Here is a 56,885-nt window from a genome sequence, read left to right on the forward strand (position 1 = left end):
ACGCTGCTAAGGCTTTTGAGTTGGCTCGCCTGGGGGGGGGGGGCGGGGGCCCGGGGGGGGGGGGGGGGCCCGCGGGCCCCCCCCGGCGCCCGGGGCCGGTCCACCGTGCGCGATGTTCTGCGCGGTGCCCCTCCTCCGACGGGTGACGTTTCCATATCGGCGCAGGCCCGGGCCGCTTCCCCCGATACACTGCGGAGCACAAACGCGTCAGGCTCACAGCGTCGTGCGTCTTCCACGCGGCTGCCCCCTTCACCGCCTTCGGCCGTCGGGACGGCCGTCCGCGAAGGACTAGTGAGGACTGAGACCACGTGAGCCCTGCTTCGTCTCGTAAACCCGTCGTACTCATCGCCGAAGAGCTCTCGCCCGCCACGGTCGAGGCACTGGGTCCGGACTTCGAGATCCGGCACTGCAACGGCGCGGACCGTGCCGAGCTGCTGCCCGCCGTCGCCGACGTCGACGCGATCCTCGTGCGCTCCGCCACCAAGATCGACGCCGAGGCGGTCGCCGCCGCGAAGAAGCTGCGGGTCGTCGCCCGCGCCGGGGTCGGCCTGGACAACGTCGACGTCTCCGCCGCCACGAAGGCCGGCGTGATGGTCGTCAACGCCCCGACGTCCAACATCGTCACCGCCGCCGAGCTGGCGTGCGGCCTCCTCATCGCCACCGCCCGCAACATCCCGCAGGCCAACTCCGCGCTGAAGAACGGCGAGTGGAAGCGGTCGAAGTACACCGGCGTCGAGCTCTCCGAGAAGGTCCTCGGCGTCGTCGGGCTCGGCCGCATCGGCGTCCTCGTCGCCCAGCGGATGTCCGCGTTCGGCATGAAGGTCGTCGCCTACGACCCGTACGTACAGCCCGCGCGGGCCGCCCAGATGGGCGTGAAGCTGCTGTCCCTGGACGAGCTGCTGGAGATTGCGGACTTCATCACCGTCCACCTGCCGAAGACCCCCGAGACGCTCGGGCTCATCGGCGACGACGCGCTGCACAAGGTCAAGCCGTCGGTCCGCATCGTCAACGCCGCGCGCGGCGGGATCGTCGACGAGGCGGCCCTGGCCACCGCGCTGAAGGAGGGCCGGGTCGCCGCCGCGGGCCTGGACGTCTACGCCTCCGAGCCGTGCACCGACTCCCCGCTGTTCGAGTTCGACAACGTGGTCGCCACCCCGCACCTGGGCGCGTCCACGGGCGAGGCCCAGGAGAAGGCGGGCATCGCGGTCGCCAAGTCCGTGCGGCTGGCGCTCGCCGGCGAGCTGGTGCCGGACGCGGTCAACGTCCAGGGCGGCGTCATCGCCGAGGACGTCAAGCCGGGGCTGCCGCTCGCCGAGAAGCTCGGCCGGATCTTCACCGCGCTCGCGGGCGAGGTCGCGGTGCGCCTGGACGTCGAGGTCTACGGCGAGATCACCCAGCACGACGTGAAGGTGCTCGAACTGTCCGCGCTCAAGGGTGTGTTCGAGGACGTCGTCGACGAGACGGTCTCCTACGTCAACGCCCCGCTGTTCGCGCAGGAGCGCGGCGTCGAGGTGCGGCTGACCACGGGCTCCGAGTCCCCGGACCACCGCAACGTGGTGACCGTGCGCGGCACCCTCTCCGGCGGCGACGAGGTGTCCATCTCGGGCACGCTGGCCGGCCCGAAGAACCTGCAGAAGATCGTCGCGGTGGGCGAGCACGACGTGGACCTGGCGATGGCCGACCACATGGCGTTCCTGCGGTACGAGGACCGGCCGGGCGTGGTCGGCACGGTGGGCCGCATCCTCGGCGAGGCGGGCATCAACATCGCCGGCATGCAGGTGGCGCGGGCGACGGAGGGCGGCGAGGCGCTGGTCGCGCTGACGGTCGACGAGTCGATTCCGGCACCGGTGCTCGCGGAGATCGCCGGGGAGATCGGCGCGGCGTCGGCCCGCGCGGTGAATCTCACGGACTGACGGACGCGCGACGCGCCCGGGCCCGGCCGTCCCCTCACGGGGGGCGGCCGGGCCCGTCGCGTTGCGTGGCACGCGCGTGCGCTCAGCGGCTCGGGGTGCCGGCGTACTCCTTGCGGGCGGCGGCGTCGGCCGGGGCCGCCCCGGCCTCGCCGGGGGCGGTGCTCCGCAGGAATGTCGCGGCGGCGAGTGCCGCGAGGGCCAGGAGGACGGCCCCGCCGAGGGAGGCGACGGTCATGCCGTGCGTGAAGGCCTCGCGGGCCGCGCCGAGCACCGATTCGCCCGTGCTGCCCGGCAGTCGGGCCGCTGTCCCGACCGCACCGCCGAGCGTCTCGCGGACCGCGCCCAGCGCGTCGTGCGGCAGGCCCGCCGGCAGCGAGCCGTCCAGGTCGTGGCGGTAGACGGCCGTGCCGACGCAGCCGAACACCGCCATGCCCAGGGCGTTGCCGAACTCCTGCCCCGTCTCCAGCAGCGAGGCGGCCGTCCCCGCCTTCTCGTCCGGGGCCGTGGTCAGCGCCATGTCCGAGGCGGGCGCCATGACGGTGACGATGCCGACGGCGATGAGGGCGGAGCCGGTCAGGGCCGTGGCCAGTGAGGCGGTGTCCGCCAGGGCCAGCACGCCGTAGCCGAGGGCGCCGACGAGGAAGCCGGCGGCGATGACGTGGGCCCGGTGCGCCTTCTGGGCGGCCGTCGTCGCGACCGGGGCCACCGCGGCCACCGCCAGCGAGGGGACCAGGCCCCACAGGGCGGCCTCCAGCGGGCTCTTGCCCAGCACGCTCTGCAGGTACTGCGTGGTGAAGTAGGCGGAGCCCATCATGCCGATCGAGGCGAGGGTGTTGAGGGCGATGCCGGCGCCGAAGACGCGGTGCCGGAACAGCTCGCGGCTGATCATCGCGTCGCGGCGGGTGCGCTGACGGCGGACGAAGACGTACCCGACGGCCAGGCCCGCGGCGACGCACGCGGCCATCGGCAGGCTGAACCCGTCGGCCGCGATCTCCTTCAGCCCGTAGATCACGGGCAGCACCGCGCCCATCGACAGCGGCACGCTCACCAGGTCGAACGCGCCGGGCTCCGGGTCCTTGTGCTCCGGCACGAGGACGGGCACGAGCACCAGCAGCAGCACCATCGCGGGCACGTTGATCAGGAAGACCGAGCCCCACCAGAAGTGCTCCAGCAGCACGCCGCCCACCACGGAGCCCAGCGCGATGCCGCCCGCCATGGCCCCCGACCAGATACCGACCGCCTTGCTGCGCTCCTTCTCGTCGCGGAACAGGCTGCGCACCAGGGCCATCGTCGACGGCATCAGGGTGGCGCCGCCGATGCCCAGCACCGCGCGGGCCGCGATGAGCATCTCGGCGTTCTGCGCGTAGGCGGCCGCCACGGACGCCGCGCCGAAGGCCGCGGCCCCGAACAGCAGCAGCTTGCGGCGGCCTATCCGGTCGCCCAGCGAGCCCATCGTGATCAGCAGCCCGGCGAGCGCGAAGGCGTAGACGTCGAAGATCCACAGCTGCTGGGTGCCGGTGACGGCGAGCTCCTCGCTGATGACCGGGACCGCGTAGAAGAGGACGGAGACGTCCATGGAGACCAGAAGGAGGGGCAGCAGGAGGACGACGAAGGCCGTCCACTCCTTGCGTCCGGCGAGAGCTGCGCTGGAGTTCGTCATGCCGAGGAATATACGGATGTCTTAAACGCTTGTCTAGAACGCTTGTATAAGACGTGCGTCTGAAACGGGTGTATGGGGCCGCGTTAGGCTGCCCGGCATGGGACATCGCGAAGATCTGCTCGACGGCGCCAAGCGCTGCCTGCTCGACAAGGGGTGGGTGCGCACGACCGCGCGCGACATCGTGGCCGCCTCCGGTGCCAACCTCGCCTCGATCGGCTACCACTACGGCTCGAAGGACGCCCTGATGATGGAGGCGTTCCTCAAGCTGACCGAGGACTGGGGCGAGGGGATGACCCGGGCCCTGGCCGAGGTCGCCGAGCCCGGCGCCTCCCGCGAGGAGCACCTCGCGGCCGTCATCGACGGTGTCATCGCGAGCTTCGAGCAGGACCGCCGGTTCTGGGCCGCCCAGCTGGAGGTGATCGGGCAGCTGGGCAACCACCCCGAACTCAGGGAGCGGTTCGCCTCGATGCTGCCCCAGGGGAGGGAGGGGCTGGTCGCCGTCTTCGAGGGCGTCGACGACACCGAGGTCCCGGACGGGGCGGCGCGCACCGCCGGCTATGTGTACTACTCCCTGTTCACCGGGCTGTGGGTGCAGTGGCTCATCGACCCGGCGGGAACGCCCACGGGCCGGGACGTCGTCGAGGGGATGCGCCGGGCGGTGGACGGAACTGTTCTGGGGACGCCACCGAAATAGCGTTGCGCGACGGCGGTCTGACGGGGCGTACTGGACGTAACCGGGATGTATCCGCTGTACTGGTTGCCCGAGGACACCAGTACATATGTCTGGGAGGTTTCTCATGACAGGGACCGGCACCCACTCCGGCGCGCCGTCGGCGCCCGCCTTCCCCCAGGACCGCAGCTGTCCGTACCACCCGCCCGCCGGCTATCCCGAGCTCGCGGCGCGCGGACCGGTGGGCCGCATGACGCTCTTCGACGGCCGCGAGGTGTGGGCCGTGACCGGACACGCCGAGGCCCGCGCCCTGCTGGCCGACCCACGGCTCTCCTCCGACCGGAAGAATCCTTCCTTCCCCGTGATCGTGCCGCGCGCGGCGGACCAGGCCAGGGTCGCCATCCCGCTCCTGGGCTTCGACGACCCCGAACACGCCCGCCAGCGTCGCATGCTGATCCCGAGCTTCAGCCTCAAGCGCGTCGCCGCCATGCGCCCGCACGTGCAGGAGATCGTGGACGGCCGCATCGACGCCATGCTCGCGGGCGGCGACCGGGCCGAACTCGTCTCCGCCTTCGCCCTGCCCGTCCCGTCGATGGTCATCTGCCACCTCCTCGGCGTCCCCTACGCCGACCACGACTTCTTCGAGGCCCGCTCCCGCGCGCTGCTCGCCTCGCCCACCGCCGCGGAGTCCGGGGCCGCGCGCGAGGAGCTGCGCGCGTACCTCCACCGCCTCGTCGACGCCAAACAGGACCCGGCCGCCACCCCCGGCGACGGCCTCCTCGACGAGTTCATCGCCGAACGGCTCGCCGCGGGCCGGCTCGACCGCGACGAACTCGTCATGATGGCCCTGATACTGCTGGTCGCCGGCCACGAGACCACCGCGAACATGATCGCCCTCGGCACGTACACCCTCCTCGAACACCCCGAACAGCTGGCCGCGTTGCGCGCCGATCCCACGCTGATGCCCGGTGCCGTCGAGGAGCTGCTGCGCTATCTGTCCATCGCCGACGGCATGGTCCGCGTCGCCACCGAGGACATCGACCTCGCCGGCCACACCATCCGCGCGGGCGACGGCGTCCTGCTGCCCACCTCCGTCATCAACCGCGACGCCACCACCTACGAACGCCCCGACGCCCTCGACGTCCAGCGCTCCGCCCGGCACCACGTCGCCTTCGGCTACGGCGTCCACCAGTGCCTCGGCCAGAACCTGGCCCGCGCGGAGATGGAGATCGCCCTCACCACCCTCTTCGCCCGTATCCCCACCCTGCGCCTCGCCGTTGCTCCTGACGAGGTGCCCATCAAGCCCGGCGACACCCTGCAGGGCCTCTACGCACTGCCGGTCACCTGGTGACCGGGGAAACGGAGTACCGCATGCGCGTCAGTATCGACTCCGACCTCTGCATCGGCTCGGGCATGTGCGCCCTGACCGCGCCGGGAGTCTTCGACCAGGACGACGACGGCTTCGGCACCGTGCGGCCCGGCCGCGAGGACGGCGCCGGCGACCCGCTCGTCAAGGAGGCGGTCCGCGGCTGTCCGGTCCGGGCCGTCACCGTCGAGGAGCAGGGCTAGGGCTGCCGCAGCCGGGCCGCCTTGAGCGTCATGTGCAGCAGCAGACGGTCCTCGCCGTCGTCCATGTCGAGGCCCGTGAGCTGTTCCACGCGGCCCAGGCGGTAGTAGAGGGTCTGCCGGTGGATGCCGAGGGCCGCCGCCGCGCGGCCCGCCTGGCCCGCGCAGTCGAGATAGACCTCGGCCGTGCGGGCCAGCTCGGTGTGGGCCGGCGCCAGCAGCGGCAGCACCGCCGGGTCCGCCGTGCGCTCCGCCGTCAGCCCCGTCAGCACCCGGTACGGGCCGATCCCCGCCCACTCGGCCACCGGCCCCAGCCTGCGCTCCGCCCCCGCGGCCCGGGCCGCCGCCAGGGCCTCCGCCCAGGCGTCCGGCAGCTCCGCCAGCCCCTTGCGGGGCGTGCCGATGCCGGCCGCGGCCAGGGCCGGCGCGACCTCCGGCCGACCCGCCCGCGGCGAGCGCAGCAGCCGGTCGGCCGCCGCCATGGCCGGGGCGGGGGAGGAGACCGCGCGCAGCCGGATCAGGGCGGCCAGCGCCGCCGAGCCGTCCGGCAGCGCCGCCGGCACCGCGCACATCGCGGCCACCCCCGACTGGGCGGCCAGCGCCGAGCCCCCGGCGTCCGGACCCGGCTGGTCCGCCTCGCCGTCCTCGCCCACCGCCCGCCACGGCGCGACCGCGACCAGCGCCAGCGGGCCGTCCGCCGCCGAGCCCAGGGCCTCGCGCAGCGCACCGCGCGCCACCTCGCGGCCGGCCGGGCGGGCCGTCAGCAGCTCCCGCAGCAGCTCGCCCAGCTCGGCACCGGCCCGGGCCTCGGCCGCCAGCAGCGCCCCGATCCGGGCGGCGCTCTCCATCGCCTGCGCCAGCCGCGGGTCGGCGAACGGCACGCTCAGGTCCAGCCCCGCCAGATGACCGTCGTCCAGCAGCCAGACGTAGCCGTGCACCACCCCGCGGTAGCGCACCGGCAGACAGATCCGGCCCCTGAACACCCCGGCCGCCGGGTCCGGCGGGATCCGCAGCGGCGCCTGGGCCCCCGCGATGCCGAACGCCTCGAACCACGCCCGCACCGCCGCCGTCGAGCGCCGCTGCAGGATCGAGCGGGTCCGCACCGGGTCCATCATCAGGTCGAGGTCCTCGTCGCCCTCGTGGGCGCCGAACGCGATGAGGACGAAGTCCCGGTCCTCCAGCGTCGCGGGAGCGCCGAGCGCCGCCGAGATCTCGTCCACGAGCTGCTGATACTCGCCACGCATGCGCGCCGTGCTCCCTTCTGTCGCCGTCGGCCCTCATTGTCATACATCTGTCTGAGATGCCGACCACGAATGCGTGACAGCTGTCGATGGTCGCGCGGTGGCGCGAACCCTACCTTTCACGTTGAGTTACTTATGCCGTCTCCCCAGGTGGGAGCGGCCGTCACCGTGGAGGTGCCCGTGCTGGGTCCCGTGATTCTCGCCGCGTCGCGCAGCGACAAAATGCGCCGCTTCGTGTCGGCCGCACCGGGCACCAAGCAGGTCGTCGACCGCTTCATCGCCGGTGAGACGGTCGACCAGGTCATTCCGATCGTGGAGGACTCGGCCGCCAAGGGCCTCGAGGTCACCCTGGACGTCGTGGGCGAGGACATCACCACGGTCGAGCAGTCCTACGCCGCCCGCGACGCCTACCTCGAGCTCATCGGGCGCCTGAAGGAGCTGGGCCTGGGCGAGCGGGCCGAGATGTCGGTCAAGCTCTCCATGTTCGGCCAGGCCCTGGAGGGCGGCCACGAGCTGGCGCTCGCCAACGTCCGCCCGGTCGTCGAGGCCGCCGCCGCCATCGGCACCACGGTCACCCTCGACGCCGAGGACCACACGACCCTCGACTCGATGTTCGCCATCCACGAGGAGCTGCGGAAGGACTTCCCGCAGACCGGCTGCGTCATCCAGGCCTACCTCTTCCGCACCGAGGAGGACGCCCGCCGCCTCGCCGCCGCCGGCAGCCGGGTGCGTATCGTGAAGGGTGCGTACAAGGAGCCGGCCTCCGTCGCGTACCAGGACAAGGCCGAGATCGACAAGGCGTTCGTTCGCATCGTCAAGATCCTCATGGGTGGCCTGGGCTACCCGATGATCGGATCGCACGACCCGCGTCTGATCGCCATCACCCAGGAGCTGGCCCGGCAGGCAGGGCGCAAACTGGACGAGTACGAGTTCCAGATGCTCTACGGCATCCGCAGCGACGAGCACGTCCGCCTGGCGGCCGACGGCCACCGGATGCGCGTCTACACGGCGTACGGAACCGACTGGTACGGCTACTTCATGCGCCGCCTCGCCGAGAAGCCGGCGAACCTGCTGTTCTTCGCCCGCTCCATCCTCACCAAGGGCTGAGCCCCCAGACCCCCGTCAAAAGCCCCGAAGGAGACACGGAACCTCATGGACGCCGTAACCCAGGTCCCCGCGCCGGTCAACGAGCCGGTGCACAGCTACGCCCCCGGCTCCGCCGAGCGTGCCCGCCTCGAGGCCAAGCTCAAGGAGCTGGCGGCCAACCCGATCGACCTGCCGATGACGATCAACGGCGAGAAGCGGATGGGCGGCGGCGAGCCGTTCAAGGTCGTCCAGCCGCACAACCACGCCGCCGTCCTCGGCACCTTCCACCACGCCACGGAGCAGGACGCGCAGGACGCGATCGACGCCGCGCTGGCCGCCGCCCCGGCGTGGCGCGCGATGTCCTTCGACGACCGCGCCGCGATCATCCTGCGCGCCGCCGAGCTGCTGTCCGGCCCCTGGCGCGAGACGCTGGCCGCCTCCACCATGCTGGGCCAGTCCAAGACCGCCCAGCAGGCCGAGATCGACACGCCCTGCGAGCTCGTCGACTTCTGGCGATTCAACGTGCACTTCGCGCGCCAGATCCTCGCCGAGCAGCCGGTCGCCAACTCCGCCGGCGTGTGGAACCGCACCGACCACCGCCCGCTCGAGGGCTTCGTCTACGCGATCACGCCGTTCAACTTCACCGCCATCGCCGGCAACCTGCCGACCGCCCCGGCCCTCATGGGCAACGTGGTCGTCTGGAAGCCGTCCCCCACGCAGACCCACTCCGCCGTGCTGCTCATGCAGCTCCTGGAGGAGGCCGGCCTGCCCAAGGGCGTCATCAACCTGGTGACCGGCGACGGCATCGCCGTCTCCGAGGTGGCGCTGAACCACCCGGAGCTCGCGGGCATCCACTTCACCGGCTCGACCAAGACCTTCCAGTACCTGTGGAAGACGGTCGGCAACAACATCGAGAAGTACAAGTCCTACCCGCGCCTGGTCGGCGAGACCGGCGGCAAGGACTTCGTCGTCGCCCACCCCAGCGCCGACCGCGCCATCCTGAAGACCGCGCTGACCCGCGGCTCCTTCGAGTTCCAGGGCCAGAAGTGCTCGGCCTCCTCCCGCGCCTACATCCCCCGCTCCATCTGGGAGGACGGCTTCAAGGAGGAGTTCGCGGCCGAGGTCGACGGCATCACCATGGGTGACGTCAGCGACCTGTCGAACTTCATCGGCGCCGTCATCGACGACCGCTCGTTCGCCAAGAACAAGGCGGCCATCGACCGTGCCAAGTCCGACCCGACCTGCACGATCGTCGCGGGCGGCAGCTACGACGACTCGGTCGGCTACTTCGTGCGCCCGACCGTCATCGAGTGCACGGACCCGGAGAACGAGGTCTTCACGACCGAGTACTTCGGCCCGATCCTGGCCGTCCACGTCTACGAGGACGCCGACTTCGACGCGATGCTGGCCCAGATGGAGTCCGTCTCGGCGTACGCGCTGACCGGCTCGGTCATCGGCCAGGACCGCTACGCCGTCGCCGACGCGATGGAGAAGCTGCGCTTCGCCGCGGGCAACTTCTACATCAACGACAAGTCGACCGGTGCCGTCGTGGGCCAGCAGCCCTTCGGCGGCGGCCGCGCCTCGGGTACGAACGACAAGGCCGGCGCCGCGTCGAACCTGATGCGCTGGACCTCGGCCCGCTCCATCAAGGAGACCCTGGTCCCGCCGACCGAGTACGGCTACCCGCACATGGGCTGACCCGCCCCGTGTCGAACCCCGCCCCCGCCCGGCTCACCAGCCGGGCGGGGGCGGTGTGCGTGGTGGGGCGTCACAGGGTCGCCGCCATCGTGAGCAGCAGGGTCAGCAGCAGGGAGCCCATGCGGTCGAGGACGCCGCCGAGGAGCGGCAGCCGGGCGCCCGCGTCCCTGGCGCCCGCCCCGCGCGTGACCGCGGAGCCGAGCAGACCGCCCATCACGACGCCGCACAGCACCACGACCCACATCCCCTCCGTGAACGCGCCGGCCGTGCCCAGGGCCGCCGCCACGGCCATGCCGGCGCCGATGACGCCGCCCCAGGTCCTGGCGGGGGAGTGGGCCGCGAGCGGACGGGCCAGGGTGCCGCCCAGACGGGACAGCAGCAGGCCGCCGCACCGGCCACCGAGCTCACCGAAGGCCACGGCCAGCCCGACGGCCACCGCGGTGCCCTGCAGCATCACCAGGCCCGTCAGCGCCACCGGGATCCACAGCATCGCGAAGACGGCGCGGGCCGCCCGCTCGCCGCTGCGGGCCCGGTCGCCGGAGAAGAGCGCCGGCGCCACCGCGGCCAGGAAGAGGAGGCCGAACAGCGGCAGGCCGAAGGCGCGCGGCCCCGCCCAGGCCACGACCGGCAGCACCACGGCCGCGGCGGCGAGCGCCGTGTGCTCGCCCCGCCCCAGGCCGGTCGTCCGGACGTATGCGCCCACCGCTACGAGGCCCAGGGCCACGGCCAGCAGCGCCGCGCCCAGCGGGCCCAGGCTCAGCGCCCCCAGGAAGAGGGCCGCGGCCGGCAGGCAGGCGAGCCAGCGGCGGCGCAGCGCGCGGCGCGTCCGTACGCGCGCGGGCAGCACCGCGACGGCCACGCCGCCCACGGCGAGGACGCCCGCGACCACGGGGACGACCCGGGGCAGGACGGTGAGGGTGCCGAGGAGGCTCATCGCGCCTCACCCGGCTCCCGGCCAAGCCGTGCCGGGCGCGGAGGCTGGAGTGTGTACAGGCCGTTCATGGGCGCCACTCTCGCCCACGCGTCCCGCGGCCGGTCAGCGAGGGGTGCTCCCGGGCGTCACCCGTCCGCACGGCCCGGCCGGACCGCCCGGACGGGGAGCCGTCTCAGATAGTAGGAAGTCCGAGTAATCATGCAGACAGCGCGGCCGGGCTGTCCTAGCGTGGTAACAGCCGAACCTTCCGCTCCATCGAGCGACGGCGGTCGTGGCCCGGTGCGCCGGCGCAGGTGATCCCTGCCGCACCCAGACCCCCGCCCCTTCTCCGGCTTCCCATCCGACCTTCTCGGGGCTCGGCAGGACTCAGCAAGAGGAGACGTGACCCATGGCCGAAACCGCCGTTCGCAGGACCCGCCGCATCGCCCGTACCTCCGACAGCGCCCAGCGCCAGGCCGACCGGGCCAACGCCGCCGCCGCGCTCCAGCGCGCGCTCGACCGCCGCGACAACGGCGGCGTCACCGGCCACTGACCCACCGGGGCCGGCGACGCCCGAGGCCCTACGACCCGGTGGAGCGCACCACCTCGAAGTGGTCGATCCGCGCCCCGGTCTCCGCCAGGGCCGTCACCCTCAGCCGGGGGCGGCGGCCCGGCTCGGCCTCGACCGCCAGGAAGGAGTGGCCGGTGTAGCGCACCCGCGACCACTCCACGGTCTCCGGGCTCTTGGCCCGGCCCTTGCGCCAGTGGTAGCTGGTGACGCTGTCGAGGTCCTTCACCTGGCCCTCGTAGCTGTCCGTCACCCCGAAGTCGTACAGGGCCTTCCCGGCGCCCCCGGCGGTGACGTACACGATGCCGTCCCGCACGGAGTCGACGCTGCCGCCGATGGGCACCGTGCGGTTCACCCGCCGGCCCCTGATCGCGTCGGTGCGCTCGTAGACGTGGTTGTGGCCGTTGATGACGAGGTCCACCCGGTGCTTTTCGAACAGCGGTACCCACGCGTCGCGCACCCCGCCGTCCGAGGCGTGCGCGCGCGTGGTGGAGAACGCGCAGTGGTGGAAGAAGACCACGACGAAGTCGGTGCCCGGCCGCTCGCGCAGCTCCCGCAGCCGCCGGTCGAGCCAGGAGGTCTGGCGGCCGCCGCTGTAGCCGGTGTTCGCGGTGATCTCGTAGGAGACGTCGTTCGCGTCCAGCGCGACGACGCCCACGTTGCCGTAGGCGAAGGAGTAGACCCCCGGTGCCCGTCTGGGGTCGAAGCCGTTGTCGGGCAGCGCCCAGCGGGCGCTCTGGCCGCCGTAGCCGTTGGGGGAGTACCAGGCCTCCATGTCGTGGTTGCCGGTGGTCACCATCCACGGCACCCGGGCCGCCACCGTCTCGGTCTGGGCCAGGAACTGGTCCCACACCCGGGCGTCGTAGACGTCCGCCGGCTTGCCGGCTCCGCTGTCGTCGGCGTAGCAGAGGTCGCCCGCGTGGAGGTGGAAGGCGGGATTCTGACCCAGGATCAACTGGTCGTTGGCGAGGGCGTGGTAGCCGACTCCCTGGTCGCCGAAGGCCGTGAAGACGAACGGCTCCGCGTGCACGGGCGCCGTCGAGAACGCCCCCACGGTGGCGAAGCGGCGGGGATCGGCGGGGTCGAAGCCGTCGTGGCCGACCCCGTAGAAGTAGGTCTGCCCGGGGGCGAGGTTGTCCAGGGCCGCGTGCAGATAGAACTGCTCGACCGCCGGGAGCTTCTTGGTCAGGGCCGGGGTGCTCAGCGCGCGCACCTCGGCCGGGACGAGCTCGCTCAGCTCCCACGGCTTCAGGCCCACCCGCACGTACGGGCGCCGGACCGCGAACGGCACCTGCCAGGAGATCCGCATCTGTGTGCGCGGGTCGGCCCCGAACGCCAGGTGCCGCCCGAACGGCGCGACGAGCGAGCCGTCGACCTTCGCCGTGGCGGGCGCGGTGAGCAGGGTGGGGGACCGCTGCCCGGCGTCCGCGGGGCGGGGCAGGCCGGTGCCCGCGACGGCTCCGGCCGTCAGCGCGCCCGCCCGCAGCAGGCCGCGCCGGGTGAACTTTCCGCGCAAGTACTCGTGCTGCTCCGGCATCGTCATCCGGCTCGCGAGACGGCCGGGGATGCCTACCCGTGGGGTGTCCATGCCGGGAAGGTGCCAGGGGGCGGCGGCCCGGACACGTACTTCCGGTGAATGTGGCCTGTCCGGCTGGCATTGTGTCCATATCGTGGACGTCGCGTGTCATACAGCGGGACGGAAGAGTACGGTCCCGGTATGTCTCGCAGCATTCGCCTCGCAGTGATCCCCGGTGACGGAATCGGCCCCGAAGTCGTGGCCCAGGGCCTCAAGGTCCTCGACTCCGTGCTCCCTTCGGACGTCAAGCTCGAGACCCGGGAGTACGACCTCGGCGCCCGACGCTGGCACGCCACCGGCGAAACCCTGCCGGACGCCGAGCTCGCCTCCCTGGCGCAGCACGACGCGATCCTGCTCGGTGCCGTCGGCGACCCCTCCGTGCCCTCCGGCGTGCTGGAGCGGGGCCTGCTGCTGAAGCTGCGCTTCGCCTTCGACCACTACGTCAACCTGCGCCCGTCGAAGCTGTTCCCCTCCGCCACCAGCCCGCTGGCCGGCCGCCCCGACATCGACTTCGTCGTCGTCCGCGAGGGCACCGAGGGCCCCTACGTCGGCAACGGCGGCTCGATGCGCACCGGCACCCCCGCCGAGGTCGCCACCGAGGTCAGCGTCAACACCGCCTACGGCGTGGAGCGCGTGGTCCGCGACGCCTACGAGCGCGCCCAGGCCCGCCCCCGCCGGAAGCTGACCCTGGTCCACAAGAACAACGTCCTCGTCCACGCCGGCCACCTGTGGAAGAACATCTTCGACCGCGTGGGCCAGGAGTACCCCGAGGTCACCACCGACTATCTGCACGTCGACGCCGCGACGATCTTCTTCGTCACCGACCCCGGCCGCTTCGACGTGATCGTCACCGACAACCTCTTCGGCGACATCCTCACCGACCTCGCCGCCGCCGTCACCGGAGGCATCGGCCTCGCCGCGTCCGGCAACATCAACCCCGGCCGCGCCTTCCCCTCGATGTTCGAGCCGGTGCACGGCTCCGCGCCCGACATCGCGGGCACCGGCAAGGCCGACCCCACGGCCACGGTCCTGTCCGTCGCGCTCCTGCTGCGCCACCTCGGCTACGAGGCGGAGGCGGCCCGGGTGGAGAGCGCCGTCGCCGAGGACATGGCGGCGCGCGGCGACACGGTCCGCACCACGGGCCAGGTCGGCGACGCCCTGGTGGCTGCCGTAGCCCCCTGACATCGGCCGCTGTGCTACCGCGCGGTCGGATGTCACCATCGATTCCCGGCCGCGCACACGTTTTCCGTCGGGGCCCCCACGAGCGATAATCGAACGTGGGGCCGCGATATGAGGCGAAGCTCGGACGTCCCGATCCCCTCGGGACGGATGTGAGCGCGGTCCGCCACACACCAAGGTGAAGGACACGCATTCATGACGACGCCCACGATCGAGCTCAAGCCCTCCTCGCACCCGCTGTCCGCCGCGGAGCGCGAGCAGATCCTCGCCAACCCCGGCTTCGGCCGCCACTTCACCGACCACATGGTGACGATCAAGTGGACCGAGGGCCGCGGCTGGCACGACGGCGAGCTCGTTCCGTACGCGCCGCTGTCGATCGACCCGGCGAACATGACGCTCCACTACGCCCAGGAGATCTTCGAGGGGCTCAAGGCCTACCGCCGCCCCGACGGCTCCGTCGCCACCTTCCGGCCCGACGCCAACGCCCGGCGCTTCCAGGCGTCGGCCCGTCGGCTGGCCATGCCGGAGCTGCCGGTCGAGCTGTTCATCGAGGCCTGTGACGTGCTCGTCCGCCAGGACCAGGCGTGGGTGCCCCCGCACGGTGGCGAGGAGTCGCTCTACCTGCGTCCGTTCATGATCGCGACCGAGGTCGGGCTGGGCGTGCGGCCCGCCAACGAGTACCTCTTCATCGTGATCGCCTCCCCGGCGGGCGCGTACTTCCCCGGCGGCGTCAAGCCCGTCTCCGTCTGGCTCTCCGAGAACTACGTCCGCGCCGTCCCCGGCGGCATGGGCTTCGCCAAGACCGGCGGCAACTACGCGGCCTCGCTGCTCGCCCAGGCCGAGGCGGCCGAGAAGGGCTGCGACCAGGTGGTCTGGCTGGACGCGCTGGAGCACAAGTGGGTCGAGGAAATGGGCGGGATGAACCTGTACTTCGTGTACGGGGACAAGATCGTCACCCCCGAGCTGACCGGCTCGCTGCTGGCCGGCGTCACCCGTGACTCGCTGCTGAAGGTCGCGGGGGACCTCGGGCTGACGGCCGAGGAGGGCCGCGTCTCCACCGAGCAGTGGCAGCGCGACACCGAGAACGGCACGCTCACCGAGGTCTTCGCCTGCGGCACCGCGGCCGTGATCACCCCGGTCGGCCATGTGAAGTGCCAGAGCGGCGAGTGGAGCCACTCCGACGGCCGGCCCGGCGAGGTCACCATGAAGCTCCGCAAGGCGCTGCTGGAGATCCAGACCGGCGCGGCCGAGGACACCCACGGCTGGATGCACCCCCTGGGCTGAGAGCCGCGACCACAACGCACGCAAGTACGCATGATCGTTGCCGGCCGGACCCTTGTCCGAACCCGGGCTGTTCCGTCACCGTGATCGCTCATGGGACAGCACTGGAAGAAGATCTGGGTCGGCTCGGCCGGCAACATGGTCGAGTGGTTCGACTGGTTCGTCTACGCGAGCTTCGCCACCTATTTCGCGGGCTCCTTCTTCCCCGAGGGCAACGACACCGCGAAGCTCATGAACACCGCCGGCATCTTCGCGGTCGGCTTCTTCATGCGGCCGGTCGGCGGCTGGCTGCTGGGCCGGGTCGGTGACCGCAAGGGCCGCAAGGCGGCGCTCACCCTGACGGTCACGCTGATGTCGGCGTCCGCGGTGCTGATCGCCGTCGCCCCCACCTACGCGGTCGCCGGCTACGGCGGCGTCGCCGTCCTGCTCGTCGCCCGCCTGCTGCAGGGCCTGTCGGTCGGCGGCGAGTACGCGGCCAGCGCGACCTATCTCACCGAGGCCTCGGCACCGGGCCGGCGCGGCTTCGCCTCCAGCTTCCAGTACGTGTCGATGACCGCGGGCCAGATCCTGGGCCTGGGCATCCAGATCATCCTCCAGCGCACGCTCACCAGCGACGAACTGCACAGCTGGGGCTGGCGCATCCCCTTCATCGTGGGCGCCCTCGGCGCCGCCGTCATCTTCTACCTGCGGCGCAACATGCTGGAGACGGAGGCCTACGAGGAGAGCGACACCGACGCCTCGGAGCGCGGGACGATCCGGGCCCTGCTGCGGCACAAGCGCGAGGCGTTCCTGGTGATCGCGCTGACCATGGGCGGGACCGTCGCCTACTACACGTACACCACCTACCTGACGAAGTACCTCTCCAACAGCGCGGGCCTGCCCAAGCAGACGGCGACGCTCGTCAGCTTCTGCGCGCTGATCGTCTTCGCCTGCCTGCAGCCGCTGGCCGGCGCGCTCTCGGACCGGATAGGCCGCCGCCCGCTGCTGATCACCTTCGCGGTGGGCTCCACCTTCCTCACCGTGCCGATCATGACGATGCTGCGCAGCGCGGGGTCGTTCTGGCCGGCGCTGGGCCTGTCGCTGCTGGCGCTGGTGGTGGTCACCGGCTATACCTCGATCAACGCGTGCGTGAAGGCCGAGCTGTTCCCCACGGGCATCCGGTCGCTGGGCGTGGCCCTGCCGTACGCGATCGCCAACGCCCTCTTCGGCGGGACGGCGGAGTACGTGGCCCTGTGGTTCAAGAAGGGCGGCATCGAGTCGGGCTTCTACTGGTACGTGGCCGGCTGCGCGGCCGTGTCGCTGGTCGTCTACCTCACGATGCGCGAGACGCGCGACATCGACCTCAAGCGGATCGGCGGCGCCGCCGAGGGCACCCCCGAGGCGGACAAAGTGCCCGCATCCTGAGACACGGGCGCAGCACGGACCGGACGTGTGCCAACATGCCCGCATGCTCCCGTTCGCCACGATTATCGGCAACAGGCGCGCCGGTCCGCAGTGACCGCCTCGTACCACCCGTACGACGCGGACACCGTCGTCCCAGACCCGCGCGCAGACCTCTCGCACCCGCGAGAGGTTTTTGCGTTTTCCGGCCCACCACGCCGAAGACGCAGGGCGAGGGATCATTAAGGGGGACGGTGGAACCGGTCAATCCGGTAGACCGACATCCTCACAGGAGTCAGAGCAGCAATGACGGACGCAACCGACGGCCCCGACGGCGGCCTCGACGACAGTTTCCATGTCTTCGACACCACGCTGCGCGACGGCGCCCAGCGCGAGGGCATCAGCCTCACCGTCGCGGACAAACTGACCATCGCCCGGCACCTGGACGACTTCGGCGTGGGCTTCATCGAGGGCGGCTGGCCCGGCGCAAACCCCCGCGACACCGAGTTCTTCCAGCGCGCCCGCGAGGAGATCGACTTCCGGCATGCCCGGCTCGTCGCGTTCGGCGCCACCCGCAAGGCCGGTGTCCGCGCCGAGGACGACCCCCAGGTCGCCGCGCTGCTCGACTCCCGGGCCCCGGTCGTCACCCTCGTGGCCAAGTCCCACGACCGCCACGTCGAGCTCGCCCTGCGCACCACGCTGGACGAGAACCTCGCCATGATCCGCGACACCGTCGCCCACCTGCGCTCCCACGGCCGCCGCGTCTTCGTCGACTGCGAGCACTTCTTCGACGGCTACCGCGCCAACCCCGGCTACGCCACCCAGGTCGTGCGCACCGCCCACGAAGCCGGCGCCGACGTCGTCGTCCTGTGCGACACCAACGGCGGCATGCTCCCGGCCCAGGTCGAGGCCGCCGTGCGGACCGTGCTCGCCGACACCGGCGCCCGCCTGGGCATCCACGCCCAGGACGACACCGGGTGCGCCGTCGCCAACACGCTCGCCGCCGTGGACGGGGGCGCCACGCACGTGCAGTGCACCGCCAACGGCTACGGCGAGCGCGTGGGCAACTCCAACCTCTTCCCGGTCGTGGCCGCCCTGGAGATCAAGTACGACCGCCGGGTGCTGCCGCCCGGCAAGCTGGCGGAGATGACCCGCATCTCGCACGCCATCGCCGAGGTCGTCAACCTCACCCCCGCCACCCACCAGCCTTACGTCGGCGTCTCCGCCTTCGCCCACAAGGCCGGGCTGCACGCCTCCGCGATCAAGGTCGACCCGGACCTCTACCAGCACATCGACCCGGAGCGGGTCGGCAACACCATGCGGATGCTCGTCTCCGACATGGCCGGACGCGCCTCCGTCGAGCTCAAGGGCAAGGAGCTGGGCATCGACCTCGGCGGCGACCGCGAGCTGATCGGCCGCGTCGTCGAGCGGGTCAAGGAGCGCGAGCTGGCGGGCTATACCTACGAGGCCGCCGACGCCTCCTTCGAGCTGCTGCTCCGCGCGGAGGTCGAGGGGCGGGCCCGGCGCTACTACCGCATCGAGTCCTGGCGGGCGATCGTCGAGGACCGCCCCGACGGCATCCACGCCAACGAGGCGACCGTGAAGCTGTGGGCCAAGGGCGAGCGCATCGTCTCCACCGCCGAGGGCAACGGCCCGGTCAACGCTCTCGACCGCGCCCTGCGCGAAGCGCTGGAGCGCATCTATCCGCAGCTGGCCTCGCTGAAGCTGACGGACTACAAGGTCCGCATCCTGGAGGGCAGCCTGGGCACCGGCTCCATCACCCGCGTGCTGGTCTCCACCAGCGACGAGCACGGCGAGTGGTCCACCGTCGGCGTCGCGGAGAACGTCATCGCCGCGTCCTGGCAGGCGCTGGACGACGCCTACGCCTACGGGCTGCGGCGCGCGGGCGTCGAGCCGCAGGAGTGAGTCACAGGCCCTGAGCCGTGAACCCGGCGCCGAGCAGGTCGTAGGCCCGCCCGGCGTCGGCGTGGGCCGCGCGCAGGACGTCGTCGGTGATGCGGCCGGCCGCCAGGCGCCGCCAGTTCTCGTGGGCCAGGACGTGGTGGACGGCGATGATCTGCGCCGCCGCCAGCCGCGCCGTCACCTCGTCCGCCCCGCCCGTCTCCGACAGGGCCGCGGCCAGGGCCCGTTCGTCCTCGTCGGCGTAGCGGACCAGCCGGGACTGCAGGCTCGGCGTCGAGTAGAGCATGTCCCTGAAGGCCAGCACGGCCGGGACGTCGCACAGGCCCGTGATCGGGTCGCGGGCGTCGAGCCGGGCGTGGAAGTGCGCGCGCAGGGCGGCCAGTGGCGACTGCCCGGGCGCCCGGCCGCGGACGACGCGTGCCGCCTCCCCCTGGTGGTCGGCGATCCGGTGGAGGGCCAGGTCCTCCTTGGCGGGGAAGTAGCGGAACAGCGTCGGCTTGGACACCTCGGCCGCCGCCGCCACCTCCGCGACCGACACCTGGTCGAAGCCGCGCTCCAGGAAGAGCGCGATGGCGGCGTCGGACAGCGCCTGGCGGGTGCGCTGCTTCTTGCGCTCGCGCAGCCCGGTGGTCTCCGTCTCCTCGTTCACGCCCCCACCCTACCAGGAATATCTTTACCCAGCATCTTTCGTTACTCGGTTGCATTTTTCTCCCGGCCGGTCTTTCATGGCTGCACCGACCGACGGAGGAAGACGCATGACCACCACCGCTGTCCTGATCGTGGGCGCCGGCCCGACCGGGCTCACCCTCGCCTGCTCGCTCGCCCGCGCCGGCGTACCCGTACGGATCATCGACAAGTCCCCGCGGTTCCACCGCGAGTCGCGCGGCAAGGGCCTCAACCAGCGCAGCCGCGAGCTCTTCGAGGACCTCGGAGTGGGCGAGGCCGCCACGGCCTCGGGCATCGAGCACATCACCCTGCGCAAGTACCGCGACGGCGTCGCCCTCGCCGACGACGTCACCTTCGGCGACCGCGTCCCCACCCCCGACGCCCCGTACGCGAGCGGCCTGATCATCCCGCAGTGGCGCACCGAGGAGATCCTGCGCGAGAAGCTCGCCACCTACGGGGTCGAGGTCGAACTCGCCGGCGAACTGGCCGGGTTCGACCAGGACGAGGACGGGGTGACCGCCACCCTCACCGACGGCCGGCGCATCCGGGCCGCCTACCTCGCCGGCTGCGACGGCGGCCGCAGCCCCGTGCGCAAGGCGCTCGGCGTCGGCTTCGACGGCCAGACCGAGGCCGAGGAGTGCATGGTCATCGGCGACGTGCGCGCCGACGGCCTCGACCCCGCCTACTGGCACCAGTGGTTCGACGAGGACGGCGGGATCATGCTCTGCCCGTTCCGCGACAGCGACCACTGGCAGCTCCAGGCGGCACCCGAGCAGGACGCCCACGGGCGCAACCTGCCCCCGTCGCTGGAATCCTTCCAGCGGATGTTCGACCGGCACGCCCGCCTGGCCGGGGTGAAGCTGACCGACCCCACCTGGTTCTCCACCTTCCGCGTCAACGTCCGCATGGCCGACCGGTTCCGGGTGGGGCGCGTCTTCCTCGCCGGGGACGCGGCGCACGTGCACTCCATCGCCGGCGGGCTCGGCATGAACACCGGCATCCAGGACGCCTTCAACCTGGGCTGGAAGCTGGCCTTCGTCCTGCGCGGCCAGGCGGACCCGGGCCTGCTGGACACCTACGAGAACGAGCGGCAGCCCGTCGCCGCCTGGACGCTGAACCTCACCGACGAGCGGATGCGGGCGGTCCGCGAGGGCGTACGCGCGCCGGGCGTCGGCACCGAGGCGGTCCTCACCGACGACGTCACCACGCTCGGCGTCGGCTACCCCTGGAGCAGCCTGGCCTGGGGCGGCCCCAAGGCGGGCCACCGCGCCCCCGACGCCCCCTGCCGCAACGCCACCACCGGCCGGCCCACCCGCCTCTTCGACCTCTTCGCCGGACCCCACTTCACCCTCCTGGGCCTCGGCGCCGGCAGCACGGCCGCCCTGGCGGAGGCCGAGGCCGCGCACGGCGACCGGGTCCGCACATTCGGGATCGTTGACGACGAGGGCCACGTGGGCCGGGCGTACGGGGTGGAGGGGGACGGCCTGGTGCTGGTGCGGCCCGACAACCATGTCGCGTTGAGCACGGCTGCCGACGGGGTGGGCGAAGTCGTCGCCCACCTCGCGCGCCTCGGCGGCTGAGGAGCGGACTGGGCCCCTGCCCCGCCCTTTCACCGTTTCTTGTCCTCAATCGCCGGACGGGCTGAATACTCAGCCCGTCCGGCGTTTGAGGACCGGGGTCCGGGGCGGAGCCCCGGTTTCGGGAAGGGGCGGGGTGGGGGAGAACACCGCCGTGGCCGCCAACTGGACCCGCCGCACCTTCCTCACCGCCGCCGGCTCCATAGGAGCCCTCGGCCTCGCCACCCCCGCCGCCGCGGACGACTTCACCGCCTTACGAAGACGCTGGCGCACCCTCACCCTCGGCACCGGCTTCGACCCCGCCACCGACCCCTACGCCACCGCCCTGCGCCGCACCGGCGACCTCGCCCGCGCCCACCGCGCGGGCATGCGCCCCGCCCCGGACTCGCTCTGGCCCGACGCGCCCTTCGACCCGCCCGCCGGCATCACCCAGAGCTACGCCCGGCTGCACACCATGGCCCAGGCCCACGCCCAGCCCGGCACCGGCCTCACCGGCGACACCGCCCTCGCGGCCGACCTCCTCGCCGGGCTCGACCACCTCGACGAGCGCGTCTACCACCCCGGCACCACCCGCTACGGCAACTGGTGGGAGTGGCAGATCGGCAGCCCCCGGCTGCTCCTGGACACCCTCGCCCTCCTCCACGACGAGGCGGGCGAGGCCCGGCGCGGCCGCTGCCTCGCCGCCGTCGACCACTTCGTCCCCGACTCCCTGCTCGGCGACTACACCGGCACCAGCACCGGAGCCAACCGCGTCGACCTGTGCCGCGTCGTCGCCCTGCGCGGCGTCCTCGGCGCCGCCCCCGCGAAGATCGCCCTGGCCCGCGACGCCCTCTCGCCGGTCTTCCCCTACGTCACCCGCGGCGACGGCCTCCACGCCGACGGCTCCTTCCTCCAGCACACCTCGGTCGCCTACTCCGGGACGTACGGCTACGTCCTCCTCGACGGCCTCGGGCGGCTCTTCGCACTGCTGCGCGGGTCACCCTGGGAGATCACCGACCCGGCCCGGCAGATCATCCACGACAGCGTCGAACGGGCGTACGCACCGCTGATCCACAACGGCCTGGTGATGGACAGCGTCTCGGGCCGCGCCATCAGCCGGGGCCTGCAGAGCGCCGACCCCCACGCGCTGCTCCAGAGCGACCACCAGCGCGGACACGCCCTCATCGCCGCCATCGCCCTGCTCGCCGAGGGCGCGAGCCCGGCGGAACGGGACCGCTGGCACCGGATGATCAAGGGCTGGATCGCCCGGGACACCACTCTCCCGCTGCGCACCGACCCCCGCTTCCCGGTCGCCGACCTCGCCCGGCTCGCCGCCGTCGACGAGCGCCCCCTGCCCCCCGCGCCCGAACCCGTCGGCCACCGGCTCTTCGCCGCCATGGACCGGGCCGTCCACCGGCGCCCCGGCTGGGCCGCGAACATCTCCATGGCCTCCGACCGCATCACCCACTACGAGAACGGCAACGGCGAGAACCCGCGCGGCTGGCACACCGGCGCGGGCATGGTCCTGTGGTGGGGCGCCAAGGAGGGCGGCGGCCAGTACACGGACTCCTTCTGGCCCACCGTCGACCCCTACCGGCTGCCCGGCACCACCGTCAGCGCCCGCCCGCTCGCCGACAACGAGGGCGGCGGCTGGGGCGCCCCCAGACCCGCCGTCCGCTGGGTCGGCGGCGTCACCGACGGGCAGTACGCGGCCGTCGGCCAGCACCTCAAGGGGCTCGGCTCCACCCTGGAGGCGCGCAAGTCATGGTTCTGCGCCGCGGACGCCCTCGTCTGCCTCGGCGCCGGGATCACCGCCCGGGACGGGCACGAGGTCGAGACGGTCGTCGACAACCGCAACCTCGGCGCCGACGGCACGGCCGTCCTCACCGTGGACGGCGAGGCCCAGCCCGTCCGGGACGGCTGGTCGCGCTCCTTCCCCCGCGCCCACTGGGCCCACCTCGCCGGGCACGGCGGCTACGTCTTCCCCGGCGGCGCCCCCCTCGAGGCGCTGCGCCCGGCCCGCACCGGCTCCTGGCGCGACATCAACGCCGGCGGCTCGCCCACCCCCGTCACCCGCCGCTACCTCACCCTGTGGCACCCGCACGGCACCGACCCCGACGACGCCGCCTACGCCTACCTCCTGATGCCCGGCGCCGCCCCCCGCGACCTCGCCGCCCGCGCCGCCGACCCCCGCTGGCTCACCGTCCTGGCCAACACCCGCGACCGCCAGGCCGTGCACATCCCCTCCCTGGGCCTGACCGCCGCCAACTTCTGGCAGGCCGGCACCGCAGGCCCCCTCACCGTCACCACCCCCGCCGCCGTCCTCCTGCGCCGCCACGGACGCACCGCCACCCTCCACCTCGCCGCCCCCCTGCGCACGGGCGATACCGTCGACCTCACCTGGTCACACCCGGTGCGCCGCGTCACCGCCCACGACGCGGCCGTACGGGTCCTGGCCACCGGGGCGGCGCTGCGCCTGCGGGTCACTCCCGGGACGGCGTGCGTCTCGCACGGCTGCCGCGTCGAGGTGGCATGAGCCGGGTACCCCCGAACGGCGGTACCTGGTCAAGCCATATATATGACGTCTTGGCCCGTCCATATTTGTGGAGTACTCACAGCGTGGGACGCCCGCTCGAACGAGGACAACTGATAAGGGCGCTGTGCAGTTCTGTCCCGCCTGCCCACGAAATCGCGCACTACGTTGTGTGGAACCGACATGATGTTCCGGCGCCCCCGCCGCGTACCGTCTATCCATGAGCAATCTCGAAGGTGCGCCCGTAGAGGCGAATGACGTCCGTGGGCGCGTCGCCGAGCTGCACGCCATCCGCGAGCAGGTTCGGCGCGGCCCGAGCGAGCGGGCCACCCAGGCACAGAAGGCCAAGGGCAAGCTGACCGCTCGCGAGCGCATTGAGCTCCTGCTGGACGAGGGCTCTTTCACCGAGGTGGAGCCGCTGCGGCGGCACCGCGCCACCGGTTTCGGGCTGGAGGCCAAGCGCCCCTACACCGATGGTGTGATCACCGGGTGGGGGACCGTGCACGGCCGGACCGTGTTCGTCTACGCACACGACTTCCGGATCTTCGGCGGCGCGCTGGGCGAGGCCCACGCCACCAAGATCCACAAGATTATGGACAAGGCCATCGCGGCGGGTGCGCCGCTGGTCTCCCTCAACGACGGCGCCGGCGCCCGTATCCAGGAGGGCGTCTCCGCCCTCGCCGGTTACGGCGGCATCTTCCAGCGCAACACCAAGGCCTCCGGCGTCATCCCGCAGATCAGCGTGATGCTCGGCCCCTGCGCGGGCGGCGCGGCCTACTCCCCGGCCCTCACCGACTTCGTCTTCATGGTCCGCGAGACCTCGCAGATGTTCATCACCGGCCCCGACGTGGTGCGCGCGGTGACGGGCGAGGAGATCACCCAGAACGGCCTCGGCGGCGCCGACGTGCACGCCGAGACCTCCGGAGTGGCCCACTTCGCGTACGACGACGAGGAGACCTGCCTGGAGGAGGTCCGCTACCTCCTGTCCCTGCTGCCGCAGAACAACCGCGAGAACCCGCCCCGCGTCGAGTCCGAGGACCCGGCCGACCGCACCGGCGACGCCCTGCTGGACCTGGTGCCCGCCGACGGCAACCGGCCGTACGACATGCGCAAGGTCATCGAGGAGCTCGTCGACGACGGCGACTACCTCGAGGTCCACGAGCGCTGGGCCACCAACATCATCTGCGCCCTGTCCCGCCTGGACGGCCAGGTCGTCGGCATCGTCGCCAACCAGCCGCAGTCCCTCGCCGGCGTCCTGGACATCGAGGCCTCCGAGAAGGCCGCACGGTTCATCCAGATGTGCGATGCCTTCAACATCCCGATCATCACTCTTCTGGACGTACCCGGGTTCCTCCCCGGCGTCGATCAGGAGCACGGTGGAATCATCCGGCACGGCGCCAAGCTGCTGTACGCCTACTGCAACGCCACGGTGCCCCGGATCTCGGTGATCCTTCGCAAGGCCTACGGCGGTGCGTACATCGTGATGGACTCGCAGTCGATCGGCGCGGACCTCACCTACGCCTGGCCGACCAACGAGATCGCGGTCATGGGCGCGGAGGGCGCGGCCAACGTGATCTTCCGCAAGCAGATCGCCGAGGCGGACGACCCCGAGGCCATGCGCGCCCGCATGGTCAAGGAGTACAAGGCCGAGCTGATGCACCCCTACTACGCCGCGGAGCGCGGACTGGTCGACGACGTGATCGACCCGGCCGAGACCCGGTCGGTGCTCATCCGCTCGCTGGCGATGCTCGCGTCCAAGCACGCGGACCTGCCCTCGCGCAAGCACGGCAACCCGCCCCAGTAACGCACGTCCCGCACTTCAGCAAACGGAGACCTCGCATGAACGACACGCTCGTACGCGTCGAGAAGGGCACCGCGGACGCCGAGGAGCTGGCAGCGGTGACCGCCGTCCTCCTCGCCCGCGCCGCCGCCGGCAACCAGCACGCAGCCCGGGCCCCGCGCCCGCGCCGCACCACCGCCGTCTGGCGCCGGCTGGAGCGCAGCTCCGGCTTCAGAGCGCCGCACAGCTGGCAGGGCTGACGCCCCCCGGCACGGCAGCGGACAGCGAAAAGGTCCCCGCACTCCCGAGGAGTGCGGGGACCTTTTCGCATCCGTACCGGCCGGAGCGCCCGGACTGCTAGCGCAGTCGCGCCATGAGGGCGTGCTCGACGAGCGTGATGAGGGCGCTCTTCGCTTCGTTGCGGTGCCGGGCGTCCGTCGTGATGATCGGGGCGTCCGGGCCGATCTGGAGGGCCTCACGGACCTCCTCCGGCGTGTACGGCTGGTGTCCGTCGAAGCCGTTGAGGGCGATGACGAAGGGCAGGCCGCTGTTCTCGAAGTAGTCGACCGCCGGGAAGCAGTCCGCCAGGCGTCGGGTGTCGACGAGGACGACGGCGCCGATGGCGCCGCGCACCAGGTCGTCCCACATGAACCAGAAGCGGTCCTGTCCGGGGGTACCGAACAGGTACAGGATCAGGTCCTGGTCCAAGGTGATGCGGCCGAAGTCCATGGCCACGGTCGTCGTGGTCTTGTCCGGCGCGTGGGTGAGGTCGTCGATGCCCGCCGAGGCGGAGGTCATGACGGCTTCGGTGCGCAGCGGGTTGATCTCCGAGACCGCGCCGACGAACGTGGTCTTGCCCACGCCGAAGCCACCCGCCACCACGATCTTCGCGGAGGTGGTGGAGCGGGCTGCCTCGCCGCTAGAGGTTCCGAAGTCCACTGAGCACCCTTTCGAGCAGTGTCACGTCAGGCTGGCCGCCGGCGGACGCATCGCCGCCGGGCTGATGAATGGCGACGAGTCCGGCCTCCGCCAGGTCGGCGACGAGGATTCGGGCGACGCCGAGCGGAATGGAAAGCAGTGCCGAGATCTCGGCGACCGACTTGATCTCGCGGCACAGATGGCAGATGCGCTGGTGTTCAGGCAACTGCCCTTGGAGCTGGGAGGGCTGGGCCGTGGTGTGCACCAGTGCCTCGATGGCGAGCTGGTAACGCGGCCTGGTCCGGCCGCCGGTCATCGCATAAGGACGGACCAGCGGGTTGTGCTTGGTGTTGCCGCCGCCCGCGGGGGACGACGGCGCGCGCCGTTGCTGCTGAGGCTGGGCCGGCACCTGCGCAGGGCGCTGCTGCTCCGGCATGGCCCGGTGGCTTGGCGAGGAGGGGAAGTTGTAGCGGTTCAACGGGGGTTGAGCCTGCTGGTCATTGCCATACGGGTAACCGCCTGGGGGCGTTGCCACGTCTCCTCCTCCGACTTGCCTGTCTGCTGCTGGTCGCGCCACCGCACCTTATGGCGCGGTGGCGCGAAACGCACTGCCTCTTTGTTAGTTGAGAAGGCTCCCCTGCAGTTCGGACCGCAGTTCGGGCGTCAGCACATTGCCCGCGCGGTCGACCAGGAGGGCCATCTCGTAGCCCACGAGGCCGATGTCGCACTCGGGGTGCGCCAGCACGGCCAGGGAGGATCCGTCGGAGACGGACATGATGAAGAGGAAGCCGCGCTCCATCTCCACCACGGTCTGGTTGACCGCGCCGCCCTCGAAGATGCGCGAGGCACCCGCGGTCAGCGAGGTCAGGCCGGAGGCCACCGCCGCCAGCTGGTCGGCGCGGTCCCGCGGAAAGCCTTCGGACATCGCCAGAAGGAGTCCGTCGGCGGAGACCACGACGGTGTGGGACACCCCTGGGGTGTTGTCCACGAAACTGGTGATCAACCAGTTCAGGTTCTGCGCCGCCTGGCTCATCGGGCTCACACTAACGCTCCTGATCGTAGGTGCCGCCGGGGCCGAAGCCCTGGTCGTGTTGCTGATGCTGCTCATGCACGGGGAACTCGCCTGTGTCCGTTCCCGCGTTGCGCCCCTGCTGGATGCCGCGACGGAGGTTTGCCAACCTGCCGCGGACGTCTTCCGGGGCGCGGGAGATCTGGGGGCCGTCCTGTGCGGCCGTCGCCGCCTTGCCCTCGACCAGATTGGCCTTCGGGACCCGGCGGGGGAGACCGGAGGGAGTGACGCCGCCGGCCTTCGGCTCCTTGAGCTGACCGGCACGCTGCCACAGCTCGTCGTTCGCCGACCGCCATTCGGAGTTCTCGCCCTCCTGGGGCCGTACGTCCGCCTGCCGGGACTGCTCCGGTTCCGCGCTGCCGTCCCTCGTGGCCTCCTCGCCCGTATCGGCATGCTGCCACCGCTTGTCGCGGCGCGGCAGACCGGACCCGGTCAGCGAGGGGGAGCCGCTCGAGGCGGGGCCCGGACGGTCGAACTCTACGCGCTCCGGCTGGGCCGTGTCAGCGGACGGCTGGGATTCCGGTTCCGCTGCGTAACCCTGCCCGTACTCATGCTGGTACGGACCTGGCTCGCTCCACTCCCCTTGGTAGCCGGGGGCGTTGAAGTCACCGTAGGACTCCTGGGCGTCAACACCCCGGTCCTCGTAGGAGGATTCCGCGTAGCCGGCTTCCGCGTACTGCTGCTGCGGATCGGCCGCCTGGCCGAAGCCGGGCTGCTGCTGCGGGGGTATGTGCTCCTGCGGCAGGGCGTGCGGCTGCTCGAACTGCTGCTGCGGGACCTCGTCGCGGAACAGCGGGCGCTGGTCGGAGGCCTGTGCCTCCAGGGCCGCGCGCCGTTCCTTGCGCATCAGGGAGCGGCCGACCGGGTCCAGCGCGGCACCGGTGCCGGCCTCCTGACCGGGCTCGTAGCGCGAGTCGTCGAAGCCCAGCTCCGCGGCGGTGCGCTGGCCGTGGCCCATGGCGGGCTGCTGCTGGCCGGGCACCATGCGGGAGACGGTGAAGTCGTCCTCGGCGAGGTCGTCGCCGCCACCGCCGTGCGTGATCGCGTCCGGCAGCATCACCAGCGAGGTGGTGCCGGCCTGCTCGCCCGAGGGGCGCAGCTGGACGCGGATGCCGTGTCGCGCCGCCAGGCGGCCGACCACGAACAGGCCCATGCGCTGGGCGATCGAGACGTCCACGGTCGGCGGGTTGGCGAGCTTGTGGTTGATGTCCGCGAAGTCCTCGGCGGTCAGGCCGATGCCCTTGTCGTGGATCTCGACCATCACCCGGCCGTCGGGCAGCCGGGTCGCGGTGACGCGGACCTTGGTGTGCGGGGAGGAGAACGTGGTGGCGTTCTCCAGCAGCTCGGCCAGCAGGTGCACGAGGTCGGTCACGGCCAGGCCGTGGATCTCGGCCTCCGGGACGCCGGCCAGCTCGATGCGCTCGTACGCCTCCACCTCGGAGGTGGCGGCCCGCAACACGTCCACCAGCGGGATCGGCTGATCCCAGTGGCGGCCGGGCTCCTCGCCCGCGAGGATGAGGAGGTTCTCGCCGTTGCGGCGCATACGGGTGGCCAGGTGGTCCAGGCGGAAGAGGTTCTCCAGCTGGTCCGGGTCGGCCTCGTTGTTCTCCAGGTCGGTGATGAGGGTCAGCTGGCCCTCGATCAGTGCCTGGTTGCGGCGCGAGAGGTTGGTGAAGATCGCGTTGACGTTGCCCCGCAGACCCGCCTGCTCGGCGGCGAGCCGCACGGCCTCGCGGTGGACCTGGTCGAAGGCGCGGGCGACCTCGCCGATCTCGTCCTTGGTCGTGATCGGGATGGGCTCCACATGGGTGTTCACCCGGCCCGGGTCGGTCCGCGAGAGCTGGTCGACCAGCGCCGGCAGGCGCTGCTCGGCGATGTCGAAGGCCGCGCCACGCAGACGGAGCATGTTCCGGCTCATCGAGCGGGCGATGCGGCCGGCCACGAGGAAGGCGATCAGCAGCGCGACGACCATGATCGAGGAGTTGACGATCGCGTCCCGCGCGGAGTCCGAGGAGACCGTCTCGGCCTCTTCCACGGCGTGGTCGGCGAGGTGCTCCTCGACGGTGCGGTAGGCGCTGAACTTCCCCGACGAGGTGGTCTGCCAGGAGTCGGCGGTGACGCCCTTGGCCTTCAGCTGCGCGGCGGTGGCGCCGGACATGATGGCCAGGGCCATCTTGTTCTGCTCGTCGACCTGCGCCTCGGTGGCCAGCGCCGTCTTCAGGCGCTTGAGGTCCTCGTCCGTACCACCGGACTCGAACTCGCTGAGGGCGATGTACTCGAGGAAGTTGTACGAGGAGAAGGAGGTCAGCAGCGTCTGGCGGTCCGTGGCCGTGCCCGGCTTGATCAGCAGGTGGGTGCCGATCGAGCGCTGCAGCGACTCGGCCGCCTTGGCGAGCGAGATGGCGTAGACGGCACGGCCGTAGGAGGTGACGTTGCCGGTGCCCAGGCCCAGCTCGTTGGTGAAGGCCATGAGCGGGCGCTGGATGGCGCCGTAGCCGTCCTCGGTCTTCGCACCCTCGAACGCGTCGGTGTAGGCGCCCTTGCGCAGGGCGGGCAGCATCGGCTCGGCGGCACGGACCGCCTTGAGCCGGCGCTGGAGGCTCGGGGTGTCCGGCATGTCCTTGACGCGCTTGTCGAACGTCGCGCGGGCGATGTCGGTGGCGGCCCGGGTCTTCTTGATGACCGGGTCGTCGGTGTTGCCCTCGAGCAGCGGCTTGGCGGTCAGGTCACGCTCGTCGATGACGGCGTGGGCGTACGTGGCCGCGGCCTGGACGACGCGGGCGGTGTTCGCCGCGTCCCGTGCCTCGAGCCAGTCGTCCGCCGACACCTTGACCTTGAGGCCGCCGAAGACCAGGGCGATGATCACCGGGATCAGCAGAATCGCGTTCAGCCGGACCGGCACACGCCAGTTGCGGGGCGAGAATCTGCCGCCGCTGCCTTCGGGGGTGGCGGGGGGTTCGGGCATATCGGAAGGAGGCACCGCTGTGCGCGACGGCGGGGTGAAGGCACCCCGCTCGTCCCGCGCCTGCTGCGCGGCGCCCGTCTTTCTTCGCCTCACTCGACCAACAACCTCTCGGCGTCGGCACCTGTGCTGTGCCGTTTATCTGCTGAGCCGTGACTGCTCAGTCCGGGAATTCCAGCACGTCGGACAGGCGCATTCCAAACAACGGACAGAGCCCGTGAAGGCCGCGATTTGCCCGACATAAAACGGGCATTAAGGCCGAGCCGCGTCAAATGGCGGGCCACATGTGTGCAGAGTGCAATCGGCCGGACGCGCCCAGTGGTCGCGTCCGGCCAATTCTCTGTCGAAATGTTATGAACTTTGAAGGGCGTCGTGGTCAATGCCACAACTTACGCACCGTCACAAATTTCGGCGAACAACACTATTTCAGCCGTGCCATGAGGGCGTGTTCGACGAGCGTGATGAGCGCGCTCTTCGCCTCGTTGCGGTGGCGTGCGTCGGTCGTGATGATCGGCGCGTCGGGGCCGATCTGGAGGGCCTCACGGACCTCCTCGGGGCTGTACGGCTGGTGTCCGTCGAAGCCGTTGAGGGCGATGACGAAGGGCAGGCCGCTGTTCTCGAAGTAGTCGACCGCCGGGAAGCAGTCCGCCAGCCGCCGGGTGTCGACGAGGACGACGGCGCCGATGGCACCGCGCACCAGGTCGTCCCACATGAACCAGAAGCGGTCCTGTCCGGGGGTGCCGAACAGGTACAGGATGAGGTCGTCATCGAGGGTGATGCGGCCGAAATCCATCGCCACGGTCGTCGTGGTCTTGTCCTGGACGTGGCTCAGGTCGTCGATGCCCGCCGAGGCGGACGTCATGACCGCCTCGGTGCGCAGCGGACTGATCTCCGAGACCGCGCCCACGAATGTGGTCTTGCCGACGCCGAAGCCGCCCGCCACCACGATCTTCGCGGACGTGGTGGAACGGCCGACGCCCCCGCTAGAGCTTCCGAAGTCCACTGAGCACCCTTTCGAGCAGTGTCACATCCGGCGTACCGCCGGCCTCGCCGCTGCCGCCCGGCTGGTGGATCGCCACCATGCCGGCCTCCGCCAGGTCGGCGACCAGGATCCGGGCCACGCCCAGAGGCATGTTCAGGAGCGCGGAGACCTCCGCGACCGACTTGACCTCCCGGCACAGGTGGCAGATCCGCTGGTGCTCGGGGAGCAGGCCCCCGAGGTGGGCCGGGTCGGCCGTGGAGCTGACCAGCGCCTCGATGGCGAGCTGGTAGCGCGGCCGGGTGCGGCCCCCCGTCATGGCATAGGGGCGGACCAGCGGCTGGTCGGCGCCTTCTTCCCCGTACGACGCATGGTGTGCGCCGTACGGGCCGGGCGAGGCGGGCGGGGTCATGAATCCTCCGGACGGGACAGCAGGAAGGCAATAATGCCGTCGAGCGGGGGCCGGTGGGGGGTTTTCGGCCGTACGGTCGGACGGGATTTGCGGTGTGCGGTGGTCAGTTCAGCAGGCTGCCCTGGAGCTCGGACCGCAGCTCGGGCGTCAGCACATTGCCCGCGCGGTCGACCAGGAGGGCCATCTCGTAGCCCACGAGGCCGATGTCGCACTCGGGGTGCGCCAGCACGGCCAGGGAGGATCCGTCGGAGACGGACATGATGAAGAGGAACCCCCGCTCCATCTCCACCACGGTCTGGTTGACCGCGCCCCCCTCGAAGATGCGGGAGGCGCCGGCCGTCAGCGAGGTCAGCCCGGAGGCCACCGCCGCCAGCTGGTCGGCACGGTCCCGCGGGAACCCTTCGGACATCGCCAGAAGGAGCCCGTCGGCGGAGACCACCACGGTGTGGGACACCCCGGGGGTGTTGCCCACGAAGTTGGTGATCAACCAGTTCAGATTCTGCGCCGCCTGGCTCATCGGACTCAACTAACGCTCCTGCTGATAAGTGGGGCCAACATTGTGACTGCCGGTGGTCGAACCGTTGCCGGCCTGACGTCCCTGCTGGATGCCCCGGCGGAGATTGGTCAGCCGGCCGCGTACGTCGTCGGGCGCACGCGAGACCTGCGGACCGGTCGGAAGGGACTGGGTCTCGGCGGTTCCCTCGACGAGGTTGGCGCGCGGCACCCGCCGCGGCAGCCCGGACGGCGTCTTGCCGCCCGCCGCCGGCTCGCGGACCTGCTCGGCCCGGCGCCAGCGCTCGTCGTTGGGGGAGTCCCGCCAGGGCTCCTGCGGACCGCTCTGCGCCGCCTGCGGACCGCCCTGCGCCGCACCGGGACCCTGCGGGGCCTCCTGCGGGGCGCGCTTGGCGATCGGGGCACGGCGCTGGGGCGGCCGGGCGGTGTCCGCCGGCTGCTCCGGCACGCCGGCCGGGGCCTCGCCGCGGAACCAGTGCGACTCGAGGTCGTCGAACAGCGGCGTACGGCCGTCTCCGGCGCCCGCGTCCGGCAGGGGGGTGCCCTGCGGCTCGGGCCGCGCGAACTGACCGGTGTCGCCGCCGTTGCGGTCGTCGCCGAACTGCGGCTGCGCGAACTGGCCGGTGGACTGCGGACCGCCGGGCAGCTCGAAGCGGCCGGTGGTGCTGTTCTGCGGCTCGCTCGGCGCGGGCGCGGCGAACTGGCCGGTGGTGCTCGGGCCGCCGGGCAGCTCGAACTGGCCGGTGTCGCCGGCGCGCGGTTCGCTCGTGGCGGGGGCAGCCGGGAACTGGCCGGTGTCGCCGGGGCCGGCGGCCGGGGCCGCGTCGGCGGGCCGGGCGAACCGGCCGGTGTCGGCGGGGCCGCTCTGCCGGCCGGCCGGCTTCGGGCGGGCGAACTGGCCCGTGCCCGAGGACGGCGGCTCGGTGGCGTCGGTGATCGGCGCGAACTGGGCGGTGTCGCCCGGACCGCCGCCCGGCGTGGGCTTGGCGAACCGGCCGGACCGGCCGTCGTTGTGGTCCTCGTGGCCCCGCGGGGTCTCCTGAGCGCCGCGAGCCGAACCGTCCGAGGACAGCGGCCAGTCGTCGACCGGAGCCTGCGGCTGCGGGCCCTTGCGGCCCGGACCGCCGCCGGCGGGCGCGTCGTTGCCCCAGCTCGGCGCGGCCGGGCCGGAGCCCGCGCCGCGGGCGGGGAGCTGCGGACGGCCGGCGCCACCGGCGGGCGGCACCGTGCCGGGGCCGCCGTTGCCACGGGTCGGCAGACCCGGGGCGCCGCCCTTGCCACCGCGCGGGGTGGTGTCGAAGAGGCTGCCCGCCGCGGCACCGCCGGACGGGCCGGAGCCCTGGCCGCCGCGCTGCGGCAGACCGCCCTCCGGCGCGCCGGAGCGCGGCGCCAGCGCGGCGCGCGGGGCGTTGCCCGGCACCTGACGGCGCGGCTGACCGGCGTTGCCGGGGGCACCGGCGTTGCCGGCGGGCGCACCGGGGCCGCCCGCGCCCGGGGCCGGCTTCTTGTGGCCCTGGGCCACGTCGACCGGCAGCATGACGAGCGCGGTCGTACCGCCCGAGTCGGACGGGCGCAGCTGGATGCGGATGCCGTGTCGCAGGGACAGGCGGCCGACCACGAACAGACCCATGCGTCGCGAGACCGAGACGTCCACGGTCGGCGGGCTGGCGAGCCGCTCGTTGATCGCCGCGAGGTCGTCGGGCGAGAGGCCGATGCCGGTGTCGTGGATCTCGACCAGCACCCGCCCGTCGGGCAGCGCGTGACCGGTGACCTTGACCTTGGTCTGCGGGGAGGAGAACGAGGTCGCGTTCTCCAGCAGCTCGGCGAGGAGGTGGACGAGGTCGTTGACCACGCGGCCGGCGACCTCGGTCGGCGGCACACCGCTGAGCTCGATGCGCTCGTACTGCTCCACCTCGGAGGCGGCGGCACGCAGGACGTCGACGAGCGGGACGGGCCGGGTCCACCGGCGGCCGGGCTCTTCACCCGCGAGGACGAGGAGGTTTTCGCCGTTACGGCGCATACGGGTCGCGAGGTGGTCGAGCCGGAAGAGCGAGGAGAGCTGGTCCGGGTCGGCCTCGCGGCTCTCCAGCTCGGAGATGAGCGAGAGCTGACGCTGGATGAGGCCCTGGCTGCGGCGCGAGAGGTTGGTGAACATCGCGTTGACGTTGCCTCGCAGAAGGGCCTGCTCGGCGGCGAGACGGACGGCCTCGTGGTGCACCTCGTCGAAGGCCGCGGCCACCTTGCCGATCTCGTCCCGGCTGTGCACACCGACCGACTCGACGGTGGTGTCGACGTCCTGCGGGTCGGTCTCGGAGAGCTGCTTGACGAGCTCGGGCAGGCGCTCCTGGGCGACCTTCTGGGCGGTGTCCTGCAGTCGCCGCAGCGACCGCACCATGGACCGGGCCACGACGAAGGCGCCGACGAGCGAGATGCCGAGGACGAGGACGATCAGGGCACCGTTGAGGATGGCTTCCTGCTGGGCGTCCTCACGCAGCTCCTGGGCCTTCTGCTCCATCTGCGAGAGCAGGGTCAGCTCGATCTTGGCCATCTCTTCGAGCTTGACGCTGTCCATGTCGTACCAGTCGCGGTACGAGGTCTTCTCGTTCTTGAACGCGTCGGTGTTGCCGAAGGCCCGCTCGGCGAAGGTGTTCGCGGAGGTGACGTTGGTGTCGCCACCGTTGACCGCCTTGAGCAGGTCGGCGGAGTCGCCGGCCCGGATGGCGGTGAAGCGGCGCAGGGCCTCTTCCTCGTTCTCCAGCGCCGTCTTGCCGTACTGGTGGTCGTTCGCGCTCAGGCTCGGGCCCTTGGGGTTGGCGAGCGCGGCGCTGATGACCGCACGCTGGATGGAGGCGTACTCCTTCGCGGAGGAGAACGTCGCCAGCGCACGGGTCGAGGTGATCATCTCGCTGTTGCTGGTGGCCTGGGCCATGTCCTGGGACAGGGACAGCAGCGAGGTGATGAGCGCGTTGTAGTTGCTGACCGTCTGCGAGAGGTACTCGCGGTCGGTGAACGCCTTCTCCCGGACGGTCTTGATCTTGTCGAGCTGCCTGGTGATGTCGACGAGGGTCGTCTGCACACCGATGAGCGTCGAGTCGTTCGCCTTGGCCTTCTTGGTGGTGTCGCGGAAGGCCTGGATCCGCTGGTCGGTCTTGACCCGGGGGGCGATGACCTGGTCGTCCTTGGCGTTGTTCGCGACGATCGGGCCCGCGGACTTGTCGCGCTCCTCCTGGAGGGCGTCGGCGAGCTGGGTCGCCTTGGTCGTCATCTCCGTGAGCAGCTTCATGTGGTCGAGCTGGTCGACGTTCTGAAGCGAGGTCTGGATACGCAGGCCACCCAGGGTCGTCGCGGCGACGACGGGGAGAGCGAGCAGGGAGACCAGTCGGGTACTGATTCGCCAGTTGCGCAGGGCTATTCGTGAGCCCGGCCCACTGGGGCCCTTCGTCTTCGCCTTGGGCTGTTCGGCAGGCTCGCTGCCGTTCGTTGCCTCGGCGGGCGCGCCGACGGTCGTGCCGCGGTCGGTCGCACCGCGCGGCTCCGGCTCCGCCGCAGCGCTGCCATCCCTCTTGAAACGTCCCTGCACTAGCGTCGCAACCTCTGGACCAGGCGCCCCCCCGGGTGAGCGGGAGGACGGTGTCGAGTCGTGGGGGGACCGCGGTGGCCCCCCTGGCGGTCCCCGGAATTCCAGCACAGTGCCGGATCTCCCAACAAGGCCGGTGGGGGTAGCCCTGATGGCCGTGACGCTGGGTGAGGGGATCCGTGACGCACGGTAGAAGATTGGGTGCACTATGTCGGACTTATGGCTATGAGTCACATGGTTCGCATCAGGGGTCTCGGCGTGTCCCAGTCCTCATGATCAGGAGCGGAACGTCTAATTCAGCCCTGCAATGTCCGTTTCGCGGAGGCGAAATGGCCGCCCGTTATGCCGCATATTTCGGTTGCGTCGTGAGCAAACTCACAGTAAAGCCGGGACTTGTCCAGCATGCGGATGGGGAAGGGCGCGCCTAGCCTGGTCCTTTACACAGCGGCGAAAACGCCAAGAACCGACAACGCGAGGCCCCCCAGTGAAGACTGCGAACCCGTCGACGCCGTCCCGTAAGACCGCCAACCCGCGCCGCACCACGCTCGCGCACCTCGAGGCCGTCGAGACGACCGGCCTCTTCGCCGTCGCCGAGCGCCCGCAGCACTCCATGGAGCTGCCGACGGCCACCGCCAACCCGCGCCGCACCGTCCTCATGGTCGCGCCGCAGCCGCAGACGCCCCAGGCCTAGGCCCGACGCGCACGGGTCGCGCGCGCCCCCCGCGATAGCCTGAGACGGTCAGACTCCGGCCAATCAGACAAGGGGCGCGAGCTTCCCGTGCGCATCGCCAGGTTCTCCATCGACGGAAACGTCGCCTTCGGCGTCGTAGAGGGGGACGCCTCGACCGAGGGCGGTCCCGTCCTCGACATCATCAAGGGGCACCCCTTCGCGGAATTCGAGCGCTCGGGGCAGAAGATCCCGCTGAGCAAGGTGCGGCTGCTGCCGCCCGTGCTGCCCAACAAGGTCGTCGCCATCGGCCGCAACTACGCCGAACACGCCGCGGAGCTGGGCAACGAGGTCCCCGAGGTGCCCGTCACCTTCTTCAAGCCCTCCACGGCCGTCATCGGCCCCGGCGACCCGATCGCCTACCCCTCCTTCTCCAGCGAGCTCCACCACGAGGCCGAGCTCGCCGTCGTCATCGGCCGCATGTGCCGTGAGGTCCCGCGCGAGCGCGTCAAGGACGTCATCCTCGGCTACACCTGCGCCAACGACGTCACCGCGCGCGACGTCCAGCAGCGCGAGAAGCAGTGGGCCCGGGCCAAGGGCTTCGACACCTCCTGCCCCCTCGGCCCCTGGGTCGAGACCGAGCTCGACCCCGGCGACCTCGGCATCATGTGCACCGTGAACGGCGAACAGCGCCAGCTGGGCCGCACGAGCGACATGGTGCGCTCCATCGAGGACCTGATCGTCCACATCACCGAGGCGATGACGCTGCTCCCCGGCGACGTCGTCCTCACCGGCACCCCGGCCGGCGTCGGACCGCTCAACGTCGGCGACGAGGTCGCCGTCACCATCGAAGGCATCGGCACTCTCACCAACAAGGTGATCAAGCGTGGCTAACGCGAACGTCCGCGTACGTTTCTGTCCCTCGCCGACCGGCAACCCCCACGTGGGTCTGGTCCGCACCGCCCTCTTCAACTGGGCGTTCGCCCGCCACCACGGCGGCACCCTGGTCTTCCGCATCGAGGACACCGACGCGGCCCGCGACTCGGAGGAGTCGTACCAGCAGCTGCTGGACGCCATGCGCTGGCTGGGCCTCGACTGGGACGAGGGCCCCGAGGTGGGCGGCCCCCACGCGCCGTACCGCCAGTCGCAGCGCATGGACCTCTACAAGGACGTCGCCGCCAAGCTGCTCGACGCCGGTCACGCGTACTACTGCTACTGCACCACCGAGGAGCTCGACGAGCGCCGCGAGGCCGCCCGCGCGGCCGGCCGCCCCTCGGGCTACGACGGCAAGTGCCGCGAGGTGAGTGCCGAGCAGAAGGCGCAGTACGAGCGCGAGGACCGCAAGCCGATCGTCCGCTTCCGGATGCCCGACGAGGCCATCACCTTCACCGACCTGGTCCGCGGCGAGCTGACCTTCACGCCGGAGAACGTGCCCGACTACGGCATCGTCCGCGCCAACGGCGCCCCCCTCTACACGCTCGTCAACCCCGTCGACGACGCGCTGATGGAGATCACCCACGTCCTGCGCGGCGAGGACCTGCTCTCCTCCACCCCGCGCCAGGTCGCCCTCTACCGGGCGCTCGCGGAGATCGGCGTCGGCAACGGCAGCACCCCGGCCTTCGGCCACCTGCCGTACGTGATGGGCGAGGGCAACAAGAAGCTCTCCAAGCGCGACCCGCAGTCCTCCCTGAACCTCTACCGGGAGCGCGGCTTCCTGCGCGACGGCCTGCTCAACTACCTCTCCCTGCTCGGCTGGTCCCTCTCGGCCGACCAGGACATCTTCACGATGGACGAGATGGTCGCCGCGTTCGACGTCAAGGACGTCAACGCCAACCCGGCCCGCTTCGACCTCAAGAAGTGCGAGGCGATCAACGCCGACCACATCCGCCGGCTGGAGCCGAAGGCGTTCGCCGAGGCCTGCGCGCCCTGGCTGAAGGCCCCGCACGCCAACTGGGCGCCCGAGAAGTTCGACCAGGCCGCGTGGGAGGAGATCGCCCCGCACGCCCAGACCCGGGTGACGGTCCTCTCCGACATCACCGCCAACGTCGACTTCCTCTTCCTGGACGAGCCCGTCGAGGACGAGGCGTCCTGGGCCAAGGCCATGAAGGAGGGTTCGGACGCCCTGCTGCGCACGGCCCGCGCCAAGCTGGCCGAGGCCGAGTGGAACGCCGACGCCCTCAAGGCCGCCGTCGTCGCCGCGGGCGAGGAGCACGGCCTCAAGCTCGGCAAGGCCCAGGCCCCGGTCCGGGTGGCCGTCACCGGCCGCACCGTCGGCCTCCCGCTCTTCGAGTCCCTCGAAGTGCTCGGCCGTGACCGCACCCTGGCCCGCGTGGACGCCGCCCTGGCCAAGCTCACGGGCTGAGACCACTGTCATGCGCCCCGAGGGGCCCGGCAGCCTGCCGCAGGCTGCCGGGCCCCTCGCGCTTGCGCGAAGGGTCTATCGATTTTGGACCCCAGTCCACCTTCGGGTAATGTTCTTCCTGCGCCGCCCGAGAGGGCCGAGAGGCCGGAGCGGGAGGCGCAAGCCGGACAAACCCCCTTACGGGGGGTGAAGTTACGGTGGGGTATGGTGTAATTGGCAGCACGAGGGTTTCTGGTTCCCTTAGTCTAGGTTCGAGTCCTGGTACCCCAGCAAGAGAAAATGGCTTCGAATTCTCTTGATAAACTAGCGAAGCAAACAGCGCGAAAGCGCAAAGCGTAGTGCGAGCCCCCGTTGTGTAGCGGCCTAGCACGCCGCCCTCTCAAGGCGGTAGCGCCGGTTCGAATCCGGTCGGGGGTACTGATTTCCAAACAGGGTCCGCCCTGAAAGGGAATCGCTAGGGCCCCCGTTGTGTAGCGGCCTAGCACGCCGCCCTCTCAAGGCGGTAGCGCCGGTTCGAATCCGGTCGGGGGTACTGGTTTCACCATGGGATATGGTGTAATTGGCAGCACGAGGGTTTCTGGTTCCCTTAGTCTAGGTTCGAGTCCTGGTATCCCAGCGCAGAGAGCATTTTCGCTCTGCAAGCAGCAAAGCTAGCCCCCGTTGTGTAGCGGCCTAGCACGCCGCCCTCTCAAGGCGGTAGCGCCGGTTCGAATCCGGTCGGGGGTACAGAAGAAAGAATGCCTTTCGCTTCGGCGGAGGGCATTTTTTCATGCCTCCTTCCCCCCTCTCGGGGCCGGCGGGATAATCCCCGCATGGTCCATCCCAACGGCGTGCGCCGCCGGGTCCACGTCGGTGATCTGCAACCCGGCGACCACGCGTGCCTGCTCTTCGGGTCCGACGAGGAGCGGGCCTCCATCCTGCGGGACTTCGTCCTCGGCGGGCTGGACGCCGAGGACAAGATCCTCTATCTGAGCGGTGCGGAGGAATCGACCGGCCCCGGTGCCCTGTGGGAGGAATGCCGGCTCACGAGCGTGCCCGGCGGCCTGGCCGACCGTGTGGAGGTCGTACGGCTGGCCGAATTTCTCTCGGGGTGCGGTCAGTTGGAGCCCGCCGCCCTGATGCGCAGGCTGCGCAGCGCCGCCGAGCGCTCCCGCGAGGAGGGCTACCGGGCGCTGCGGGTCGCCGGGGACCTGTGCGCGGCCCTGCACGAGCACGGCGCGCCCGGCGCCCTCGGGGTCGCCCGGCTGCTGCGGTACGAGGCACTGCTGGCGGAGGAGTTCACCTCCAGCGGGGCGCTGGCCGTCTGCCAGTACGACATCCGCCGCTGCGAGCCCGCCGCCCTGGACGCCTTCGCGTCCGTGCACGCCGGGAGCGTCGAGGCGGACCCCCTCGTCCGTACGGCCGAGCTGGTCGTCGTGCGCACCTACCGGCCCCAGGGGCTGCGGATCGAGGGCGTGGTGGACGCCGGGGCGCACCGGCGGCTGCGGGACGCTCTGCGGTCCGTGGCGGGCGTGCGGGGCGACGTCCGCCTGGAGATGTCCCAGGTGGAGTTCCTGGACCTGGGCGGCCTGCGGCTGCTGATGACCTTCGCCCGGGCCCGTGCCGCCCGGCACGCCACGGTCGAGCTCAGCGCGCTGCCGCCCCATCTGCGGCAGGTCATCACCCTCGTCGGCTGGGACCGTACGCCAGGGCTCCGGCTGGGGGACGTGCATGCCTGCTGAGGACACCTGCGCCGGCGCCGGGTCCGGTTTCGTCCACCACGCCTGCCTGTACGGCACCGACGCCGAGTTCCTGGCGATGGCGGTGCCGTTCGTGGAGGCGGGGCTGGCCGCGGGGGAGCCCGTGCTGGCCGCGACGACGCCCGCCAACATCGACCTGCTCCGCGACGCCCTGGGGAAGCGGGCCGGCGCGCTGGACACGGCGGAGACCGCCTACTTCGGCCGGCGGCCCGTGGAGCGGGTCTCCGCCTTCCTGCGCTACCACGACCACCGCGCCCGGCCCGGGCGCCGGATGCGGATGATCGCCGAACCGGTGTGGGGCGGGAAGTCGGCCCGCCAGGTCGCCGAGTGGAAGCGGATGGAATCCGGGCTGAATGTGCTGCTGGCCGGGCTGCCGGTGTGGATGATCTGCCCGTACGACACCAGGACCGTGCCGCCGGACGTGGCCGAGGCGGCCTGCGCCACGCATCCCGCGCGGCTGGACGGGGAGCGGCTGATCCCGTGCGCCGCCTACGCCGACCCCGCGGCGTACGCGGCCGGCGTGCGGCTGCCGCGGGCTCCGGCGCCGGCCGGTGCCGCCCGGACGGGTCCGACGGCCTCGCTCGCCGACGTCCGGCGCTTCGCCCGCGAGCGGGCCGTGGCGGGAGGTCTGAGTGGTGAGCGGCTGGCCCTGGCCGTGCTGGCCGTCTGTGAGGCCGCGGGCTATCTGCTGGCGGCGGGGGAGGCCAGGGTGGCGCGGGTGGCGCTGCGGGCCTGGGAGGAGCCGGGGGTACTGGCGTACGAGCTGGTGCGGGTGCGGGGGGACGCTGTCGGGGAGGGGGCGGTGTTCGCGGGGTTCCGGCCGCCGGGGGAGTCGGCGGGGGCGGAGGACGGGCTCTGGCTGGCACGGTCGCTGAGCGAGTCCCTGGACGTCCAGGCCAGGGGGCCGCTGACCCGGCTCACCCTACGTGTGGCGGGGCCCCGGGACGCGGAGCGATTTCCCCCACCCCGCCCCTTCCCGTAACCGGGGGCTCCGCCCCCGGACCCCCGGTCCTCAAACTCCCCCAGCTACCGCTGGGAGGTGCCCCCAGACGGGCTGGAAGATCCAGCCCGTCCGGCGATTGAGGACAAAGGGGGCGGGCGCCGCTCAGCCGTTGCGGCGCAAGGCCTCCGTCAGGCGGATCGCCGCGTCCAGGACCGCCTGGGCGTGCATGCGGCCCGGATGACGGGTCAGACGCTCGATCGGACCCGAGACCGAGACGGCCGCGACCACCCGGTTCGACGGCCCCCGCACCGGCGCCGAGACCGACGCCACGCCCGGCTCGCGCTCGCCGATCGACTGGGCCCAGCCCCGGCGCCGTACGCCCGAGAGCGCGGTCGCCGTGAAGCGGGCCCCCTGCAGGCCGCGGTGAAGCCGCTCGGGCTCCTCCCAGGCCATGAGGACCTGGGCCGCCGAGCCGGCCTTCATCGGCAGCGTGGAGCCCACCGGCACGGTGTCCCGCAGTCCGGACAGCCGCTCGGCCGCCGCCACGCAGATGCGCATGTCGCCCTGGCGCCGGTAGAGCTGCGCGCTCTCGCCCGTGACGTCCCGCAGGTGCGTGAGGACCGGGCCGGCCGTGGCCAGCAGCCTGTCCTCGCCCGCCGCCGCGGCCAGCTCGCTGAGCCGGGGGCCGAGTATGAAGCGGCCCTGCATGTCGCGCGCCACCATCCGGTGGTGCTCCAGGGCCACCGCGAGCCGGTGCGCCGTCGGACGCGCCAGTCCGGTCGCCGTGACCAGCCCGGCGAGGGTCGCCGGTCCGGACTCCAGAGCGCTCAGTACCAGAGCCGCCTTGTCGAGTACGCCCACTCCGCTAGAGGCGCCGCCTGAGTTGTCCATGCAACGATACTTGCGTCTCACACTGTGAAACGCAAGTTCAATTTTTCCCGGGAAGCGCCAATCTGGAACGGACAGCCCCCAGCTCACAGGAGAGACAGCGATGGGACGGACACTCGCGGAGAAGGTCTGGGACGACCACGTCGTCACGCACGCCGAAGGCGAGCCCGACCTCCTCTACATCGACCTGCACCTGCTCCACGAGGTCACCAGCCCGCAGGCCTTCGACGGCCTGCGCAAAGCGGGCCGTCCGGTCCGCCGGCTGGACCTGACCATCGCCACCGAGGACCACAACACCCCCACCCTCGACATCGACAAGCCCATCGCGGACCCCGTCTCCCGCACCCAGCTGGAGACCCTGCGCCGCAACTGCGCCGAGTTCGGCGTGCGGCTGCACCCGCTGGGCGACGTGGAACAGGGCGTCGTCCACGTGGTGGGACCGCAGCTGGGTCTCACCCAGCCCGGCACCACGGTCGTCTGCGGCGACAGCCACACCTCCACCCACGGCGCCTTCGGCGCGCTGGCCTTCGGCATCGGCACCAGCCAGGTCGAGCACGTGCTGGCTACCCAGACGCTGCCGCTGTCCCCCTTCAAGACCATGGCCATCACGGTCGAGGGCGAGCTGCCCGAGGGCGTCACGGCCAAGGACCTGATCCTGGCGATCATCGCCAGGATCGGCACCGGAGGCGGCCAGGGCTACGTCATCGAGTACCGCGGCTCCGCCATCGAGAAGCTCTCGATGGAAGCCCGGATGACCGTCTGCAACATGTCCATCGAGGCGGGTGCCCGGGCCGGCATGATCGCCCCCGACGAGACCACCTTCGCCTACCTCGAGGGCCGCCCCCACGCGCCCAAGGGCGAGGACTGGGACGCGGCCGTCGCCTACTGGCGCACCCTGCGCACCGACGACGACGCCGTCTTCGACCGCGAGGTGGTCATCGACGCCACCGAGCTCTCCCCGTTCGTCACCTGGGGCACCAACCCGGGCCAGGGCGCGCCCCTGTCCGCGGCGGTCCCCGACCCGGCTTCGTACACCGACCCCTCCGAGCGGCTCGCCGCCGAAAAGGCCCTGGAATACATGGGGTTGACGGCAGGTCAGGCGCTGCGCGACATCAGCGTGGACACCGTCTTCGTGGGCTCGTGCACCAACGGCCGCATCGAGGACCTGCGCGCCGCGGCCTCCATCGTCGAGGGCCGCGAGGTCGCCGACGGCGTACGGATGCTGGTGGTCCCCGGGTCGGTCCGGGTGGCTCTGCAGGCCGTCGAGGAAGGGCTGGACAAGGTGTTCACCGCGGCCGGCGCCGAATGGCGGCACGCGGGCTGCTCCATGTGCCTGGGCATGAACCCCGACCAACTCGCGCCGGGCGAGCGCTCCGCGTCGACGTCCAACCGCAACTTCGAGGGCAGGCAGGGCAAGGGCGGCCGTACGCACCTGGTCTCCCCGCAGGTCGCCGCCGCCACCGCCGTACTGGGCCGGCTGGCCTCCCCGGCCGACCTGCCGGACGTCGCCGGCGCCACCGATGCACGCACCACCGTGGAGGTCTGAGACCGATGGAAGCTTTCACCACGCACACCGGCCGGGCCGTCCCGCTGCGCCGCAGCAACGTCGACACCGACCAGATCATCCCCGCGCACTGGCTGAAGAAGGTCACCCGCGACGGCTTCGAGGACGGGCTCTTCGAGGCCTGGCGCAAGGACCCGGAGTTCGTCCTCAACCGCCCCGAGCGGGCGGGTGCCACCGTCCTGGTCGCCGGCCCCGACTTCGGCACCGGCTCCTCCCGTGAACACGCCGTCTGGGCGCTGCAGAACTACGGCTTCAAAACCGTCGTGTCGTCCCGCTTCGCCGACATCTTCCGCGGCAACTCGCTCAAGAACGGGCTGCTGACGGTCGTTCTGCCGCAGGAGACCGTGGAGGCGCTCTGGAAGCTCACCGAGGCCGACCCCACCGCCGAGGTGACGGTGGATCTCGTGGCCCGGCAGGTGCGGGCCGAGGGCATCACGGCCGATTTTGAGCTTGACGAGAACGCCCGATGGCGACTCCTGGAGGGGCTGGACGACATCGGTCTGACCCTCCGGCACGAGGCCGACATCGCCGCATTCGAGGCCGGAAGGCCCTCGTACAAGCCCTCCACGGCCCGGATCTGAGACCGATTCCGGCTCGTTTGGCCCAGTGTCGGACGGCTTTCCGCCACCGCGAAGGCCCCCGGATTTTCGCTGCTCACCCAGGGTTTGGCATGATGCGCCCCCTGTCTTCGGACAGGGGGCGCGTTGCTTTGTTGAGGGCCCGTGAAGCGACAACTCGCCTCAGATGGCACAATCGGTGCATGGAACGCGACAGCCAACTCGAGCTTTACCGGCTCGTCGCCGACCAACTGAAGGAAGCGCACACAAGAGTGCGCGCACTGCAAGTCCCGGAGGGCGTACGGATGGCGCTGTCCCGGCAGCTGCTGGCCATCACGGCCTCGGCGAAGCACGATCTCTCAGGCGCGGCAAGGCGCCTGGACCGGCTGATGAACGACCTCGACGAGGGCCGTTTCCCCCAAGAGCCCGGCACGCACGGAACTCCGTGATGAGTCGAGTTCGTTGCGGCACAAGGGTGATTAGACCGTTTCGTGTTTGATTTGCGGTATATATCTGCCTAACGTGCGAAAAAGCTGGAGCACATTCCAGCCAATGTCTCCGAAGGGGAAGACGTGAACAAGGCGCAGCTCGTTGAAGCGATTGCCGACAAGCTCGGTGGCCGTCAGCAGGCCGCAGACGCGGTCGACGCGGTACTCGACGCGATCGTCCGCGCGGTTGTCGCCGGTGACCGTGTCTCGGTCACCGGTTTCGGGTCGTTCGAGAAGGTCGACCGTCCCGCCCGCTACGCCCGCAACCCGCAGACGGGTGAGCGCGTACGGGTCAAGAAGACCTCGGTGCCGCGCTTCCGCGCGGGCCAGGGCTTCAAGGACCTGGTGAGCGGCTCGAAGAAGCTCCCGAAGGGCGGCGAGGTCTCCGTCAAGAAGGCGCCCAAGGGCAGCCTTTCGGGCGGCAAGGCCACCACCAAGGCCGCGGCCAAGAAGGCCACCGCCAAGAAGGCCGCCGTCAAGAAGACCACGGCCGTCAAGAAGACGACCGCGGCGAAGACCACGGCCGCGAAGAAGACCACCGCCGCCAAGAAGGCGACGACCGCGAAGAAGGCGGCGCCGGCCAAGAAGGCGACGACCGCCACCAAGGCCGCCGCGAAGAAGGCGACCCCGGCGAAGAAGGCCGCCGCGGTCAAGAAGACGGCTGCCGCGAAGAAGACCGCGCCCGCCAAGAAGGCCGCCGCCACCAAGGCCCCGGCCCGCAAGACCACCGCGCGCAAGACCACCGCCAAGAAGACCGCCGCCAAGAAGAAGTAAGGCAGCGAACGTACGGCGTAACGCGCCGGGCCGGGCTCCCTTCGGGGAGCCCGGCCCGCGGTGCGTACGGCCCCCGTGGGGCCCCGTCCTCAGAAGGTCTGCAGCGTCACCAGCGTGATGCGCCGGCCCGCCACCGGGCCCGCCGCGTCCGCCGGGCCCCCGGCCTCGCCCCGGGCGCCGTCCCCGGGCGCCGCGAACTCGATCCGCACCCGCTGCCCGGGCCGCAGCAGCAGCAACCCGCCGGCGTCGAACGCCGCCCCGTCGAAGGGCACGGGCGTGCCGTCGTCCAGGAGAACGCTCCCGGAGCGGGTCGAAGGATCGAAGGTGTACGCGGTGGCCTGCATGGCCAGCAGCCTAGTCGGCCACCCGCCCGCCCATCGGCACGCCGGTCGCGACGGCCGCCGTGCGGGGCCCCACGCCCAGGGCGAGAGCGGCCCGCAAATCGTCTTCCGTGTCCACGTCCCGGCGCACGGAATCCACGTCCGCCAGGAGGATCTCCCGGGCTCCCGAAGCCCTGTGACGGGCGCGCGAACGCCCCTCGAACGCCGGAGCCAATTCCATTCCGGGGGCCGCGGCCAGCAGCGTCGTACCGATTCCGGCGGCATCGGCGAGAAAAGTGCGGGGGAATTCGGCGGCGGAATCGAGCACCCGGCCGAGTTCCACCGGGCGCAGCGCCGGCAGATCCGCATTGAGGGTGGCCACCGCGGAATGCGGCCGGCGGGCCCGTACCGTGCGGGCACCGTGCGCCAGCGCCGCGTTCAGTCCGCCGTCGCCGGGCGGCTCGGACAGCACCCGGGCGCCCAGCGCGGCCACCTCGGCGGCCGCCAGCGGGTCCGCCGTGACGACCGCCACATCCCGCACCCGCTCACAGGCCAGCGCCGCCCGCACGGTGTCCTGGGCGAAGGCGAGCGCGAGCGCCGGCCCCGGCAGCCGGCCGGCCCCCGCCGTGAGGCGGCTCTTGGCCGCGGCCAGCGGCTTCAGCGGCACCACCAGCGTCCAGAGCACGTCCGCCCCCTATCTCTCGTACCCGGCCCATTGTCACCCGCTGCCGCAGCCCGGTGCGGAGTGCGGGGTTACGGTGTTCTCGACAGACCGGGTACCTGGGGCGACACTTGTCCGGCCCCCGGGTGAGCAGCACGCCCGAAGCAGCTTCAGGTCCCAACGGAAGGGTGTCCGAGTGTCCCGCCACAGAATCGGCTTCTGGTACCGCTTTACGGCGGTGTTGGCAAAACCGCCGCTCGTGGTTCTGTTCAAGCGGGACTGGCGCGGAATGGAGCACATTCCGGCCGACGGCGGATTCATCACCGCCGTCAACCACAACTCCTACCTCGACCCGCTGTCGTACGCCCACTTCCAGTACAACACCGGGCGGGTCCCCCGCTTCCTCGCCAAGGCCGCCCTCTTCAAGGGCAGCTTCGTCGGCGGGCTGCTGCGCGGCACCGGGCAGATTCCCGTCTACCGCGAGAGCACCGACGCCGCCAACGCCTTCCGGGCCGCGGTGGACGCCATCAACAAGGGCGAGTGCGTGGCCTTCTACCCCGAGGGCACCCTCACCCGGGACCCGGACATGTGGCCCATGGAGGGCAAGACGGGCGCCGCCCGCGTCGCCCTGCTGACCAAGGCCCCGGTCATCCCCGTCGCCCAGTGGGGCGCCAACGAGGCCATGCCGCCCTACGCCAAGGAGAAGAAGCTGCGGCTCTTCCCCCGCAAGACCCTGCGGGTCCTGGCCGGCCCGCCCGTGGACCTCTCCGCCTACTACGGCAAGGAGCCCACCGGCGAGGTCCTGCGCGAGGCGACCGACGTCATCATGAAGGCCATCACGGAACTGCTCGCCGAACTCCGCGGCGAGCCGGCCCCCGCCGAGCCCTACACCCTCAAGAAGGCCCGCGCCGCGGCCCGCCACAACCGCGGCGAGCGGCCGCAGGAGGACAGCAAGTGACGCGTTGCGCCGTATTCGGCACCGGTTCCTGGGGCACCGCCTTCGCGATGATCCTCGCCGACGCGGGCTGCGAGGTCACCATGTGGGGCCGCCGCGCCGCCCTCGTGGACGCCATCAACACCGGCCGCACCAACCCCGACTACCTCCCCGGCATCGAGCTGCCCGCCGGTGTCCGGGCCACCACCGACCCCGCCGAGGCGGCGCGCGACGCGGCGTTCACCGTGCTGGCCGTCCCCTCGCAGACCCTGCGCGGGAACCTCACCGAGTGGGCGCCCCTGCTGGCCGCCGACACCGTGCTCGTCTCCCTGATGAAGGGCGTCGAACTGGGCACGGCCAAGCGGATGAGCGAGGTCGTCGAGGAGGTCGCCAAGGTCTCCCCGGACCGGGTCGCCGTCCTCACCGGGCCCAACCTCGCCAAGGAGATCGCCGCCCGGCAGCCCGCCGCGGCCGTCGTCGCCTGCCGCGACGAGTCCGTCGCCCGGCGCCTCCAGGCCGCCTGCCACACCACCTACTTCCGCCCGTACACCAACACCGACGTGGTCGGCTGCGAGCTGGGCGGCGCCGTGAAGAACGTCATCGCCCTGGCCGTGGGCATCGCCGACGGCATGGGCCTGGGCGACAACGCCAAGGCGTCCCTGATCACCCGCGGACTGGCCGAGACGACCCGGCTGGGCCTGGCCATGGGCGCCGACGCGCACACCTTCGCGGGTCTCGCGGGCATGGGCGACCTCGTGGCCACCTGCGCCTCGCCGCTCTCCCGCAACCGCACCTTCGGCGCCAGCCTCGGCCGCGGCATGACCCTCGAGGAGACCATCGCGGTCACCAAGCAGACCGCCGAGGGCGTCAAGTCCTGTGAGAGCGTGCTCGATCTGGCCCGACGTCATCATGTCGACATGCCGATCACCGAGACCGTGGTGGACATCGTCCACGAGGGCAAGCCGCCCATGGTGGCCCTCAAGGAACTCATGTCACGCAGCGCCAAGGCCGAGCGGCACTGACGCACCTCCTGCCACCAGGTACTCTCAACGCGTTATGAGCAGCGAGAACTCCCCCCAGAGCCCTGACCGGAAGCCGCGTGTCGCGGTCGTCTTCGGCGGCCGCAGTTCCGAGCACGCCATCTCCGTGGTCACCGCAGGCGCCGTGCTGCGCGCCATCGACCGCAGCAAGTACGACGTGCTGCCGATCGGCATTACCACTGACGGCCGTTGGGTCCTCACCGCGGACGACCCCGAACGCATGACGATCGCCGGCCGCACGCTGCCGGCCGTCGAGCAGCTCACCGACTCGGCGGAGGGCGGCGTGCTGCTGCCCGCCGACCCCTCCAGCCGTGAGGTCGTCTACGTCGAGCCGGGCGCCGTTCCCAAGGCGCTGGGCGAGGTCGACGTCGTCTTCCCCGTGCTGCACGGCCCCTACGGCGAGGACGGCACCCTCCAGGGCATGCTGGACCTGGCCGGCGTCCCCTACGTCGGCGCCGGCGTCCTCGCCTCCGCCGTCGGCCAGGACAAGGAGTACATGAAGCGGGTCTTCATCTCCTACGGGCTGCCCGTCGGCCCGTACGAGGTGATCCGGCCCCGTGAGTGGGACACCGACCCCGCCGCAGCCCGCAAGAAGATCGTGGACTTCGCCGGCGAGCACGGCTGGCCGCTGTTCGTGAAGCCCGCCCGCGCCGGCTCGTCCATGGGCATCACCAAGGTCGACGACGCCTCCGGCCTGGACGAGGCCATCGCCGAGGCCCGCCGCCACGACCCGAAGATCCTGGTCGAATCGTTGCTGCGCGGTCGCGAGATCGAGTGCGGCGTGCTCGAGTTCGAGGACGGTCCGCGCGCCAGCGTGCCCGCCGAGATCCCCCCGGTCAGCGCGCACGACTTCTACGACTTCGAGGCCAAGTACATCGACTCCGCCTCCGGCATCGTGCCCGCCCCGCTGAGCGAGGACGAGACGCGCCGGGTGCAGGAGCTGGCCGTCCAGGCCTTCGAGGCCGTCTCCTGCGAGGGACTGGTCCGTGCGGACTTCTTCCTCACCGAGGACGGCGAGTACGTGATCAACGAGATCAACACCATGCCCGGCTTCACACCCATCTCCATGTACCCGCGCATGTGGCAGGAGAGCGGTGTGGAGTACCCCGAGCTGGTCGACCGTCTCGTCCAGGCCGCCCTGCGGCGGCCGACGGGGCTGCGCTGAGCGCAACGCCGGAGAGGGCCGTCAGGAGATGATCCCCTCGGGGATCGTCTTCAGGACGGCGCCGGAGAGGTCGGTGAGCGCACTCAGGTCACCGCCCTCACCGACGACCTTCTTCGGCAGCGTCACCTCCACCCACGCCTCACGCCGGACGGTGGTGCAGCGCACGCTGCCGTCCGGCTGCCGCTCGGGCAGCCAGCCGACGTCGTTGACGTCCATCGAGTCGGTGGCGGGGTTCCGCTTGAGCAGAGCGGGCTTGGTCACCCCGCAGCGCAGCGAGATCTCCGGCTCGCCGTGGGTGCCGCCCCATACGGCGGTGAGGTCCGAGACGGGCTCGGCGCCGCGCCGCTCGAGCCCGCCCACGGTCTTCGGCAGCTCCTTGTGCAGCGCCCGGCAGAGCGCGGCCTGCCGCTCCGGCGGCGAGGGCACCGCCGGGCCCGCCCCGGCGTCCGGGCCCGAACAGGCCACGGCCGCGAGGAGCACGGCGACGGAGGGCAGGCCGAGGGGCCGGCGGAGCGAAGACTTCACCGGCCGAGCATACGGGGGAGCTAGATATGAACGACCGGGCAGGTCAGGGTGCGGGTGATGCCCTCCACTTTCTGGACCTGCGCGACCACCATCCGGCCGAGCTCGTCCACGGTGTCGGCCTGGGCACGCACGATGACGTCGTACGGCCCCGTCACGTCCTCGGCCTGGATCACTCCCGGGATCTTGCCGATGACTTCGGCCACGGTCGACGCCTTGCCGACCTCGGTCTGGATCAGGATGTACGCCTGTACCACGGAACCTCCAGGGCGGCTTCGAGGATCATGTGGGGAGAAGAGACGCCACGGTACCGCGTCGCCGCACGGTGCGGGGAGACCCGCGCGGCCTGCGCGGCGCGGGACACGTCACGAACAGGGCAACCGACACTCCGAGGAGGAGCTCAGTGAAAGGCACCGTGGGCGAGTTGGGGGAGTTCGGGCTCATCAGAGAGCTGACCTCCCGGCTCACCACCACCCCGGCGGTCCGGCTCGGGCCGGGTGACGACGCCGCGGTGGTAGCGGCGCCCGACCGCCGGGTCGTGGCCAGTACGGACGTGCTCCTGGAGGGGCGCCACTTCCGCCGCGACTGGTCCACCGCCTACGACGTCGGCCGCAAGGCCACCGCGCAGAACCTCGCCGACATCGCCGCCATGGGCGCGGTGCCCACGGCGGTCCTGCTGGGCCTCGTCGTACCCGCCGAGCTCCCCGCCACCTGGCCGACCGAGCTCATGGACGGGATCCGCGACGAGTGCCAGGTCGCGGGCGCGGCGGTGGTCGGCGGGGACGTGGTGCGCGGTGAGACGATCACCGTCGCCATCACGGCGCTGGGCGACCTGCGCAACCACGAGCCGGTCACCCGCTCCGGCGCCCGGGCCGGCGACGTCGTCGCCGTCACGGGCTGGCTGGGCTGGTCGGCGGCCGGACTCGCCGTGCTCTCCCGCGGCTTCCGCTCGCCGCGCGCCTTCGTCGAGGCCCACCGGCGGCCCGAGCCCCCGTACCACGCGGGTCCGGCCGCCGCCGCGCTCGGCGCCACCGCCATGACGGACGTCAGCGACGGCCTCATCGCCGACCTCGGCCACATCGCCGAGGCCAGCAAGGTCCGCATCGACCTGCGCACGGCGGCCATCGACGTGCCCACCCAGATGCTGGACATCGGGCAGGCCGTGGGCGTCGACCCGCTGCAGTGGGTGCTGACCGGCGGCGAGGACCACGCCATCGTGGCGACGTTCCCGCCCGACGTGAAGCTGCCGGCCCGCTGGAAGGTCATCGGCGAGGTCGTCAACCCCTCCGCGCTGCCCCAGGTCACCGTGGACGGTGCCCCCTGGGACAAGGCGGGCGGCTGGGACCACTTCGGGGACATGGAGCCGGGGGAGTAGATTCGGCGCCATGCCGATACCCCCACGCGTGCTGACCGTCGCCGGATCCGACTCCGGCGGCGGTGCGGGCATCCAGGCCGACCTGAAGACGATGCTGGCCCTCGGCACGCACGGCATGAGCGTGGTCACCGCCGTCACCGCCCAGAACTCCCTGGGCGTCCAGGGCGCGTGGCCGCTGCCCGCCGAGGCCGTACGGGCCCAGTTCCGCAGCGTCGTCGACGACATCGGCGTCCAGGCCGTCAAGACCGGCATGCTGGCCTCGGCGGAGCTGGTGGAGACGGTCGCCGCCCTACTGGCGGACGTGGGCGCCCCCGTGGTCGTCGACCCGGTCGGCATCTCCAAGCACGGCGATGCCCTGCTGGCCGCCTCCGCCCTCGACGCGGTCCGCACGAAGCTGCTGCCGGCCGCCACCGTCGCCACCCCCAACCTGGACGAGGTCGCCTGGCTCACGGGCGTACGGGTGAGAACCGAGGCCGACCTGCGGCACGCGGCGGACGCGGTGCTGTCGTTCGGCCCGCGGTGGGCCCTCATCAAGGGCGGCCACCTCCGCGGTGACGCGGTCGACCTGCTGACGGACGGCACGGACGAACACTGGCTGCGGGCGCCGCGCCACGACAACCGGCATACGCACGGGACGGGGTGCACGCTGGCGAGTGCGATCGCCTGCGGGCTCGCGAAGGGGCTGGCGGTGCCGGAGGCGGTGGCTGCCGCCAAGGACTACGTCACGGGCGCGATCGCGGCGGGCTTCGCCTTGGGGCGCGGTATCGGCCCGGTGCGGCACGGCTGGATGATCCCCTGACCCGCCCTTTCACCGTTTCTTGTCCTCAAACGCCGGACGGGCTGGATTTTCCAGCCCGTCCGGCGTTTGAGGACCGGGATCCGGGGCGGAGCCCCGGTGAGAGGGACAGCGAAAAGCCGGCCCCCCGAAGGGGACCGGCTTTCAAGGGTCGGCGAGGCTGCCGCGCTACTAGCTAGTTAGCGCGAGACCTTGCCGGCCTTGATGCACGAGGTGCAGACATTGAGGCGCTTCGGCGTCCGACCGACCACGGCACGCACACGCTGGATGTTCGGGTTCCAGCGACGGGACGTACGGCGGTGCGAGTGCGAAATGTTGTTGCCGAAGCCCGGCCCCTTGCCGCAGACGTCGCAGTTGGCAGCCACGGGTCACTCCAAAGACTTCAGATGCACTTACGGGAAATCCCGGCGTACCGATGTCGGTGGTGACTGGCTTGCCAGGGGGTATGGCCTGATTCTCATCAGGCAACCGGAGCAGCATACAACGACCGCTCCTGGACAACGAAACTACCATGACCGCCCCGGACCCCGCCCGGCCCGCCCGTCCGCCGCCCCGGCCGGACTACTCTGCTCCAGCACTGCCCACCGTCCCGAGAGTCCGAGGAGGACACAGGTGCCGCCCACGCTGGACGCCGATGCGGTACGCACCTGGTGCGCGCTGGCGCTCGACGCGCTCGGCCGCAGCCGCGAGGAGATCGACGCGATCAACGTCTATCCCGTCGCGGACGGCGACACCGGCACCAACCTCTACCTGACCGTCGAGTCCGCCACCCGCGCGGTCGACGCCGTCTTCGAGGGCCACGCCACCACCGGCCCCGCCTCCCGCCCCGACCTGGCCGAGGCCGTACGGGCCATGGCCCACGGAGCGCTCATAGGGGCGCGCGGAAACTCCGGCACCATCCTCGCCCAGCTGCTGCGCGGCATGGCGGAGGTCCTGGTGGCGGCCGGTGACAGGGATCACCGCCCCGGCGGCCCCGGCCCCGACGACGCGGCGCTGCTGCGGCGGGCCCTGCGGCGCGCGGTGGAGTCCGCGTACGAAGGGGTCGCCCGGCCCGTGGAGGGCACCGTCCTGACCGTCGCCGCGGCCGCGGCCGAGGCCGCCGCCACCACCGCCGGCGACGGCGCGGCCGTCGCCCGGGCCGCGCACGAAGGGGCCCGTACGGCCCTGGAGGCCACCCCCCGCCAGCTGGAGGTGCTCGGCCGGGCCGGAGTGGTCGACGCCGGCGGCAAGGGCCTCGTGGAGGTCCTGGGCGCCCTGGCCGCCGCCCTGGCCGGCGGGGAGCCGGCACCCGGCGCGGCACCCGGCGCGGCGGGCGGCGCGCGGGGTGCCGTCACCCCTCACTCCTGGCAGAGCGAAGGCTGCCCGGCCGACCTCGGCGACGCCGCCGCGGGCGGCGACCCCGCCTTCGAGGTGATCTACCTGCTGGAGGCCGACGACGCGGCCGTGGCCCGCCTGCGCACCCGGCTCGACGCACTGGGCGAGTCCCTGGTCGTCGTCGGCGGCGACGGGCTGTGGAACGTCCACGTCCATGTCGACGACGCCGGCGCCGCCGTCGAGGCGGGCGTCGAGGCCGGGCGCCCGTACCGCATCCGCATCACCCACTTCGCCGCCGACCAGGAGCGCACCCGCGTCCGCGAGCCCGCCCAGCGGGCCGTCGTCGCGGTCGTGCCCGGCGCCGGACTGGCGGCCCTGTGCGAGCAGGCCGGGGCGACCGTGGTGGCCGTGCGACCGGGGGAGCCGCCCGCCGCCGGCGAGCTGCTCCAGGCGGTCCGGCGCGCCCACGCGCGCGAGGTCGTCCTGCTGCCCAACGACGCCGACCTGCGGCACACCGCCGCCGCTGCCGCCGAACAGGCGCGCAGCGAGGGCGTACGGGTCGCGCTGATCCCCACCCGCTCGCCGGTCCAGGGCATCGCGGCCCTGGCCGTCCACGAGTCCGGCCGCCGCTTCGACGAGGACGTCGTCGCCATGACCGCCGCCGCCGGCGCCACCCGCTACGCGGAGCTCGTCGTGGCCGAGCGGCAGTCCTGGACCATGGCGGGCGTCTGCCAGGCCGGCGACGTGCTCGGCCTGATCGACGGCGACGTCGCCGTCATCGGCGCCGAGCTCGCCCGGACCGCCGAGACCGTGCTGGACCGGATGCTCGCGGCGGGCGGCGAGATGGTCACCCTCGTCCTGGGCGCGGAGGTCCCCGACGCCGTCGCCGAGCGCCTGCAACGGCACGTACGCGACGGCCACCTCGCCGTCGACACCCTGGTCTACCGGGGCGAACAGCAGTCCGCACGGCTCCTCATCGGCATCGAATAGGCCGCGACGGGCACCGAATGGGCCCGGTTGTCACAGGCGTGGTGTGCAATGGAACGCGTGCCCGCGCTCGAAGAACCCCTCCACAAGACTCTCGGCGGCAACACCGCGAAGGTGATGGCCGAGCACCTCGACCTGCACACGGTCGGCGACCTGCTGCACCACTACCCGCGCCGCTACGCCGAGCGCGGCGAGCTGACCCGGCTCGCCGACCTGCCGCTGGACGAGCACGTCACGGTCGTCGCGCAGGTCAGCGACGCCCGCGTGCTGAAGTTCAACAACGGCAAGGGCCAGCGCCTGGAGGTCACGCTCACCGACGGCAGCGGCCGGCTCCAGCTGGTCTTCTTCGGCCGGTCGATCTACCACCACCAAAAGGAGCTCGTCCCCGGCCGCCGCGGCATGTTCGCGGGCAAGGTCGGCACCTTCCGCAACATCCGCCAGCTCTCCCACCCCGCCTACGAGATGCTCGGCGAGGACAGCGGCGCGGACGCCGTCGAGGCATGGGCCAACCAGCTGATCCCGCTGTACCCGGCCTGCTCGCAGATGGAGTCCTGGAAGGTCTCCAACGCCGTCGACGTGGTGCTGGCCTCGATGGAGGCCACCGGCTGGCAGAGCGTCGTCGACCCGCTGCCGGACGCGTTGCGCGCGGGCCGCGGCCTGCTCCCGCTGCCGGAGGCGCTGCGCAAGGTGCACCGCCCGCGCACCAAGGCCGAGATCGAGGACGCCCGGTCCCGGCTGAAGTGGGACGAGGCGTTCGTCCTGCAGGTCGCCCTCGCCCGCCGCCGCCACGCCGACTCCCAGCTGCCGGCCGTGCCCCGCAAGCCGCTGGCCGGCGGCCTGCTCGACGCCTTCGACGCCAAGCTGCCCTTCACCCTCACCGACGGCCAGCGGAAGGTCTCCGCCGAGATCTTCGACGACCTGGCCACCGAGCACCCCATGCACCGCCTGCTGCAGGGCGAGGTCGGCAGCGGCAAGACGATGGTCGCCCTGCGCGCCATGCTCGGCGTCGTCGACGCCGGCGGCCAGGCCGCGATGCTCGCCCCCACCGAAGTGCTCGCCCAGCAGCACCACCGCTCCATCACCGAGATGATGGGCGAGCTCGCCGAGGGCGGCATGCTCGGCGGCGCCGAGCAGGGCACGAAGGTCGTGCTGCTCACCGGCTCCATGGGCACCGCCGCCCGCCGGCAGGCGCTGCTCGACCTCGTCACGGGCGAGGCCGGCATCGTCGTCGGCACCCACGCCCTGATCGAGGACAAGGTGCAGTTCCACGACCTGGGCCTGGTCGTGGTGGACGAACAGCACCGCTTCGGCGTCGAGCAGCGCGACGCCCTGCGCTCCAAGGGCAAGCAGCCCCCGCACCTGCTGGTGATGACCGCGACGCCCATCCCGCGCACGGTCGCCATGACCGTCTTCGGCGATCTGGAGACGTCCGTGCTGGACCAGCTCCCGGCCGGCCGCTCGCCGATCGCCACCCACGTGGTGCCCGCCAAGGACAAGCCCCACTTCCTCGCCCGCACCTGGGAGCGGGTGCGCGAGGAGATCGAGGGCGGCCACCAGGCGTACGTGGTGTGCCCGCGCATCGGCGACGAGGAGGACGGCAAGAAGAAGCAGGCCGGGGAGGACGCCGAGCGGCGCCCGCCGCTGGCCGTCCTGGAGATCGCCGAGCAGCTCGGCGCTGGACCGCTGGCCGGCCTGCGCGTGGAGGTGCTGCACGGACGGATGCAGCCCGACGCCAAGGACGACGTCATGCGCCGCTTCGCGGCCGGTGAGGTCGACGTCCTGGTCGCCACGACCGTCATCGAGGTGGGCGTGAACGTGCCCAACTCCACGGTCATGGTGATCATGGACGCGGACCGGTTCGGCGTCTCCCAGCTGCACCAGCTGCGCGGCCGGGTGGGCCGCGGTTCGGCAGCGGGGCTGTGCCTGCTGGTCACCGAGGCCTTCGAGGCGAGCCCCGCCCGGGCCCGGCTGGGCGCCGTCGCGGCGACCCTGGACGGCTTCGAGCTCTCCCGCATCGACCTGGAGCAGCGCCGCGAGGGCGACGTGCTCGGCCAGGCGCAGTCCGGCGTCCGCTCCAGCCTGCGGATGCTCACCGTCATCGACGACGAGGAGGTCATCGCGGCCGCCCGCGAGGAGGCCGCGGCGATCGTGGCGGCCGACCCGGAGCTGG

General features: G+C 71.8%; 50 protein-coding genes and 5 tRNA genes (1 of these 55 running past the window's edge). 36 read left to right on the forward strand and 19 right to left on the reverse strand.

The window, feature by feature from the left end:
- The first annotated feature begins 308 nt into the window (after nucleotides 1-308).
- Nucleotides 309-1,913 carry a phosphoglycerate dehydrogenase gene (gene serA / locus ACIGXW_RS11895; RefSeq protein ID WP_399572306.1) on the forward strand — a complete coding sequence of 535 codons (1,605 nt, stop codon included), beginning with the start codon at nucleotides 309-311 and terminating at the stop codon, nucleotides 1,911-1,913.
- 82 nt (nucleotides 1,914-1,995) lie between these two features.
- On the opposite strand, the gene ACIGXW_RS11900 is transcribed toward serA, so the two are convergent.
- The gene (locus tag ACIGXW_RS11900) at nucleotides 1,996-3,573 is read right to left on the reverse strand and encodes an MFS transporter (protein ID WP_399572308.1); all 1,578 of its coding nucleotides are present in this window, start codon (nucleotides 3,571-3,573) and stop codon (nucleotides 1,996-1,998) included.
- Between the two features lie 97 nt (nucleotides 3,574-3,670).
- Between ACIGXW_RS11900 and ACIGXW_RS11905 the strand changes: the two genes are divergently transcribed.
- The 3 genes from ACIGXW_RS11905 to ACIGXW_RS11915 all read left to right on the forward strand — a co-directional run bounded on the left by ACIGXW_RS11905 (nucleotide 3,671) and on the right by ACIGXW_RS11915 (nucleotide 5,812).
- Nucleotides 3,671-4,267, forward strand: coding sequence for a TetR/AcrR family transcriptional regulator (locus ACIGXW_RS11905; protein WP_399572310.1), 597 nt, complete (start codon nucleotides 3,671-3,673; stop codon nucleotides 4,265-4,267).
- Nucleotides 4,268-4,370: 103 nt separating this feature from the next.
- Entirely contained in the window at nucleotides 4,371-5,594 is a 1,224-nt protein-coding gene (locus tag ACIGXW_RS11910; RefSeq protein ID WP_399572313.1) for a cytochrome P450, read from the forward strand.
- Between the two features lie 20 nt (nucleotides 5,595-5,614).
- Nucleotides 5,615-5,812 carry a ferredoxin gene (locus ACIGXW_RS11915; RefSeq protein WP_399572315.1) on the forward strand — a complete coding sequence of 66 codons (198 nt, stop codon included), beginning with the start codon at nucleotides 5,615-5,617 and terminating at the stop codon, nucleotides 5,810-5,812.
- Here ACIGXW_RS11915 and ACIGXW_RS11920 read toward each other — a convergent pair.
- Nucleotides 5,809-7,053 (reverse strand): PucR family transcriptional regulator, encoded by a 1,245-nt coding sequence (locus ACIGXW_RS11920; protein WP_399572317.1) that lies wholly within the window; start codon nucleotides 7,051-7,053, stop codon nucleotides 5,809-5,811. The genes ACIGXW_RS11915 and ACIGXW_RS11920 overlap by 4 nt on opposite strands.
- 177 nt (nucleotides 7,054-7,230) lie before the next feature.
- On the opposite strand from ACIGXW_RS11920, the gene ACIGXW_RS11925 reads away from it, so the two are divergent.
- Nucleotides 7,231-8,157: a proline dehydrogenase family protein gene (locus ACIGXW_RS11925; protein ID WP_071961899.1), complete on the forward strand. Its 927-nt coding sequence runs from the start codon at nucleotides 7,231-7,233 to the stop codon at nucleotides 8,155-8,157.
- A gap of 45 nt (nucleotides 8,158-8,202) precedes the next feature.
- Nucleotides 8,203-9,834, forward strand: coding sequence for an L-glutamate gamma-semialdehyde dehydrogenase (gene pruA, locus ACIGXW_RS11930; RefSeq protein WP_399572319.1), 1,632 nt, complete (start codon nucleotides 8,203-8,205; stop codon nucleotides 9,832-9,834).
- A 70-nt stretch (nucleotides 9,835-9,904) separates the two neighbouring features.
- Here pruA and ACIGXW_RS11935 read toward each other — a convergent pair whose 3' ends face one another.
- Nucleotides 9,905-10,768, reverse strand: a complete 864-nt coding sequence (locus ACIGXW_RS11935) for a phosphatidate cytidylyltransferase (RefSeq protein WP_399572321.1) — start codon at nucleotides 10,766-10,768, stop codon at nucleotides 9,905-9,907.
- Nucleotides 10,769-11,156: 388 nt separating this feature from the next.
- Between ACIGXW_RS11935 and ACIGXW_RS11940 the strand changes: the two genes are divergently transcribed.
- Entirely contained in the window at nucleotides 11,157-11,300 is a 144-nt protein-coding gene (locus ACIGXW_RS11940) for a hypothetical protein (protein ID WP_104531542.1), read from the forward strand.
- Between the two features lie 28 nt (nucleotides 11,301-11,328).
- On the opposite strand, the gene ACIGXW_RS11945 is transcribed toward ACIGXW_RS11940, so the two are convergent.
- Entirely contained in the window at nucleotides 11,329-12,903 is a 1,575-nt protein-coding gene (locus tag ACIGXW_RS11945; protein ID WP_399572323.1) for a purple acid phosphatase family protein, read from the reverse strand.
- A 129-nt stretch (nucleotides 12,904-13,032) separates the two neighbouring features.
- On the opposite strand from ACIGXW_RS11945, the gene ACIGXW_RS11950 reads away from it, so the two are divergent.
- The 4 genes from ACIGXW_RS11950 (at nucleotide 13,033) to cimA (ending at nucleotide 18,657) form a co-directional block, all read left to right on the forward strand.
- Complete coding sequence (locus ACIGXW_RS11950) at nucleotides 13,033-14,073, forward strand: 3-isopropylmalate dehydrogenase (protein ID WP_399572325.1); 1,041 nt, start codon at nucleotides 13,033-13,035, stop codon at nucleotides 14,071-14,073.
- Between the two features lie 192 nt (nucleotides 14,074-14,265).
- Nucleotides 14,266-15,354, forward strand: a complete 1,089-nt coding sequence (locus ACIGXW_RS11955) for a branched-chain amino acid aminotransferase (protein WP_399572327.1) — start codon at nucleotides 14,266-14,268, stop codon at nucleotides 15,352-15,354.
- A gap of 90 nt (nucleotides 15,355-15,444) precedes the next feature.
- Nucleotides 15,445-16,755, forward strand: a complete 1,311-nt coding sequence (locus ACIGXW_RS11960; RefSeq protein ID WP_071961890.1) for an MFS transporter — start codon at nucleotides 15,445-15,447, stop codon at nucleotides 16,753-16,755.
- 282 nt (nucleotides 16,756-17,037) lie between these two features.
- A complete protein-coding gene (cimA, locus tag ACIGXW_RS11965; protein ID WP_399572329.1) occupies nucleotides 17,038-18,657 on the forward strand; it encodes a citramalate synthase in 1,620 nt (539 codons plus the stop codon).
- Between the two features lies 1 nt (nucleotide 18,658).
- Here the strand turns inward: cimA and ACIGXW_RS11970 are convergent, their stop codons facing one another.
- On the reverse strand, nucleotides 18,659-19,303 hold the full coding sequence (locus ACIGXW_RS11970) for a TetR family transcriptional regulator (protein ID WP_071961892.1): 645 nt from the start codon (nucleotides 19,301-19,303) through the stop codon (nucleotides 18,659-18,661).
- Nucleotides 19,304-19,409: 106 nt separating this feature from the next.
- On the opposite strand from ACIGXW_RS11970, the gene ACIGXW_RS11975 reads away from it, so the two are divergent.
- The 4 genes from ACIGXW_RS11975 to ACIGXW_RS11990 all read left to right on the forward strand — a co-directional run bounded on the left by ACIGXW_RS11975 (nucleotide 19,410) and on the right by ACIGXW_RS11990 (nucleotide 25,449).
- Complete coding sequence (locus ACIGXW_RS11975; RefSeq protein ID WP_399572331.1) at nucleotides 19,410-20,900, forward strand: FAD-dependent monooxygenase; 1,491 nt, start codon at nucleotides 19,410-19,412, stop codon at nucleotides 20,898-20,900.
- Nucleotides 20,901-21,033: 133 nt separating this feature from the next.
- Complete coding sequence (locus ACIGXW_RS11980; protein WP_399572333.1) at nucleotides 21,034-23,412, forward strand: polysaccharide lyase 8 family protein; 2,379 nt, start codon at nucleotides 21,034-21,036, stop codon at nucleotides 23,410-23,412.
- A gap of 217 nt (nucleotides 23,413-23,629) precedes the next feature.
- Entirely contained in the window at nucleotides 23,630-25,213 is a 1,584-nt protein-coding gene (locus ACIGXW_RS11985; RefSeq protein WP_071965607.1) for an acyl-CoA carboxylase subunit beta, read from the forward strand.
- A 35-nt stretch (nucleotides 25,214-25,248) separates the two neighbouring features.
- Nucleotides 25,249-25,449, forward strand: a complete 201-nt coding sequence (locus ACIGXW_RS11990; protein ID WP_071965606.1) for an acyl-CoA carboxylase subunit epsilon — start codon at nucleotides 25,249-25,251, stop codon at nucleotides 25,447-25,449.
- Between the two features lie 97 nt (nucleotides 25,450-25,546).
- Here the strand turns inward: ACIGXW_RS11990 and ACIGXW_RS11995 are convergent, their stop codons facing one another.
- From ACIGXW_RS11995 to ACIGXW_RS12030, 8 genes are all read right to left on the reverse strand, one after another.
- Nucleotides 25,547-26,128 carry an ATP/GTP-binding protein gene (locus tag ACIGXW_RS11995; RefSeq protein ID WP_099201035.1) on the reverse strand — a complete coding sequence of 194 codons (582 nt, stop codon included), beginning with the start codon at nucleotides 26,126-26,128 and terminating at the stop codon, nucleotides 25,547-25,549.
- A complete protein-coding gene (locus ACIGXW_RS12000; protein WP_399572335.1) occupies nucleotides 26,109-26,642 on the reverse strand; it encodes a DUF742 domain-containing protein in 534 nt (177 codons plus the stop codon). The genes ACIGXW_RS11995 and ACIGXW_RS12000 overlap by 20 nt, the downstream gene beginning before the upstream one ends.
- 84 nt (nucleotides 26,643-26,726) lie before the next feature.
- Nucleotides 26,727-27,140, reverse strand: coding sequence for a roadblock/LC7 domain-containing protein (locus tag ACIGXW_RS12005; protein WP_078848005.1), 414 nt, complete (start codon nucleotides 27,138-27,140; stop codon nucleotides 26,727-26,729).
- Between the two features lie 10 nt (nucleotides 27,141-27,150).
- A complete protein-coding gene (locus ACIGXW_RS12010; protein ID WP_399572337.1) occupies nucleotides 27,151-30,234 on the reverse strand; it encodes a nitrate- and nitrite sensing domain-containing protein in 3,084 nt (1,027 codons plus the stop codon).
- A 325-nt stretch (nucleotides 30,235-30,559) separates the two neighbouring features.
- Entirely contained in the window at nucleotides 30,560-31,141 is a 582-nt protein-coding gene (locus tag ACIGXW_RS12015; protein WP_360916548.1) for an ATP/GTP-binding protein, read from the reverse strand.
- Nucleotides 31,122-31,529 carry a DUF742 domain-containing protein gene (locus ACIGXW_RS12020; protein ID WP_360916545.1) on the reverse strand — a complete coding sequence of 136 codons (408 nt, stop codon included), beginning with the start codon at nucleotides 31,527-31,529 and terminating at the stop codon, nucleotides 31,122-31,124. Before ACIGXW_RS12020 ends, ACIGXW_RS12015 begins: the two co-directional genes overlap by 20 nt.
- A gap of 103 nt (nucleotides 31,530-31,632) precedes the next feature.
- Nucleotides 31,633-32,055, reverse strand: a complete 423-nt coding sequence (locus ACIGXW_RS12025; protein ID WP_360916542.1) for a roadblock/LC7 domain-containing protein — start codon at nucleotides 32,053-32,055, stop codon at nucleotides 31,633-31,635.
- The gene (locus ACIGXW_RS12030; RefSeq protein WP_399572339.1) at nucleotides 32,056-35,622 is read right to left on the reverse strand and encodes a nitrate- and nitrite sensing domain-containing protein; all 3,567 of its coding nucleotides are present in this window, start codon (nucleotides 35,620-35,622) and stop codon (nucleotides 32,056-32,058) included.
- 481 nt (nucleotides 35,623-36,103) lie between these two features.
- Here ACIGXW_RS12030 and ACIGXW_RS12035 point away from each other — a divergent pair, with 481 nt between their 5' ends.
- The 10 genes from ACIGXW_RS12035 to ACIGXW_RS12080 all read left to right on the forward strand — a co-directional run bounded on the left by ACIGXW_RS12035 (nucleotide 36,104) and on the right by ACIGXW_RS12080 (nucleotide 41,369).
- Nucleotides 36,104-36,310, forward strand: a complete 207-nt coding sequence (locus ACIGXW_RS12035; RefSeq protein ID WP_071965730.1) for a hypothetical protein — start codon at nucleotides 36,104-36,106, stop codon at nucleotides 36,308-36,310.
- A gap of 87 nt (nucleotides 36,311-36,397) precedes the next feature.
- Nucleotides 36,398-37,180, forward strand: coding sequence for a fumarylacetoacetate hydrolase family protein (locus ACIGXW_RS12040; RefSeq protein ID WP_360916536.1), 783 nt, complete (start codon nucleotides 36,398-36,400; stop codon nucleotides 37,178-37,180).
- Complete coding sequence (gene gltX / locus ACIGXW_RS12045) at nucleotides 37,173-38,648, forward strand: glutamate--tRNA ligase (protein ID WP_360916533.1); 1,476 nt, start codon at nucleotides 37,173-37,175, stop codon at nucleotides 38,646-38,648. Before ACIGXW_RS12040 ends, gltX begins: the two co-directional genes overlap by 8 nt.
- 198 nt (nucleotides 38,649-38,846) lie before the next feature.
- Nucleotides 38,847-38,918: transfer RNA gene (locus ACIGXW_RS12050), tRNA-Gln, on the forward strand.
- 74 nt (nucleotides 38,919-38,992) lie between these two features.
- Nucleotides 38,993-39,065 (forward strand) — tRNA-Glu (locus ACIGXW_RS12055).
- Between the two features lie 42 nt (nucleotides 39,066-39,107).
- Nucleotides 39,108-39,180, forward strand: a tRNA-Glu gene (locus tag ACIGXW_RS12060).
- Nucleotides 39,181-39,192: 12 nt separating this feature from the next.
- A tRNA-Gln gene (locus ACIGXW_RS12065) sits at nucleotides 39,193-39,264 on the forward strand.
- Nucleotides 39,265-39,301: 37 nt separating this feature from the next.
- Nucleotides 39,302-39,374 (forward strand) — tRNA-Glu (locus tag ACIGXW_RS12070).
- A gap of 86 nt (nucleotides 39,375-39,460) precedes the next feature.
- On the forward strand, nucleotides 39,461-40,369 hold the full coding sequence (locus tag ACIGXW_RS12075; protein ID WP_399572341.1) for an MEDS domain-containing protein: 909 nt from the start codon (nucleotides 39,461-39,463) through the stop codon (nucleotides 40,367-40,369).
- The gene (locus tag ACIGXW_RS12080) at nucleotides 40,359-41,369 is read left to right on the forward strand and encodes an anti-sigma factor RsbA family regulatory protein (protein WP_399572343.1); all 1,011 of its coding nucleotides are present in this window, start codon (nucleotides 40,359-40,361) and stop codon (nucleotides 41,367-41,369) included. The genes ACIGXW_RS12075 and ACIGXW_RS12080 overlap by 11 nt, the downstream gene beginning before the upstream one ends.
- A gap of 123 nt (nucleotides 41,370-41,492) precedes the next feature.
- Here the strand turns inward: ACIGXW_RS12080 and ndgR are convergent, their stop codons facing one another.
- On the reverse strand, nucleotides 41,493-42,221 hold the full coding sequence (gene ndgR / locus ACIGXW_RS12085; protein WP_360917580.1) for an IclR family transcriptional regulator NdgR: 729 nt from the start codon (nucleotides 42,219-42,221) through the stop codon (nucleotides 41,493-41,495).
- A gap of 100 nt (nucleotides 42,222-42,321) precedes the next feature.
- Here ndgR and leuC point away from each other — a divergent pair, with 100 nt between their 5' ends.
- The 4 genes from leuC to ACIGXW_RS12105 all read left to right on the forward strand — a co-directional run bounded on the left by leuC (nucleotide 42,322) and on the right by ACIGXW_RS12105 (nucleotide 45,601).
- Nucleotides 42,322-43,764 carry a 3-isopropylmalate dehydratase large subunit gene (leuC, locus tag ACIGXW_RS12090; protein ID WP_399572345.1) on the forward strand — a complete coding sequence of 481 codons (1,443 nt, stop codon included), beginning with the start codon at nucleotides 42,322-42,324 and terminating at the stop codon, nucleotides 43,762-43,764.
- 5 nt (nucleotides 43,765-43,769) lie between these two features.
- Entirely contained in the window at nucleotides 43,770-44,363 is a 594-nt protein-coding gene (gene leuD / locus ACIGXW_RS12095) for a 3-isopropylmalate dehydratase small subunit (protein WP_071961636.1), read from the forward strand.
- 179 nt (nucleotides 44,364-44,542) lie between these two features.
- The gene (locus tag ACIGXW_RS12100; protein ID WP_071961637.1) at nucleotides 44,543-44,788 is read left to right on the forward strand and encodes a hypothetical protein; all 246 of its coding nucleotides are present in this window, start codon (nucleotides 44,543-44,545) and stop codon (nucleotides 44,786-44,788) included.
- Nucleotides 44,789-44,911: 123 nt separating this feature from the next.
- Nucleotides 44,912-45,601: an HU family DNA-binding protein gene (locus ACIGXW_RS12105; RefSeq protein ID WP_071961638.1), complete on the forward strand. Its 690-nt coding sequence runs from the start codon at nucleotides 44,912-44,914 to the stop codon at nucleotides 45,599-45,601.
- Nucleotides 45,602-45,690: 89 nt separating this feature from the next.
- Here ACIGXW_RS12105 and ACIGXW_RS12110 read toward each other — a convergent pair whose 3' ends face one another.
- Together ACIGXW_RS12110 and cofC are read right to left on the reverse strand one after the other, a co-directional pair.
- Complete coding sequence (locus ACIGXW_RS12110) at nucleotides 45,691-45,945, reverse strand: hypothetical protein (protein ID WP_399572347.1); 255 nt, start codon at nucleotides 45,943-45,945, stop codon at nucleotides 45,691-45,693.
- 10 nt (nucleotides 45,946-45,955) lie between these two features.
- A complete protein-coding gene (gene cofC / locus ACIGXW_RS12115) occupies nucleotides 45,956-46,606 on the reverse strand; it encodes a 2-phospho-L-lactate guanylyltransferase (RefSeq protein ID WP_399572349.1) in 651 nt (216 codons plus the stop codon).
- Between the two features lie 172 nt (nucleotides 46,607-46,778).
- On the opposite strand from cofC, the gene ACIGXW_RS12120 reads away from it, so the two are divergent.
- The 3 genes from ACIGXW_RS12120 to ACIGXW_RS12130 are packed head-to-tail and all read left to right on the forward strand — an operon-like array spanning nucleotide 46,779 to nucleotide 49,721.
- Nucleotides 46,779-47,540, forward strand: a complete 762-nt coding sequence (locus tag ACIGXW_RS12120) for a lysophospholipid acyltransferase family protein (RefSeq protein ID WP_071961641.1) — start codon at nucleotides 46,779-46,781, stop codon at nucleotides 47,538-47,540.
- Nucleotides 47,537-48,538, forward strand: coding sequence for an NAD(P)H-dependent glycerol-3-phosphate dehydrogenase (locus ACIGXW_RS12125; protein ID WP_071961642.1), 1,002 nt, complete (start codon nucleotides 47,537-47,539; stop codon nucleotides 48,536-48,538). Before ACIGXW_RS12120 ends, ACIGXW_RS12125 begins: the two co-directional genes overlap by 4 nt.
- Nucleotides 48,539-48,572: 34 nt before the next feature.
- Nucleotides 48,573-49,721, forward strand: coding sequence for a D-alanine--D-alanine ligase family protein (locus ACIGXW_RS12130; RefSeq protein WP_399572350.1), 1,149 nt, complete (start codon nucleotides 48,573-48,575; stop codon nucleotides 49,719-49,721).
- Between the two features lie 21 nt (nucleotides 49,722-49,742).
- Here ACIGXW_RS12130 and ACIGXW_RS12135 read toward each other — a convergent pair whose 3' ends face one another.
- Complete coding sequence (locus ACIGXW_RS12135; protein WP_071965947.1) at nucleotides 49,743-50,246, reverse strand: DUF3515 domain-containing protein; 504 nt, start codon at nucleotides 50,244-50,246, stop codon at nucleotides 49,743-49,745.
- Between the two features lie 20 nt (nucleotides 50,247-50,266).
- On the reverse strand, nucleotides 50,267-50,500 hold the full coding sequence (locus ACIGXW_RS12140; protein ID WP_360917608.1) for an Lrp/AsnC ligand binding domain-containing protein: 234 nt from the start codon (nucleotides 50,498-50,500) through the stop codon (nucleotides 50,267-50,269).
- A gap of 146 nt (nucleotides 50,501-50,646) precedes the next feature.
- Between ACIGXW_RS12140 and ACIGXW_RS12145 the strand changes: the two genes are divergently transcribed.
- Both ACIGXW_RS12145 and thiD read left to right on the forward strand, forming a co-directional pair.
- Nucleotides 50,647-51,618, forward strand: coding sequence for a thiamine-phosphate kinase (locus ACIGXW_RS12145; RefSeq protein ID WP_360917611.1), 972 nt, complete (start codon nucleotides 50,647-50,649; stop codon nucleotides 51,616-51,618).
- Nucleotides 51,619-51,628: 10 nt separating this feature from the next.
- Nucleotides 51,629-52,417 (forward strand): bifunctional hydroxymethylpyrimidine kinase/phosphomethylpyrimidine kinase, encoded by a 789-nt coding sequence (gene thiD, locus ACIGXW_RS12150; protein WP_399572353.1) that lies wholly within the window; start codon nucleotides 51,629-51,631, stop codon nucleotides 52,415-52,417.
- A gap of 176 nt (nucleotides 52,418-52,593) precedes the next feature.
- Here the strand turns inward: thiD and rpmB are convergent, their stop codons facing one another.
- Nucleotides 52,594-52,779, reverse strand: a complete 186-nt coding sequence (gene rpmB, locus ACIGXW_RS12155; RefSeq protein WP_003957616.1) for a 50S ribosomal protein L28 — start codon at nucleotides 52,777-52,779, stop codon at nucleotides 52,594-52,596.
- A 247-nt stretch (nucleotides 52,780-53,026) separates the two neighbouring features.
- On the opposite strand from rpmB, the gene ACIGXW_RS12160 reads away from it, so the two are divergent.
- Together ACIGXW_RS12160 and recG are read left to right on the forward strand one after the other, a co-directional pair.
- Entirely contained in the window at nucleotides 53,027-54,718 is a 1,692-nt protein-coding gene (locus ACIGXW_RS12160) for a DAK2 domain-containing protein (protein ID WP_399572355.1), read from the forward strand.
- 48 nt (nucleotides 54,719-54,766) lie between these two features.
- A protein-coding gene (recG, locus tag ACIGXW_RS12165; protein ID WP_071961646.1) for an ATP-dependent DNA helicase RecG crosses the window boundary here: on the forward strand, nucleotides 54,767-56,885 show its 5' portion. 77 nt of this gene lie beyond the right edge of the window; only the first 2,119 of its 2,196 coding nucleotides appear in the window; it begins with the start codon at nucleotides 54,767-54,769; the stop codon falls past the right edge of the window.

The sequence above is a fragment of the Streptomyces sp. NPDC053079 genome (genome assembly GCF_044546695.1).
Lineage (GTDB): Bacteria > Actinomycetota > Actinomycetes > Streptomycetales > Streptomycetaceae > Streptomyces.

Coding starts and splice junctions, on each gene's coding strand:
- pruA (WP_399572319.1), top strand. CDS start 8,203: ATGGACGCCGTAACCCAGGTCCCCGCGCCGGTCAACGAGCCGGTGCAC.
- ACIGXW_RS11945 (WP_399572323.1), bottom strand. CDS start 12,903: ATGGACACCCCACGGGTAGGCATCCCCGGCCGTCTCGCGAGCCGGATG.
- ACIGXW_RS11900 (WP_399572308.1), bottom strand. CDS start 3,573: ATGACGAACTCCAGCGCAGCTCTCGCCGGACGCAAGGAGTGGACGGCC.
- ACIGXW_RS11955 (WP_399572327.1), top strand. CDS start 14,266: ATGACGACGCCCACGATCGAGCTCAAGCCCTCCTCGCACCCGCTGTCC.
- ACIGXW_RS12130 (WP_399572350.1), top strand. CDS start 48,573: ATGAGCAGCGAGAACTCCCCCCAGAGCCCTGACCGGAAGCCGCGTGTC.
- ACIGXW_RS11975 (WP_399572331.1), top strand. CDS start 19,410: ATGACCACCACCGCTGTCCTGATCGTGGGCGCCGGCCCGACCGGGCTC.
- ACIGXW_RS11940 (WP_104531542.1), top strand. CDS start 11,157: ATGGCCGAAACCGCCGTTCGCAGGACCCGCCGCATCGCCCGTACCTCC.
- ACIGXW_RS11990 (WP_071965606.1), top strand. CDS start 25,249: ATGAACGACACGCTCGTACGCGTCGAGAAGGGCACCGCGGACGCCGAG.
- ACIGXW_RS11985 (WP_071965607.1), top strand. CDS start 23,630: ATGAGCAATCTCGAAGGTGCGCCCGTAGAGGCGAATGACGTCCGTGGG.
- ACIGXW_RS11920 (WP_399572317.1), bottom strand. CDS start 7,053: ATGCGTGGCGAGTATCAGCAGCTCGTGGACGAGATCTCGGCGGCGCTC.
- ACIGXW_RS11905 (WP_399572310.1), top strand. CDS start 3,671: ATGGGACATCGCGAAGATCTGCTCGACGGCGCCAAGCGCTGCCTGCTC.
- ACIGXW_RS12020 (WP_360916545.1), bottom strand. CDS start 31,529: ATGACCCCGCCCGCCTCGCCCGGCCCGTACGGCGCACACCATGCGTCG.
- ACIGXW_RS12080 (WP_399572343.1), top strand. CDS start 40,359: ATGCCTGCTGAGGACACCTGCGCCGGCGCCGGGTCCGGTTTCGTCCAC.
- leuD (WP_071961636.1), top strand. CDS start 43,770: ATGGAAGCTTTCACCACGCACACCGGCCGGGCCGTCCCGCTGCGCCGC.
- ACIGXW_RS11915 (WP_399572315.1), top strand. CDS start 5,615: ATGCGCGTCAGTATCGACTCCGACCTCTGCATCGGCTCGGGCATGTGC.
- ndgR (WP_360917580.1), bottom strand. CDS start 42,221: ATGGACAACTCAGGCGGCGCCTCTAGCGGAGTGGGCGTACTCGACAAG.
- ACIGXW_RS11935 (WP_399572321.1), bottom strand. CDS start 10,768: ATGAGCCTCCTCGGCACCCTCACCGTCCTGCCCCGGGTCGTCCCCGTG.
- ACIGXW_RS12005 (WP_078848005.1), bottom strand. CDS start 27,140: ATGAGCCAGGCGGCGCAGAACCTGAACTGGTTGATCACCAGTTTCGTG.
- thiD (WP_399572353.1), top strand. CDS start 51,629: ATGCCGATACCCCCACGCGTGCTGACCGTCGCCGGATCCGACTCCGGC.
- ACIGXW_RS11960 (WP_071961890.1), top strand. CDS start 15,445: ATGGGACAGCACTGGAAGAAGATCTGGGTCGGCTCGGCCGGCAACATG.
- cimA (WP_399572329.1), top strand. CDS start 17,038: ATGACGGACGCAACCGACGGCCCCGACGGCGGCCTCGACGACAGTTTC.
- leuC (WP_399572345.1), top strand. CDS start 42,322: ATGGGACGGACACTCGCGGAGAAGGTCTGGGACGACCACGTCGTCACG.
- ACIGXW_RS12075 (WP_399572341.1), top strand. CDS start 39,461: ATGGTCCATCCCAACGGCGTGCGCCGCCGGGTCCACGTCGGTGATCTG.
- ACIGXW_RS11950 (WP_399572325.1), top strand. CDS start 13,033: ATGTCTCGCAGCATTCGCCTCGCAGTGATCCCCGGTGACGGAATCGGC.
- ACIGXW_RS11910 (WP_399572313.1), top strand. CDS start 4,371: ATGACAGGGACCGGCACCCACTCCGGCGCGCCGTCGGCGCCCGCCTTC.
- ACIGXW_RS12110 (WP_399572347.1), bottom strand. CDS start 45,945: ATGCAGGCCACCGCGTACACCTTCGATCCTTCGACCCGCTCCGGGAGC.
- ACIGXW_RS12100 (WP_071961637.1), top strand. CDS start 44,543: ATGGAACGCGACAGCCAACTCGAGCTTTACCGGCTCGTCGCCGACCAA.